Here is a 57,671-nt window from a genome sequence, read left to right on the forward strand (position 1 = left end):
AAGCTAATAAAATTACTCTTTTAGCTTCCATGATTTTTTTAACTCCAAGTGTAATTGCAGTTCTTGGTGTATTGTTTAATCCAAAAAAGTCTTTGCTTGCTGCTACTCTAGTAATATGATCTAAAGCTACTAAACGTGTTTTAGAGTTTTGAAGCGAACCTGATTCGTTAAAACCAATATGTCCGTTTCCTCCAATTCCTAAAATCTGTAAATCGATTCCGCCTAAAGCTTCAATTTTTGCTTCGTATTCGTGGCAATAGTCAGCAATTTGTTCTTTAGTTAAAAGTCCGTCAGGAACATGAGCGTTCTCTGGTAAAATATCGACGTGATCAAAAAGTAATTCTTTCATGAAACGAACATAACTGTTGATAGAATTTGGTTCCATCGGATAATATTCATCTAAGTTGAAACTGATTACGTTTTTAAAACTCAAGCCTTCCTCTTTATGCAATCGAACTAGTTCAGCATAAAGTCCTTTTGGAGATGAACCTGTTGCAAGACCTAGAATACAAGGTTGATTTTCTTTTTGTTTCGATTGAATTAAAGCTGCAATTTCTTGAGCAACTGCTTTGGAAGCTTCGTTCGAATTTTCAAAAACAACTGTGTTGATGTTTTCGAATCGCTTTTCGAAACCTGTTGCTTTGTCGATTTTACTTTTTAACATGATATAGTAGTTTATTTTAATTTCTCATTATTCACCAACTTCTATATTTATGACCTTTTACTGCATAAAAAAGAATCATTAAATAAGATGGCAACAGCATTAAATAAGCAATTTGGTTTCCGCTTTTAGAAACCGCCTGCGTTCCATCTGCGATATTTGATGCGTTTATAGTTTCTGTAATCAGACCGTAAAACAAAGGAAAGATTGCGCCGCCAATGATCCCCATAATCAAAATGGCACTTCCTATTTTAGTATATCCGCCTAGATCTTCAAGTGCCATTGGCCAAATTGCAGGCCAGCAAAGTGCATTTGCTAAACCAAGTAATGCTACTAAAAGTATTACAAGTGGCAAATTTGGAACTCCCGGCAACTGTACCATTATGTTTGGCGAGATCAAGACGATTGCTAAAACCAAAATTATACCTAAAACTCCTGAAGCTTTTAAAGCAGTTACCTGAGAAAGGTATTTTGGAATTAGTGATATTCCTAAAATATATCCCACAACCATTGCCGACATTGTAAATGAAGTTAATTTTAAATAAAAATTCCCTTCATCACCATAAACTCCCAATTGTTTTCCGAAACCTCCGATAGAATCTCCAGCTAAAACTTCGGCTGCTAAATAAAGCATCAAAGTTACAACTCCTAATACTAATTGTGGGCGTTTGAATGCGTTTTTAATTTGCTTAAAAATACTCAAATTTGTTATATTTCCATCTTCATCAAGATCAATTTCAGGAAGCGGAGACAATTTTACCAATATTGCAAGAACAACAATAATTAACCCCATATAAAGATATGGTGTCTGTAATTGCAAAGCCAAAGCATTTAAAGCGTTTGCTTTTGAAGCGGAATCCAACAGCGCAATTTTATCTGCAGTAAAGTCCTGCATGTTTGACAACACTAAAGCTGTTAATATAATTGGCGCAACAAATCCGGCCATCTTATTTGCAATTCCTAAAACACTGATTCTTGCTGCTGCACTTTCTCTAGGTCCTATTACAACTACATACGGGTTAGCTGCAGTTTGCAATATAGCCAAACCTGTTCCCATGATAAATAAAGCAATCAAAAACAGTAAAAAAGTTCTGCTTTCTGCAGCTGGGTAAAACATAAACGCACCAGCGGCAATGATAAGTAATCCTAATGAAATACCATTTTTATAACCTACTTTTTCAATTACCCAAGAGGATGGAACTGCCATAACAAAATAGGCAATATAAAAAGCAAAAGTTACAAAATAGGCTTGAGAAGAGGTTAATTCGCAAGCTAATTCAAAAAACGGAATTAGTGGTCCGTTTAACCACGTTACAAATCCAAGAATAAAAAACAAAGCGGTCAAGATGACCATTGGAATAATTGCACTCCTTTTGTTTATTTGTATGGCGCTTTCAATGTTTGACATAATACTTTTGGGTTGATAGTTAATAGTTTTTTTATTTTCAACCTAAATTTAGTACCAACACTCACAATCGGTATGCGTATTTTATGCATTATTATGCATTTTTTTTGCATTGCAAAAGTAATCTAATATGTTGTATTCTGCCCTAAATTAGATATAAATTTTTTGTTAATTTTTATTCCCAGTCCAAAACTGGATAATACTTTTTAAGATATTCTTTTACTTCTGCAATATCTTCTTTTGCCGTTAAATCGGGAACATGTTCTGAAAATGGAATTCCTAATGTTGTTCCTGGGTTTTCTTTTACAGAGTTCAAAAGTACTGTAGGAAGCTCTTTTTCATCGCGTTCTGGATTTACTGGACAATTTTTAAGATGTGTGTACAAAGTGCTTCCGTTAAATTTAAAAGCATTCATACTTACTCTTATTTTTCCATCAACGTCTTTATAATTTTCTAAATCTGCCGCTGTTGGTTTCTCTAGAATATCCAATAATTGATTATTTTCATCTAGTTTGGCAATTGCAAAACGTGAAATTCTTTCAAGCGGAAAATCAAGTGCATCACGATCGTAACTGATAAATGCGTTTGGACTATTTGTTTCGCGCAGTGCTCGCAAGGCTTCTGCTGAATATAAATTATCACTGTTGCAAACGGAGTATTCTTGCAGGTTTAATTCAGGAAACTGCATTACGGCTTGAAACAAAGCATCGGCAGTCCCAAATGGTTTTACTCTTCCTTCAGGAATATACTGTACTGCAAATGAAATATTGAGTCCGTGAAAATCATTATCTATATTTTTACTTCCGTAAAACTCTTTAAACAACTCTCCCTGCTCTCCAATAATAATATAGATATTTGTATAACCTGCTTTTTTTGCATTTAGTAAAAGATAATCTAATAAAGGTCTTCCGCTTGAACCAACTCCTATTAAACCTTTACTTCTTTCATTGGCTTGCGCTATTTCTTCTGGTGATAAATTGTCTAAAACTGCTTCTTTTTTCATACGGGATGATGCTCCGCCCGCAAGAATAACTAAATTGTTGTGCATACTTATTTTTTAAATTTCAATGTTTTCTATAGTTCTTACTCCTGGATCTACATTTACAGCATATGCTTCCTGTGCTCCTGCGTTTAAAATGGCTTCGATTACAGCGTTTTCAATTTGCGGATCTGCAATTACTACAATACTTCCGCCGCCGCCAGAACCTACAATTTTAGCTCCGTAAGCACCTGCTCGCAAGGCAGCATTAATCATAGCATCAATTCTAGGAACTGTAATTTTTAATAGATCACGTAAAACTTCGTGATGCTGATTCATTAATTCTCCAATTTTTTTAAGATCTAAAACTGGTTTTTCAAACTCTTTTAAAGCTTCTTTTGTGTAGTGATAATTTTTAAGAGCGGCTTCAAAAAATGGAATTAAACGATCTGGCAGACAATTTCGATAGCGATCAAAGTCTTCTATTTTTGAGGCATGCAGATCAAAATCAGGGAAGTTTTGTTTAACAATACCTATAGACATTAATGCATTTCCTTTTATTTCTCCAATCAAACCAATTGTTTCTTTAGGAACACCTGAAACTCCTGTAATTAAACCTTTCAATCCTGTTCCGATAATTCTATAAGAAAAAGGCTGTTTTGTATTAATATACACGATGTTCCCTACTCCAATACTAAAATGATCCATCATTCCGCCTGGTTCGCCATGCTCTAAAACTTCAGATTCATATCCTAATTTCGACAAAAATTCAGGAGTTACTTCATGATCAATTCCGAAGGCATCGATTAAAAAACGAATCCAAGCCATCAATAAGGCTGATGAACTTGACGTTCCAGAGTTTATCGGAATATCGCCGGTAATTGTAATTGTATAACCTGTATTTGGCACACAACCATATCTGCGTAATACGCGCAGTGATGAAGCAAAATAATCACGAGGCTCTAGTTTCTCAAAAGCGGCGTTAATATCAATAGTTCTAACTTCATCAATGTCGATCATGTTTAGAACAAAAGTATTGGTGTTATTTTGTTCTGCGGTTAGTTTTATATTTCGATCTATTGCACAGGCAATAACCGGTAATCCTAAATAATCTTGATGATCTCCAAAGAGACATGTCCGACCTGGGGCTAATGAAGTAATTTTTTTCATTTAAAAAGAGTCATTAAATCATTATACAACAATAGTTTATAATGATTTCTTGGTTATGGATATTTTTTTGATTTTCAATTTTAACTCCACGAAACTATAGATTATATTTTTATAAAACAAGTAAAATTAAAAAAAATGTGCTCGAACACACCGTAAAAATGTCCTCGAGCACACTAAATAATTATGAAGTGCTATTTTAAATAATCAAATCAAAGTTTCTATATTTGCTTATATGGATAAAAAGTACACAATTAAGGATATTGCAAAAATGGCAGGAGTTTCTAAAGGAACTGTTGACAGAGTCTTGCATAATAGAGGGAAGGTTTCTCCTACAGCACTTGACAAAATAAACGAGGTTTTGAATGTGATTAACTATGAACCTAACTTAATTGCTCGTAATTTAAAAAATAATAAGATTTATCGTATTTGTGTTTTACTGCCTGATCCGGAAATAGATCCGTACTGGCTGCCATGTGTAAACGGCATTCAAGATGCAAAAACTGAATTTAAAGCTTACAGCGTTATTATCGAAACACACTATTTTAATCCTGAAAGTACTAAATCATTTTTAAGTACAAACGAAAAAATCATCAATCAATCGCCTGATGCGGTTTTAATAGCGCCTTTATTTCATAAAGAAACTCTTGAAATTATCAAGCAGTATGACGAATTGAATATTATGGTTAATACTTTTAATAACCAAGTTGAGTCTTCTTCGATAAAGAGTTTTGTTGGACAAGATTTATACAAAAGCGGTCGTGTTGCTGCCAGTTTAATGAATTTGATTTTACCAAAAGGTCAAATCGCAATTATACATATTGATGAAAGCCTTAAAAATGCAGTTCACATGCAGAAAAAAGAACAAGGCTTTAGAAATTATTTTGAAGAGAAAAATCTTTCTGATTTCACTCTAACGACTTTAAAATTAAAACATTCTAACATCGAGACTAAATTCACCGCTTTTTTAGAGGAGAATCCTAATTTGAGCGGCATTTTTATCACGACCTCTAAAGCGTATCAAATTGCTTCTCTATTGACTTCTGCAAAAGACAAAAAAATTGCAATTATTGGTTATGATTTAATTGAGAAGAATGTAAACTTCTTGAATAAAGGTTTGGTTCATTTTTTAATTCATCAAAATCAAAAAAGACAAGCTTATTTAGGTGTCAGTACTTTAGTCGAACACTTTTTATTTAGAAAAGATATTCCTGAAACTATTTTACTGCCTATTGATATTATTAATGTTGAAAATGCTTCGTTTTACGCTTAATCCGTTTTGCTGCGAAGACAGACACTAAGTTTTTTAAAATCATATATACACTAAAAATCTAATCTGCTAAATCTGCAAACCAAAAATGGCACGCAAATTTAGCAGATTAGATTTTTTTGTTTTAAAACCTCTGAACCTCTGCCTCTTTGAACCTTTTTTTTACAATAAACTATTTCATCAAAATAAATTTTCCAAAAGAAGAAGCGATATGAAAATTAGGTGTTTCAGTATTTGGATTCACCCATGAAATCCAAGTTGGCTCGTATGTGCCATTTTCTGCTTTAGAAAATTTAGCTCTATATACACCTGTTTCGATTATGTTATTTTGAATTAGATCTAATTCTTCAAGTGATTTTATACTAATCTTACCTTCAACTGTAAAAGACTTTTCATCTTTTGAAGCTTTTAAGTGTAAATTATCTTTTGGCCAATTCCAATTAAAATCAAACTTCCTGTCTGGGTAAGCCTCAAAATCCATTGTTCTTGTTTCAGTATCCATTTCGAGACAATAATAAGGACTTAGCTTCTCATCTTTTCTAAAAAACAGCTCCACTCTATCTGAGTTTCCGATACTATCAATACTATCATCTTTTTTATCGATATAAATGTCAGTATCAAAAACTCTAAAATTAAAAAATAGATTCTCTAGATCCCAGCAAGCTCTAAATTCAATTTTAGAAATAGAATCCCTTTTCCAAGGAGAACAAAAATCAGTCAAACAGTTTACTTTTTCCCAAGTCTTTAAATCTAAAATTTCATCAGAATTTTGCTCTTGTTTCTCTACTAAAATTACTTGATATTCTTTCACAATTGTATTTCTTAAAATTTGTTAATTTTTTATTTCTTCAAAAACCGAAAATGACACAAAAAGCGGTCACTATTTTTTACTTTTTTTAAGATCACTAAAGTAGTTTAAAATTCAAGAAAAAAACACAACTCAAATAAAAATAAAATTGCCTAAAAATATTTTAAAGCAATAAGAAAAGCCTGATGAATTATCATTTACCCCATATTATCATTACGAATTTCATAAAGTTTTAATAAAACAACACCAACAATACAACAAAAGAACCTTTTCAAGTAAAAAACCCTCAATTTTACTACTCTTTTTAATCGCTGCTTAATTTGTAGATATTCTATCTTTTTAAGTAAAAAAAAATGTTTTATGTAATTTTATGTGCTCGAGAACATTTTTTTTATGTGTTCGAGCACATTTTTTGTGCTTTTTCTTGTTTAGTAAAAATATAATCGATAGTTTCGTTATATAATAATCTTAAAAATAAGTTAATTAAAGTGTTTTTTAAGCATTTTTTGCTCTTATAAAAATGACCAAAAACGGGTAAAAACTCTAAAATTAGGTCAAAAATAAAGAGTGTATTTATGGACAAAAAACGACTCAATTATAATTCGGAAAAAGAGGAAACCTAAATTTAAAATCAAATAAAAAGAAAAAAAAACCTACAAAACAAAAAACACAATTTTTATTAACCAAAAAACCAATTAAGAGTATGAAATTATTAACCCAAAAAAAACCTAGAGACTTTCGGATTAACAATTTATCCGGGAAAGAAATTAAACTCACGATTCTTTCGTTGTTAGTTTTCACATTTCAAGCTTCGGCAGCAACTCCTGTAAATGTGTCTTCTAAAACCAATACTTCGTTGTTTTTTGAAAAAACGGTAAAGGGTAAAGTAACAGATCAAAATGGACTTCCCCTTCCAGGTGTAAACGTAACCATAAAAGGCACCAAAACAGGTGTTCAAACTGATGTTGATGGTAGTTTTGCGATTACCGTTCCTGATAGTGCGACCAAACTTATTATAACATACATTGGTATGGAAGACCAAGAGGTAACAATAGGAAGCGCACCTCTAAAAATTGTTATGAAAGAAGCTGGTCAAAAATTAGAGGAAGTTGTTATTGGATATGGAAAAGCCAGAAAAAAAGACCTTACTGGTTCTGTGAGCTCTGTTGGAAAAGACAATTTAAATTTAGGAGGAACTATTGCCAATGTTGGACAAGCTCTTCAAGGTCGTGCCTCTGGAGTACAAGTACAGCAAAACAGTTATGCTCCTGGAACTACTCCAAATGTTGTAATTAGAGGAGGAAATTCCATTAACAATTCAAATGGTCCATTGTATGTAGTTGATGGTTTCATTACAAGTTCTGGAGGTTCTATCAGTCCAAACGATATTGAAAACATTCAGATATTAAAAGATGCTTCTTCTACTGCTATTTATGGTTCAAGAGGAGCAAATGGTGTAATCTTGATTACGACTAAAAAAGGAAAATCAGGTAAAATGCAGGTTGAAGCAGAGATTTCTGATGGTTTTCAGAACATCATTAATAAACCTACATTACTAACCGGACAGCAATTTGTTGACATTCAAAATGCAATTCAACTTGAAAACGGAAGACCTCCCCTTTTTCCAGCGAGTCTTCCTGTAGCCAATACGAATTGGTTTGATGCAGCAACGCGTCCGGGTGAAGTACTAAACAGATCTCTTACCTTTAGCGGAAGTGATCAAACATCTAAATTTTTTCTTTCTGGAAATTATATCAAACAAACCGGAGCCATTGAAAATACTGATTTTGAAAGATACAGTGTGAGAATGGGAGGCGAAAAAAGATTTAATAGCAAATTAAATATGGGTACCAATTTTTATGGTGCCGCGACAGAAGGAAATAATAGTGATTTTGGAGATAATATTCTATCGCCAATGTTTTCAATTCAGACTGCCTACCCTAATCTTCCGATCTATAATGCAGATGGAACTTACAATAAATACTTAGGTAAGGATAATGCATTAGCCCTTTTATTAGAACCAACCGATCATGTTATTAATAGAATGGTTAATGGTAATATGTTTTTAGATTATGAAATCATCAAAGGTCTAACGTATCATTTTGGCGCGGGTGCTGAATGGCAGGAAAACATTCAAGGAAAATATACACCAAGAACTTTAACTGCAGGAGCTGCTTTGAAAGGAACTGGTTCAGAAGAAAATAAGACTTATTTTAGATGGAGTACGGAACAATATTTAACTTATAAGTTTAATATCAAAGAGCAGCATGCGATAACAGCAATGATTGGTACTTCTAATCAAAAAGATACGTACGAAAGAATGAAAGCTTCTGGATCTGGATTTTCGAGTGACGTATTAACTTATTACAATTTACAAGGTGCTGAAGTGTATTTGAAACCAGAAACACAAAAATTAGAGACAAAATTAACTTCTTATTTTGGAAGGTTAAACTATGCCTTTAACGATAAATACTTAGCTTCTTTTACACTGAGAAGAGACGGTTCTTCACGTTTTGGACCAAATAATAAGTACGGAACATTCCCTTCTGGTGCTATTGCATGGAAAATCTCTAACGAACCTTTTATGCAAAAATTAGACAAGATTTCTGAACTTAAATTAAGAGTAAGTTACGGTATTACAGGAAATGATGGTATTGGAGATTATGCGTACATGAATACATTAAAATCTTGGGGAGCAACAATTGCGCCTGATAGTTTTGTAGGTGCAAATGAACCTGAAAATTTACCAAATCCTAATTTAAAATGGGAAGAAACAGCGCAAACCAATATAGGTTTAGACATGGGATTTTTAGACAGTAAAATAACTGCAACGATTGATGTGTACAAAAAGAGAACGACTGATGCATTGATCAGAGTGCCTGTTGGCGGATGGTGGGGCTTTGAAAACCAAACCATGAACTCTGGAGTTATTGACAACCAAGGTATTGAACTTGGAATCACTACTACAAACTATAGAAATGATAAATTTCTTTGGACAACTTCCTTGAACGTTGCTTACAATAAACAAGAAGTTGTATCTCTAGCTGATAATGTAAAAATTATTAGTACTAATACTTCTAACCCAAGTGGAACGGTTTCTGGAAGAGAATTTACAAGATTAGAGCCAGGAAAAGAAATGGGAGTATTGTACGGATTTAAATATGCCGGTGTAATCAAAACTGGAGAAGTTTATGCTCCGCAGCCTTTGTCTAAACCAGGAGATCCAAAATATGAAGATTTAGATGGAAATGGTTTAATTACAGCTGATGACAGAACATATTTAGGAAATTCTACACCACATTACATCGCAGGTTTTAATAATGATTTTAGATTTGGAAACTTTGATATGAATATCTTTTTCCAAGGAGCTTTTGATTATTCTGTTTATAATATGACAAAAATGGTTGGAGAATCCAGTACAAGTACAGATGCTTTAAATCGTTGGGTAGCTGGAATTAATGAAAACACAGATATTCCAAGAGACGGATACTACAAAAGCACTTATGGCAGTTACGTAAATTCAAAATTTGTTGAAGATGCATCTTACATTCGTTTGAAAAATGTTTCTATTGGATATTCTATTCCAGAAAGTGCATTAAGACAAGTAAAATTTATAGATAATATTAGATTGTATGCTATAGGACAGAATTTATTGACTATTACAAATTATTCTGGAAACGACCCTGAAATAAATGGACATACAGCGAGCTCTACAGCACAAAACATTGGTGGAGGAATTGATTTTAACTCTTTCCCAGCTTCTAGAACGTTTATTTTAGGCATAAAAGTGACTATTCACTAGTCTAAAAAGCTTTTTTAGTAACATTTAAATTTATTAAAATGAAAAAACATACAATATTATTACTATTACTAGCTGCTGGAGTACAATTTTCCTGTAATCAGGATCTTGAACCTACGGTATATAGTAGCTTGACCAACACCAATGGGTATCAAACAAAATCAGATGCTATTGCTGCAGTCAACTCCGTTTATGGCAGATTAAAAGGACCTTCTGTAGGCGATAACTTTTCGTACTGGGCAACTAGACACTTTGCTTTAACAGATATTGCTACAGATTTAGGTCATTGTCAATTTGGTGGAGATCCAGGACAATTGTCATTAGGAACTTGGAATTCCAGTAACGGATTACTTAAGGAAGATTGGCTTGCAATGTACAAATTGATTGCCAATGCAAATAATGCGATTTTTAATATCGCAAAAATGTCTGGGATAACTGCTGCCGAAAAAGCTCAATTTATTGCTGAAGCCAAATTTTTAAGAGCATCTTCGTATATGGACTTAACAGATGCTTGGGGACCTGTAGTTTTAATTACGGAAGCTAATTTAGGAAACCCAGGTTATTTAGAACAAATAGCTCCGTCATCAGTAGAAGAAATAGATGCTTTCCTTATCAAAGAATTGAATGAAGCTGCAGATGTACTGCCTTTAAATTACCAGAATAATCCAATTTATGGTACTAATGATGTAGCTCGTGCTACTAAAGGCGCCGCACTTACTTTATTAGCGAAGTTATACCTGCGCAGTCATGATTGGCAAAAAGTAGCAACACTTACGCAGCAAGTAATGAACTTGAACCAGTACAGTCTTTATCCGTCTTATCTAGGATTATTTAAAGAAAGCAACAAATGGTGCTCAGAAAACATCTTTTCTTCGCTTAGTGATGCAAATGTAAATGGAACAGAATTATTGAACCATTTTGGGCCAACAGATCATCCAGTTGTACAAAACAGATGGCAATATTATACAGTAAACTGGGATTTCTTCAATACATTTGGTAATGAAGATGATAGAAAAAAATGTTTCTTTCCAGAGTTTATGGGATCAGATGGTTTATTGCACAAGCAAGCACCAACTTTGGGTGCCCAGCCGCCTGCTGGCGTACTTTATATGCCGGATGTAGCGACTAGAAAATATGCTGATGATGAAACTACAACTTATTATGACGGTCATAGTGTGAATATTTTACGTTATGCAGATGTATTATTAAGCAGAGCTGAAGCTTTAAATGAGATCAGTGGGCCAACAGCTGAAGCTGTAGATCTTATTAATCAAGTAAAAGGAAGATCACATGCAAAACTATTAATTCTATCAGAACATACTCAGTCTTCTTTAAGAGATGCTATTTTACAAGAAAGAGGATGGGAACTTTTTTATGAAGGAAAACGTCGTGCTGATTTAATCAGAATGAACAAATATGATGTTCTGGTAAATGCTTATCACCTTAGAGTTGGCGAAGCAGCGTTAATCAAAATGCCGCAAAACAAATATTATACTTACCCGCAAAGTCAAGTTGATCTTAATCCAAAATTGAGTAATGCTGACAGGCAATAAATAAATTTTAAATCAGGAATAGACAGCATAACCGTCTGTCTATTCTTGATTTTTTTATACAAAAAAGCACTTTTCTGTTTCATTCAAAAAAGCCTTTATAATGATCAAAAAACTAATTTTAAAATGGAGCTTTATTTTCGTAATACTTGCATTTGCAAGCTGTTCCAAAAAACAAGGTAATTATATCACAAAAATTAATATTGGGACTCATAGTAACAACGAATTGAAAATTCAAATCGATGTTACTACGAATAACGATGTACAGGTATATGCCGAATATTGGACTGCAAAAAATGGAACTAAAAACAAGATAATTTCTCCAATTTCAAAAAAAGGGCTTTCGCATTCTTTAGTGCTTCTTAATATAATTCCCGAAACTGACTATAATTTTAAATTAATTACAGTTCAAGGAAAAGAAAAAGACAGCAGCAAAGTGTACAATTTTAAATCACGAAAACTGCCGGAATGGCTGCAGAAAAAATTCAAAGCAAATTCTCCAAAACCAGAGCTTTTACCGCAAAACTTCAAAAAAGGTTTTATGCTTATGGCTAAAAGAGAAACGCCTGGAACAGCTTTTATTGTCGATTACAAAGGAAATATTAGATGGTATCATACAGTAGAAAATACTGGTTTTAAAGTAACACATTTCACAAAAGAGCAAACTATACTTTCTATTCTAGGAACCAATGATGAACCTACAAGTTACGGCAGTGAAATTCTAGAAATTAACCTTCAAGGCGATACTTTAACACATATTAAAAAAGGACAAGGGGATCTTAAACAAGTTATCCATCATGAAATCATAAAAAAATCAGCAAATGAGATTGTTACTTTATTTGTTGATGCTAAAATAACAGACTTATCTGCAATTGGTGGAAAAAAGAGAGACACTATAAATGGTGATGGAATCCTAATTCTAGACCGAAAAGGAAAACAAATTTGGAAATGGAGTGTTTTTGATGATCTCGATCCAATGAAAGACAAAGCTTTATTGAAAACTAAAAAAGACTGGATGCACGCCAACAGCTTAAACTATGATAAAGACGGTAATTTTTTAATCTCTTTTTATAACAATGGGCAAATTTGGAAAGTTGATTCTAAATCTGGAAAAGTAATTTGGAAATTAGGAAGAAACGGCAATATGAAAATGGCTAAGGATAGTGATTTCTCGCAAGCGCATGCGGCACACATTAATCAAGACGGAAGTTTAATGTTTTTTGATAATGGCGTAGACAAAAAACAATCTTCGGTTTTTGCACTTAAAGTAGACGAAAAAAACAAAGCAGTACAACTTGATTTTCATGTAAATCTGCCAAAAGATATTTACAACGATAGAATGGGAAGCGCCTATATGATCAATAAAGATCTCATATTAGTCTGCTGTTCCAAAAGACATATAACGGTTTTAACCAACAAAAAAGGAGTATTACTTTGGGCTTTAGAGTCTGAAATACCACCTTATCGCGTACAATTTATTCCAGAAGAAAACATGAAACCTTTTCTTTTAAATTAAAAATTTTAGTCATGAAAAAAATAATTCTTATTGGACTCTTTTCAGCATTACCAATTGTTGTTTTCAATTCCTGCACCAAATCCAACTCTCAGACTTTGGCAGCCAAAACCACTGCTGATGATGAAGGTTATATTAGCATCGATACTTCAAAAATTCCAGATGATGAATTTGGAGAATCTGTACGTTATGGCCGTGAATTGATGCTGAAAACGGCGTATTATATTGGTCCAAATGGTATTAACGGAAAATATTTAGGCAACAAAATGAATTGTACCAACTGTCATCAAGATGCTGGTACAAAACCTCATGCCTTCAATTTAATGTCCTCACATGATAATTATCCTCAGTATCGCGGACGCGAAAACAAAGTGCTTACACTTGCTGAACGTGTAAACAATTGTGTAATGAGACCACACTCAGGAAAACCGCTTCCGCTTGACGGAAAAGAAATGGTAGCTTTTTTATCCTATTTTAAATGGATCAGCAAATTTGTTCCAAAAGACGGACAATTTAAAGGCGCAAAAAATCTAGAAATTGAGTTTCCAGATGTTGCCGCAAGTCCAGAAAGAGGAAAAGCTTTATTTACTGAAAACTGTGCACGCTGTCACGGAAATGATGGTGAAGGAGTTTATAATGCAGACAAGTCAGGCTATACTTACCCGCCTTTATGGGGAAAATATGCCTATCAGCCCGGCTCAAGTATGCATCGTGTTATCAAACAAGCACAATGGTTAAAAAGCAATATGCCGTATGACAAAGTAACTTTAGGAAAACCATATCTTACAGATGCCGAAGCACTCGATATTGCTGCCTACGTAAATAATGATGCCATTCATGAAAGACCAAATCCTAAAACGTTAGATTATCCTAATAAAATGGGAAAACCTATAGATTATGCACACAGCCCTTTTAGCGATAATTTTTCTGAAGAACAGCATAAATACGGACCATACAAACCTATTATCGCCTACTGGAAAAAAAACGGATGGAAAGCCGTTTACTAAATAATAAAGCACACTTTTTAACTTGAACATAAAAACACAATGAAACTAAACCTAAAAAACAACGAAATACTAAGCAGTATATTGATTATGTGTCTTTTCATTTTCAGTATTCCATTGACTGCACAAGTAAAATATACAGACGGAAATGACAGCTGGAATCCTAATTTGCTGGGAAATCATCGTGTTCTTGTTAACTTTTCCGGTACAGGAAATATCGCTAAAACTACGATTGAGTGGCGCAGAAGAGATGAAAAACCTGAACTTAAAAAAGTTATTGTTCAAGATGCTGCAGGCAAAGAAGTTCTTAATGTAAAAACAGAAAACATCAACAGAGAAAACGGAACAATTTACTTTGAACCAATTTCTGGCAAAGGAACTTATTATGTTTATTATATGCCTTATATTGACGAAGGTACAGCCAATTATCCAAAAGGAATTTACGCTAAAGCAGAAAACAAAGCGGATGCTCAATGGATTTCTAAAATAAAAACAGGTTTAAAAGACAATTGTACTGTTACAGAAATTCAAAGTATAAACGCCTTTAATAGTTTTTATCCGATGGAAGTAATTGCAACAGCTGCCGAAACTTCTGCTATTATTGCTAAAAACAGCGGCAGTACTTTTTTGGTTTTCCCAGAAGACAGACTGCATTCTATTCGAATGAAAAGTGATTTACCACAACGCTGGATCGAAAAAGGAGTACAAAACAATTTTTCTGATACTGCAAAGAAAGGCGAATATTTAGCTTTTCAATTGGGAGTATACGCTCTTGCAGATTTAAAAAATGTAAAAATATCTTTTACGAATTTAGTAAGTACAACTGGAGCAACAATAGAAGGGAAAGACATCAGCTGTATCAACACTGACGGAACTAAATATGACGGTACTCCTTTTACCAATACTGTTTCTGTTTCAAAAGGAAAAGTTCAAGCAATGTGGTGCGGCATTGACGTTCCGCAAACTGCTGCCGCTGGGAATTATACTGGAAAAGCAACTGTTACCGCTGACGGAAAATCTACAGCAATCACGCTTCAAATAACAGTAACTAATGAAGTTACTAAAAATGGAGGTATTGACAGCCCAGAAAAAATGACTCGTTTAAAATGGTTAAACTCTACATTAGCTCAAGAAAATACCGTAATTGCACCTTATACTCCACTAGTAGTAAAAGATGCTGAAATCTCTTTATTAGGCAGAAAGTTAGTTTTGGGAACTGACGGTTTTCCAACTCAAATACAAACTTTTTTCACGCCCGAAATGACAACTGTCACTACAAAACCAAACGATATTTTAAGCGCTCCAATAACATTTCATTTTGTAGATGCAGCAGGAAAAGAATCATTGCAATGGAAAAATAATGGTTTAAAATTCACTAAAAAAGAAGCCGGAACCGTAGCTTGGGAAAGTACATCTACGTCAAAATCAGTTCAAATGGATGTAAATGCTTCGATTGAATTTGATGGATTTTTACATTATACTGTTAAAGTTACTGCTTTAGAAGATGCTTCATTCAACGACATTAATTTTCAGTTACCAATGCAGCCAACATTTGCAAAATATATGATGGGACTTGGTCAAAAAGGCGGTGATCGTCCTGCATCTTTTGACTGGAAATGGGATGTTGCACACAAAAATCAAGATGGTGCTTGGATTGGTGCTGTAAATTCTGGATTACAATTTTCTTTGAGAGACGAAAAATACAGCCGTCCGTTAAACACTAATTTCTATTTGCAAAAACCATTATTACTACCAACTTCTTGGGGTAACGAAAACAAAGGCGGAATCACCATTACACCAAACCAAAAATCAGTTTTGGTAAACGCATACAGCGGCGCTCGCAGCATGAAAAAAGGAGATGTTTTGTATTATAACTTTACATTATTGATCACTCCTTTTCATACTATCAATACAGATTTTCAATGGGATAATAAATTTTATCACAAATACAGCCCAATCGATTCTATTGCTCAAACTGGTGCAACAGTAATCAATATTCACCACGCAAATGCGATCAATCCTTACATCAACTATCCTTTTATCGAATTTAAAAAGATGAAAAACTATATTGATGAAGCGCACCAAAAAGGTTTAAAAGTAAAAATTTATAATACTGTAAGAGAAGTTTCGAATAAAGCTTATGAAACTTTTGCTTTAAAAAGTTTAGGTCATGAAATTTACTCTCCAGGAAAAGGCGGCGGATTTTCTTGGCTTCAAGAACACGTAGGCGATGATTATATCGCAGCTTGGTTTGTTCCTGAAATTAAAGATGCGGCAATTGTAAACAGCGGTATGAACCGTTGGCACAATTACTACGTAGAAGGAATGAATTGGTTAACACAAAACGTTGGTATCGACGGGATTTATCTGGACGATGTTGCTTTCGACAGAATCACAATGAAACGTATTAAAAGAGTTTTAACCAAGGACGGTCACCCAGGAATTATCGATTTGCATAGTGCAAATCAGTACAACAAAAGCGATGGTTTTAACAATAGTGCCAATTTATATATGGAGCACTTTCCATACATCAATAAACTATGGTTTGGAGAATACTTTGATTACGAAAAAGGACAACCTGACTTTTTCTTAACTGAAGTAAGCGGGATTCCTTTTGGGCTAATGGGTGAAATGCTGCAAGATGGAGGAAATCCGTGGAGAGGAATGGTTTACGGAATGACAAACAGACTTCCGTGGAGCAATAACGCTGATCCTAGAAATATTTGGAAATTATGGGATTCTTTCGGAATCAAAGGTTCTGAAATGATTGGATATTGGAGCGAAAACTGTCCAGTAAAAACAAGTAATGATAAAGTTTTAGCAACTGTTTACAAAAAGAACGGAACAGCATTAATTTCTATTGCAAGCTGGGCTGATACCGATGTAAATGTGAAATTGAACATCGATTGGAAAAAACTTGGAATAAATCCTGCCAAAGCAACAATTACGGCTCCAGAAGTTATCAATTTCCAACCTGCAAAAACTTTTAACGCAAAAGATGAAATTCCAGTAGCAAAAGGAAAAGGATGGTTATTGATTGTTAAATAATTTAAGAAAGTAAGCATACCACGTCCAGTCTGTCATTTCGACGTAAGGAGAAATCACACTTGTATATCAACAAAGATTAGCGATTTTCTATGCGGAGTTTCTAGTGTGATTTCTCCTTACGTCGAAATGACAAATTACTATAAAATTAATGCCATAGGTTGCACAGATTAGTATTTATCGATTCAAAAAATCATTTAAATCTGTGCAATCTATTGCAAAAAAACACAACAACATTACTGTTAAAACAACTAACCATAATAAATAGCTCTCCATATGAAACTTAGACCATTTTTATCGATTTTACTTTTTGGAAGCCTGTTTGTCAATGCACAAAATAAACCAACTATTAAGGAATATAAAAAGGTGTTTACAACCTATCCTTTTTCAGATCCAGATCCAATTCCTAAACCAGATACAAAAGTTTATCCGTACTATCGTTTTGATGGTTTTACAGATAAAGCTGTGCAAAAGGAATGGAAAGTTGTCGAACTTGAAAACGATTATATTAAGTTGACAATTCTGCCTGAAATTGGCGGAAAAGTGTGGTCTGCCATAGAAAAATCGACTGGAAAAGATATTGTTTACAACAACCATGTTATCAAGTTTAGAGACATTGCTATGCGCGGTCCATGGACAAGCGGAGGTGTTGAAGGAAATTATGGTATTATCGGACACACTCCAAACTGTGCAACTCCTGTAGATTACACCACCATAACTAGAGAAGACGGCAGTGTAAGTTGTATTATAGGTGTTTTAGATTTACTAACCCGCACTTCATGGAAATTAGATATTAATTTACCAAAAGATAAAGCCTATTTTACGACCAATTCGTTTTGGTTTAATTCGACCGAGTCAGAACAGCCTTATTATACTTGGATGAATACTGGTATTAAAGCAGCAGGAAATTTACAGTTTATTTTCCCAGGGCAAAGTTACATTGGTCATAATGGAGAACACAACGAATGGCCAATTGATAAAAAAAACGGCAAAGATTTATCGTATTATAAAAACAATGATTTTGGCGGTTATAAATCGTATCATGTTTTTGGAAAACACAATGATTTCTTTGGCGGTTATTACCATGATGAAGATTTTGGAATGGGGAGATATGGTAATTATGATGATAAACCGGGTAAAAAAATATGGATTTGGGGATTGTCGCAACAGGGAATGATTTGGGAAAAACTGCTTACTGATACTGATGGCCAATATGTAGAAGTGCAAAGCGGCCGATTATTTAATCAAGCAAGTGAAGGCAGTAATTTAACTCCTTTTAAACAACGCTCTTTTGCACCCTATCAAACTGATTCTTGGACAGAATATTGGTTTCCTGTAAAACAGACTAAAGGTTTTGTAAAAGCGAACAATTATGGCGCTGTAAACGTAAAAAATGAAAACGGCTGGCTGAAAATCTACTTCTCTCCGCTTCAAAAATTAAATGAAAAATTGGAAGTTTTTGATAATGGAAAAAAAATCTATTCTAAAGATATTTCAGTTAATACCTTACAAGTATACAAAGATTCTATTCAAGCTGCAGTTGATCAAAACAAATTAAGATTGACAATTGGAGGCAATAAACTAGTTTGGAATTCGGCGCCAGAAGACGGAAATCTAAACCGTCCTTTAGAAGTTCCAAAAGATTTTGATAACAATTCAATGTACGGATTATATCTGCAAGGCAAAAACTATATCAGTTTTAAAGATTATATAAAAGCGGAGGAAATGCTGAATGAGTGTCTTAAAAAAGATCCAAACTACGCTCCTGCCCTTTCTGATCTTGCCTTATTGCAAATTCGCAAATTTCAATACAAAGATGCAGTCAAATCAGCTGCCAAAGCTTTAGCCATAAATACTTACGATCCTGCTGCAAACTATTATTATGCTTTGGCCAATATGCATTTAGGAAATAATGTTGATGCAAAAGACGGATTTGATATTGCTGCCGCTAGTGTCGAATATCGAAGTGCTGCTTATACTGCTTTAAGTCAAATTTATTTCATCGAAAATGACCTGACAAAAGCCACTGAATATGCAGAAAAAAGCTTGCTGAATAATCAAAATAATCTAGAAGGATTACAGCTTTTAGCCGTTATATATCGTTTACAAAACAATAAAAATAAAGCTGTTGCAACCTTGAATAAAATAAACAATGTTGATCCTTTAAATCATTTTGCGGGATTTGAAAATTTTCTTTGGGCAAATTCAGATGCTGCAAAAATGAATTTCACTTCATTGATACGAAACGAAATGCCAGAGCAAACTTATCTTGAATTAGGAATCTGGTACCAGCATCTGGGCCGCAAGGACGAGGCTTTAAAGGTTTTCTCGACAGCGGCTCCAAGTGCTGAAATTATTTATTGGAAAGCATTTTTAGAAAACAAAGCCGTTGATTTAAGTAAAATTCAACCCGGACTTAGTTTTCCATTTCGTCATGAAACCGCTGTTATACTTGAAGATCTTATTAAGAAAAATAACCAATGGCAGTTAAAATATCATTTGGCTTTAATTGAATGGAATCGCGATAATCTTTCAAAAGCAAAAGAGTTGTTTAATCAATGTGGTTCTAAACCTGCTGATCCCGCTTTTTATGCTGCAAAAGCATCTTTAATGAAAGACAATCCTGAAATCGTAACAGCAAGTTTACAACAAGCTTTAAAACTAGATAATCAAGGATGGAGATATAATAAACTACTGGCAGAGCATTACATCAGTTTGAAACAATATGACAAAGCACTTGCCATAACAGAACCATTCTATAAAAAGCATAAAGAGAATTATTTAATGGGAATGTTGTATGCTAAAACTTTACTTCTCAATAAAAAATACAGCGAAGCAGATACCTTTTTAACCAAGTTAGAAATCCTTCCGTTTGAAGGTGCGACTGCAGGAAGACAATTGTATCACGAAGCTAAATTGATGCAGGCTTTAGCCGAAATGAAAAACAAACAATACAAAAAAGCACTACAGCTAATTGCTGATGCCAAACTGTTTCCAGAAAATTTAGGTGTTGGAAAACCATACGACGAAAATATCGATGAAAGATTAGAAAATTGGATGGACTATCAATGTTATACAAGTTTGGGTAGTACAGAAAAAGCTAAAGAATCGTTACAAAAAATCATTTCTTTTAATCCAAAGATTGATAATACGGTTATGAATTTCTTACCTGCAAATCAACTTATTTCAGCTTGGGCCGTCGAAAAAACTTCATCAGCAAAAAAAGCGGAAGAATGGATTCGAAATCAAGCTAAATTATATCCTGAAAACAAAATTGTTCAATGGAGTTTACAAATGTACACCAAAAAACAATCTGATATTTTAACAGCCGATGAAAAGGACGGAGAAGTTAGAATTATAGAAAAGCTTTAAAAAACATATAACTTACACAAAATGAACAAGCTATTTTTAAAATGCACCCTTTTTAGCATTGCTTTATTAGCATGCCAAAACATAGAGGCTCAAAATACCGAAAAAGATAAAGATCAATTAGCTATTTACAGAGCAACTCCACTAAAAGTTCACGATCTGGTAAACACAAAACTGGAAGTGTCTTTTGATTATGAAAAAAGACATTTGTACGGAAAAGAATGGCTTACTTTAAAACCACATTTCTATGCAACAGATTCGCTTACTTTGGATGCCAAAGGGATGAATTTTAAAGAAATTTCGATCGTAGAAGGAAAGAAAAAAACACCTTTAAAGTACACTTACGACAGCGAACAGCTTTTTATTAAACTGGACAGAAAATATAAAGGTTCTGAAAAATATACCCTTTTTATTGATTACACAGCAAAACCAGCAGAACTGAAAAGCAAAGCCGGCGAATCGATTACCAACTCAAACGGATTGTATTTTATTAATCCTGACGGAAAGGGAGACAAACCAACACAAATATGGACTCAAGGCGAGACTGAAGCTTCGTCTTGCTGGTTTCCAACAATTGACAAACCAAATCAGAAAACAACTTCTGAAATTGCTATGACAGTTCCATCAAAATATACCACTTTGTCAAACGGTAAATTAACTTCTCAAAAAGTAAATAAAGACGGAACAAGAACGGATGTTTGGAAGATGGAACAGCCAAATGCACCTTATTTGTTTATGATGGCTGTTGGTGATTTTAAAATCTATAAAGATTCTTATAATGGTAAAGAAGTCAGCTATTATTTAGAGCCAAAATATGCGCCTTATGCTAAACAGATTTTTTATAAAACGCCAGATATGATGAATTTTTACAGTAAAATGCTTGGCGTAGAATATCCTTGGGCAAAATATGCGCAAATTGTTGTGAAAGATTATTTTGGAGGTGCAATGGAAAATACTTCAGCAACAGTTCATGGCGAATATGTACAAAAAACAGAACGAGAATTATTAGATGATAATCAAGAAAGTACAATTGCTCACGAACTTTTTCATCAATGGTTTGGAGATTATGTAACAGCTGAATCATGGTCAAACTTAACAATGAACGAATCTTTCGCCACTTTTGGAGAAGTACTTTGGCACGGTCACGACGCTGGACAAGATGCGGAAGACAGATCCCGTTATGAGAAACTTCAAAATTATTTTCGTTCTCAAAAAAATGGTAACAGTCCTATTTTAGCACGTTTTCATTACAAAAACGCAGACGATATGTTTGATAATATCAGCTATTCTAAAGGTTCAATCATTTTGTATGCCATGAAAAATCAAATGGGTGATGAAGCATTTTTTAAAGGATTAAATCATTATTTAACAACGAATGCTTATAAATCTGGCGAACCGCATCAACTGCGTTTGTCGATGGAAGAAGTTACTGGAAAAGACTGGCTGCCTTATTTTGATCAATGGTATTATAATGCTGGAAGTCCGATTCTGGATGTGAATTACAAATACGTTAACGGAAAAATCATCATTACTATCACTCAATCTCAGGATAGTGCCGTGCAAACCTTTACACTTCCTTTAAAAGTTGATTTTTATGTAAATGGAACTAAAATAAGAAAGTATATTTTAATTAATAAAAGAGAACAAAGTTTCAGTTTTGACCTTCCTTCAAAACCTGAATTTATAGATCTAGATCCAGATAAAATCTTAGTTGGCGAAGTTAATGTAGATAAAAAAACTGCTTCTGATTATTTGTATCAATACAAAAATGTGCCTTCTTACTACAATCGAATTGAAGCTATAAAATTTGCATCAAAAGATAAAAGTCATGATTCGCAGCTTGTATTATTGGCAGGTTTAAAAGATCAGCAAGACGATTTACGAACATTAAGTATCAAAGGAATTGATTTAGGAGATCGTGAAATAAAAGATGCAGCCATTAAAACATTGCTTGACATTGCTAAAAATGATATAAAAACAAATGCCAGAGCTGCGGCAATTGTAAAATTGGCTTCAACAGGAGACTCGTCTTATAAAGCACTGATGATTGAGAGCACAAAAAATCAATCGTATAATGTAATTGCAGCAGGAATTTACGGATTATCAAAATTCTCAAGCCAAGAATCTGATCAAGCTTTAAGCGCTTTAGATGATGATACAAAAAATCACCTGACACCAATTATCAAAAAGTTTAATAACCAAAAATAGCACCTGTAAATCTGTTATTAAATTAAAAAAAACTGAAGATACAGTTGAAACATTTAATAACACGGATTTTGAAATAAAGTAAAAAAACATGCATAAACTCTTTCTAACATACGCCTTATTCTCTATAATAACCATTTGTAACGCCCAAAATAAAGTCAAAAAAATAAATGTAAAAGACTACGGTATTACAGCTGGCACTAAAGAAAATCTAACCTCAAAAGTCAACAAACTTATTGAAGGATTAGGCAGCGAACCCGTAGAAATTATTTTCCCGAAAGGGAGATATGATTTTTATCCAGATGCCAATTATTATAGAACTTACTACGAAAGTAATACTTATGATGCAGCTGTTAGAAAACTCGCAATACTTATAAAGGATAAAAAAAACATAACCATAAATGCACAGCAATCAGATTTTGTTTATCATGAGCATATACAACCCTTTACTTTAGACAATGCTGAAAATATTACGATTAAAAATGTAAATATCGATTGGGATGTTCCTTTGACCTCTGAAGCTGAAGTAATAGAATCCGATGAGAATCATATCGTCATGAAGATTGACATTACTCAATCTCCTTATAAAATTCATGAAAAAGGGCTGACATTTGTAGGTGAAAATGCTAATGAAAATTGGGCATTGTCTGGAGGTTCTTGGTTAATTGAATTTGATAAAAACCACATAATTCCTGCAAATACAGGTGATAATGGTTGTGTGAAAGGGGATTTAAAAAATGTAAAATACAGCGAGATTAAACCCGGATTGGTACTCATGCAGGGAAAATTTACAAAAACGCCTGCAGTTGGAAATTTTCTTATACTAAGACATGGTACGAGAGATCATGCCGGAATGTTTTTATTTCACAGCAAAAACACCAAATTAGAGAATATCAATGTTTATCATACTTCTGGTTTAGGTATTTTGTCTCAATATTGCGAAAATATCGAAATGCGAAACGTAAACATGATTCCGAACCCGCATAAAAACCGCTATTTAAGTGGTCACGATGATGGATTACATTTTATGGGATGCAAAGGAGAAATTGTAATTGATAATTGCGATGCACAGGGTTTAATGGACGATCCTATTAATATTCACGGAACTTACGTTCCAGTAATACAAAAAATTGATGACTATGCTGTAAAATGTAAATTTGGTCAAGATATGTCGCACGGATTACTGTGGGCTGTTCCAAATGATAAAGTTGGTTTTATCCAAAAGAAAGAAATGGGAACTTTAGCCTATGGCACTGTTTCGAGTTTTGAGCCTTTAGATGTGGATCATTTCATTATTAGATTTAAAGAAAAAATCCCAAATGATCTTGATACTGGTTTTGTTTTGGAAAACCTAAGCTGGACACCTAATGCTACTATCACGAACTGTTTTGTTGGCAGTAATCGAGCTCGAGGTTATCTAATCTCAACTCCAGGAAAAGTAATTATCGAAAATAATATTTTTGAAACCAGCGGTTCAGCAATTCTTATTGCTGGTGATGCTAATTATTGGTACGAAAGTGGTGCCGTAAAAGACATTACTATTAAAAACAATGAATTTAGATATCCTTGTAATTCATCTTATTATCAATTCTGTGAAGCCATTATCAGTATTTATCCTGAAATTCCGCAGCCAAATGCTGCACAGCCTTTTCATAAAAACATAAAAATAGAAAGCAATAGTTTTAATCCGTCAGACTACCCTATTCTATACGCCGTATCTGTAGATGGATTAAGCTTTAAAAACAATACTATTAAACGCAGTTTTGCATTTACACCTTGGTATCCAGAAAAGTATAATTTTAGAATCGAAGCCTGCAAAAATGTAGAAATCAGCGGCAATAAAATAGGAAAAGAGGTTTTAGGAAAAAATATTCTTCTAAAAGGAATGAAACGTGAAGAGTTAAACTTAAAGAATACTGAATTGAGTGTTGAAATCGCAAAATCAATTTAAAATTTCATTACCGCATTTAAAATAAAACAAACCATTCGGTTAGCTATAATTTAATGCATTGAAAATAAATTTAAATTCTGAAAAAGCAGGAATTATCTATTTTCTATGCATTAAATTATAATACACTTATTAAATTAATTAATAGACGAATAAACGTATCGTTTTTATACAACAATTTTATGGATAGAAAACATACTATTAAGGATATCGCTAAGATGGCAGGGGTTTCAAAAGGAACTGTTGACAGAGTATTGCACAAGCGCGGAAAAGTTTCGCCGCTTGCTCTTGAAAAAGTAAATGAAGTATTAAACGTAATTAATTACGAGCCAAATCTTATTGCCCGAAATTTAAAAAACAATAAAGTTTATCATATTTGCATTCTTCTTCCCGACCCAAAAATAGATCCGTATTGGCTTCCTTGTCTAAAAGGAATTAAAGAAGCAGCACAGGAATTTAAAGCCTACAATTTACTTATTGAGACTTTTTATTTTAATCCTGAAAAAACAAAATCTTTTTTAAGCATCAATGAAACTATTATCGAGAAATCACCTGATGCAGTTTTATTGGCTCCACTTTTTCATAAAGAAACACTTGATGCAATAAAAAAATACGAATCCTTAAATATTATTGTAAATACATTTAATAATCAGGTCGAATCGGCTGCTGTCAAAAATTTTGTCGGACAGGATTTGTATCGAAGCGGTCGTGTCGCTGCAAAATTGTTAAGCACAATTCTTGATAAAGGACACATTGCGATTATACATATTGACGAAACCTACAAAAATGCTATTCACATGCAGGAAAAAGAAAGAGGATTCAAATCCTTTTTCAGTCAGAAAAATAATTTAGAGTATAAGATTACTACTTTAAAACTAAAAAATCCCAATTTAGAAGTTGCTTTAAAAAACTTCATCAACGAAAATCCTGACTTATCAGGCGTTTTTATAACTACTTCAAAAGCGTATCAAGTTTCTAAGATTATCAGTAAAATTAAAGACAAAAGAATACGCGTGATAGGCTATGATTTGGTTGATGAGAACGTAACTAATTTGAATCAAGGAGTAATTGATTTCCTAATTCATCAAAATCAAAAAAGACAAGTTTATTTAGGCATTATATACCTTATAGAGCATTTTCTGTTCCGTAAAGAAACTCCTGCAGTAACATTATTGCCAATCGATATAATTAATTCTGAAAATGCTGATTTTTACCGCGCATAATTTTCAATCAACCTTTCTTGTTCCTTATTCTTTTTTAATTACTTCACACAGCGATCTATTTTAGCATCAATCGATCTAAAATATACTATTCTATTTCAAATTATCAGATTAAAAAAACAGGCAAAAAACATTCAAAAAATCATGCCTGATTTTAGTAAAGTTTCACCTCCAAATAGAAAAGAAATCAGGTCATTTTTCAAACTCTAAAATTTAGAAAATATGCTCTATTTTATCTTTCTAAAAAGCTGATAACATTCAAACTTTTATTTTTGAATTAACCTCAGTTTCAGATTCTTTTTTATCTGTATCAGAAAACCCTAATTATGCAAAAAAACGCATAATTCAAACTATTAAAAAGTTTAATTTATTACTAGACTTTTTAATCCATAATTGCGATATTCTCATAAATACAAACAACTATTTTTCATTTTTTAAATATTAAATATTCAGACTGAAAATCTGACTAAAATGAAGAACTCACCTTGAAAGCAATTTTCTTAAAAATATCGTACCTATTTAAGTCAAAAAAAACAGTTTGCATAATTTTATGTGCTCGAGAACACAAATATCGTGTGTTCGAGCACATTTTTTGTGTTTTTTCTTGGTTAATAAAAATATAATCGATAGTTTCGTCAAATAATAAAGTTTTTAAGCGATTTTTTTCGCCTTTTTTTGATCTATTTAAGCCTTTTTTTAGTTAGCAAAAACCAAAAAAAATAAACACTAAAAAACTTAAATAATTAAAATAAAAACAACCAGACAAAAAACACATTTAGTAACCAAAACCAAATCAAGAGTATGAAGAAGGTATTCTCAAAAAAACCTGAAAACTTCAGGTTGCATACTGTACTTGAAAAAACTTTAAAAACAACATTATTATCTCTGTTGTCCTTAAGCTTTCAAATTACAACTGCGGCACCTGCAAAAGAAATTTCGACAAATGAAACCAGTTTCCTGGCATTTCAAAAAATTGTAAAAGGTAAAGTTGTAGATGAAAAAGGAATTCCTGTTCCCGGAGTAAATGTTAATATAAAAGGCACTACAAAAGGAGTACAAACCGATATGGATGGAAGTTTTGCCATCGAAGTTCCTAATGACAGCGCTATCTTGATCTTTACCTTTATGGGAATGCAGGATCAAGAAGTTCCAGCTGGAAACGGTATTCTGAAAATTGTTATGAAAGAAGCCGGACAGCAAATGGATGAAGTTGTTGTTGTAGGATACAGCAAAGTAAAAAAAGAAAGTTTGACAGGTTCTTTGCAAACTTTAGACAATAAAAAAATTGTAGATGTAACCACGCCTAATGTTGAAAATATGCTGGCAGGAAAAGCTACTGGAGTATTTGTAAATACAGGCGGCGGACAGCCAGGAGCAGCAGCTAAAGTAATCATTAGAGGTAGAACAACTGTCAATGGAAGTACAGACCCTTTATGGGTTATTGACGGAGTTATTGTGGGGAATACTTCAGCAAATGTAAATCCAGCTGATATTGAAACCTTGACGGTTCTTAAAGATGCAGCTTCTACGGCTGTTTATGGTTCACAAGGAGCAAATGGGGTAATTGTAGTTACTACTAAGAGTGGAAAAAATGGAAAATCTACAATTAATTTTTCTGCGAAAACTGCCATGACTTCTATAAACAATGGAAATTTCAAAATTATGAATGGCTCCGAATTATATGATTTATATGATTCATTTGCTAACAAAGAAACTTTTCAAAATGTTTGGTGGTGGAAACCGGAATTAAGAAACAAAAACTTTGATTGGTGGGATAATGCAACTCAAACGGGTATTGCAGAAGATTACAACTTATCATTCAGCGGTGGAAGTGAAACTTTTAAAAGCTATGTTTCTGTTGGTCTTTACAATGAAACTGGCGCTATAAAAGGTTACGACTACAAAAAATACAACGGTCTTATGAAGTTTGAATACAAACCAAGCAGTTGGTTTACTTTAAGACCTCAAGTAAATTTAACTAGGGAATCTGTTTTAGATAAACAGCACGATGTATACGCTTTATATGCAAATATGCCTTGGGACAGTCCTTATTTAGAAGATGGCTCTTTAGTAGGAAATGCACCAAACCCAACTTGGGTAAACACAACTGGATCAAATTATTTATATGATTTACAGTGGAACAGCAATGAATCTGAAACATACACGGTTCGAACTAATCTTGATTTTGATATTAAGTTTACAAAATGGTTAACTTTTTCATCTGTAAATAATTATATTTTTGGCAACTCAAACTCAAGTTATTACACAGATCCAAGATCAGCAAATGGAGTTGCTGTAAAAGGAAGAATTGAAGACAACTTCGATACGTATAACAGAATTTATACCAATCAATTATTAAAATTCAACAAATCATTTGGCAGTCATTCATTTAATGCTGTTGCTGGTTATGAGTGGAATGAATACAATAAAAAATTCAGCCAAGCAATTGCAACAGGAATTCCTCCTGGAATTGTAGCTCCAGATGCTGCTGCGGTTCCTGAAAAAGTAGCGGGTGGAAGATCACAATGGGCAGTGCAGTCTTTATTATCAAATGTAAATTATTCGTATGATAATCGCTATTTAGCACAAGTGTCTTTCCGTCGTGATGGAGCATCAAACTTTGGAAAAAATGCACAATATGGTAATTTTTATTCTATAAGCGGTGGATGGAACATTCATAATGAATCGTTCTTTCACGCAGATTACATCAATAATTTAAAACTTAGAGCAAGTTATGGTTCAGTAGGAAACAGACCTAATAGTTTGTACCCTCACCTGCCTTTATATTCTTTCTCAAAAAGCAGCTATAATGAAAGTCCAGGAGCGTTAATCTCACAATTGGCTAATCCTGATTTAAGCTGGGAAAAAACGTTTACAGGCGGTGTTGGTGTAGATGTAAGCTTCTTTAAACGTGTAAATATTACTTTAGACTACTACAATAAAAATACTTCTGATTTATTGTACCAAGTGCCCCTTCCAGGTGTAATTGGAGTGAACAGTATTTGGAGAAACGTAGGTGCAGTAAACAATAGAGGTTTTGAAGCTTCTGTTAATGTTGACATCATCAAGAATGAAAACTTAAACTGGTCGATAGATGCCAATATTGGTACTAATAAAAATAAGGTAACAAAACTTTACGGTGATAAACAAGAAATCATTGTAGGTGACGGAAGTGGTGCTGCAGGTTCTGCAAACAAACTTTTAAAACCAGGAAATGATGTTGACAGCTGGTACGTAACGGAATGGGCTGGCGTTAATCCTGAAAACGGAAAACCACAATGGTACACTACTGATGCCGCTGGCGAACGTGTAAAAACAAGCAATTATGGTGAAGCTTCTAAATACAGAAAAGTAGTTGGAGCCTATACTCCAGACTTTTTTGGAGGATTCTCTACTAGTTTAAACTACAAGAAATTTGATTTTGCTGCTATTTTCAGCTATTCAGTTGGTGGTGAAATCTATAATTATGCGAGAGCAGAATTTGATTCAGATGGTGCTTATAATGACAGAAATCAAATGAAACTTCACAGCGGATGGAGCCGTTGGGAAAAACCAGGAGATATTGCGACTCATCCACAAGCACTTTATGATAACAACAGCCAATCAAACAAAGCGTCATCACGTTTCTTAGAAACTGGTACTTACTTAAAAATGAGAAGCATCACTTTTGGATACAATATGCCAATTGAGCGTCTTTATATTTCAAATTTAAGATTATATATAGCTGGAGAAAACTTGTTTACCATCAGTCATTATTCTGGTGTTGATCCTGAACTCCCTCCTACTTACAACTCAGCAAATCAACAATATACTATTACAGGTGTAGCAACACAAGTATATCCTTCAACGCGCAAAATTGTACTAGGACTTAACGTAACTCTTTAAAACAAAATCATGAAAAAAATATTTATATTATGTATGGCAATTAGTTTTCTGTCCTCATGTGATTTAGACAGAGAGCCATTTGGTTCCTATACAAAAGACAAAATCGAAGAAGATAAAGTAGCAGCAGTAGAAGTTTTATTAAACGGCTGTTATGCACAATTAAAAGGCTGGTCTGATGTTATGCACAGAGTTGGGGAATACCCAAGTGACAATATCATGATTAGAGGAACATCTACAGATTCATTCTATTCTTTCATTTCCTATCAGCACATTCCAGACAACGATAGATTATCTGTTTTTTGGAACAACAGTTATAAGATTGTTTCACAGTCAAGTGATTTAATTAAAATGATTACAGAAGGTGAAAGCGCAACTGTAGATCAACAACTTGGTGAAGCTTATTATTTAAGAGGCATGATCTATTTTTATTTATGCCGTACCTATGGAAGACCTTACGCACAATCACCTGAAACTAATTTAGGTGTGCCAATTGTAAATGGATTGCCAGCAGACGTAATTAATCTTGTATTACCAGATAGATCAACAGTAAAAGATACTTATGCACAAGCGATCAGCGATCTAAAAAAAGCAGAATCTTTAATGACTGTTGACAGATCTGCAGCTTATGCTACAAAAGAAGCAGCGCAGGCAATGCTTTCAAGAGTATACTTATATATGAGTGGTACCTATGAAAATCCAAATCAGGATTATGCAACACTATCAATCGAGTACGCTAATAAAGTAATCAATAGTGGGAAGTATAAATTATTGAGCCGTGAAAGTTTTATGAAATCTAATACTTATGCACCGGATTCTGATGAACAAACCGAAACTATTTTTGCTGTTAAACGCGTAGCTTCAGAATTTTCAGGTTATGATCATTATTATGGAATCGGCGGTATGTATGCTAACATTCAAGGTCAAGGATGGGGCGAAATGTACGCTAGTGCAAAATACCTGGATTTATTAAGAAAATCAGGATTGAAAAAAGATGCACGTTGGGCTTTTATTGATCCGCAATACGATACAGATGAAGCCGGAACCAAAACTCAAGCATTCCGTTTTATCTACGACATTAAAAATACAAGCGGCACTCAAACTGGTTACAACTATATGCAGCAGCCACTTAAAACAAATTCTAATGGTTCATATTATATCACAATTGGATCTACAGATTATAACTTAACAGTAGTAAATGCAGCCGAAAATCAGTACTCAATTGTGTACGACGGAAAAACATATACGGGCGAAAAAGATTATATGATGTTATTGAATCGTGTATACCCAATGTATTACGTTACAAAATGTTCTTTGCAAAATAATGATTCTCACCTATACTCTCCTTCTATTTCAAAATTAGATGAATTGTATTTGAATATGGCAGAAGCTTATGTTAAAAAAGGAGATTATAACAGTGCATTGACAAACTTAAACATTATCCGTTCAAGATCAATCGTTGGCGGCGGTTATACATCATTAGACAATACAAATGCAGTACAGCGTGTTGATGAAGAGCGTCAATTAGAATTAGCTTTTGAAGCACACCGTGGTTATGATGTTTATAGAAACGGACAAACGATGACACGTCACTATCCGGGACCTCATTTACCAATGGTCGACTGGCCGGCTTCAAGCCCAAGAGTAGTACAATACATTCCGCAGTCAGAAATAAATGCTTACCCAGGAACACTGACTCAAAACCCATAATTGTTTAGAATTGTTTTTATTTTTGAAGCCTCTCTAATTTGGTTCATTAGAGAGGAACTTCAAAAAAAGAAAACCTAAATTACCTATATCTATGAAAAACATATTCTGCTTAATCCTTGCTTTAGCCGCTTTTTCCTGTACAGCCAGCAACGACATTTTTAGCGAAAAAACAAGTTTAGAAAATCCAAAAACCAAAATTTCGCTGCCACTTGCCGGTAATGCTTATAGTTCTAAACATGTAGACGAAAGCAATACAATTACAGATAACGGTATTGAAAACTGGACCAATTCTGATGAATATTTCACCGCTTATTTTAGAGTATCAAAAGCAGGAACTTTTCAAATTACTATTGAAGAATCAGTGCAGGTTTTTGGAAAATCAGAACTTGAGTTTTCAATTAACAATGAAGCTAAAAGAGTAAAATTTACGGCATCAAAAAAAGCAGTTACAGCGGGAACTTGGAAAATAAACCAAGAAGGATATGTTGCAGTCAAAATAAAAGGAATCAGCAAAACAAGCGATCGTTTTCCATCGATTAATCGTCTAACAATTTCAAGTGATGATTACGATGCAAAAATTGCTTTCGTTCCTAACAACGAAGGAAACTTCTACCATTGGGGACGTCGCGGCCCATCTGTGCACTTAAACTATCAAGTTCCAGAAAACACGAATGCAAAATGGTATTACAATGAACTTACTGTTCCTGAAAATGAGGACAAAATTGGCTCTTATTTTATGGCAAATGGTTTTGGAGAAGGATATTTTGGAATTCAAGTAAATTCGGCTTCTGAAAGAAGAGTTTTATTCTCTGTTTGGAGTCCGTTTACCACAGATGATCCAGCCAGTATTCCTGAATCACATAAAATAAAAATGCTTAAAAAAGGTGAAAATGTACATACTGGCGAATTCGGAAACGAAGGTTCTGGAGGACAGAGTTACCTAAAATACAACTGGAAAGCAGGAACTACTTATAAATTTTTATTACAAGGATTTCCACTAAACAACAACACAACAACTTATACAGCATACTTTTACGCACCAGAACAAGGGAAATGGCTTTTGATTGCGAGCTTTAACCGCCCGCAAACAAATACATATTTAAAAAGATTTCATTCATTTCTAGAGAATTTTATCCCAGAACAAGGCGATTTTTCTCGTAAAGTCTTATTCAACAATCAATGGATTTGCGACGAAAAAGGAGTTTGGTTAGAAATTAATTCGGCGCGCTTTACAACTGACAATACGGGTGCTAAAGAATACCGAATGGATTTTGCAGGCGGACTTGACGCTAATTCTTTTTATTTAAAAAATGGAGGCTTTTTTAATAATTACACAACGCCAAAAACAATTTTTTCAAGACCTTTAGCAAATAAAAAGCCAGAAATAAATTTTGAAGCTTTACCCTAATCGCACTTAAAAAAAACACAAATACAAAAACAATAATTACCGATAATCAGCATTTAGATTATCAATCATTTTCAAATCAAATTAATTCAAATTATGAAAACTAGTATTTTAAAATTCATGTTAGCTGCCTGTCTTTTGTTTGGATGCACAATCGCGTCGGCACAAATGATCAAAACCAAAACGCCGGCTCGTGCAAAAGGACAACAAGATGTACTGCAATTAGCAACTACTCCAATTCCAACTGTTCGTGTAGCCTTTATTGGTTTAGGAATGCGTGGTCCTGGAGCTGTAGAACGTATGACACATATACCAGGTGTCGAAATTGTAGCACTTTGCGATATGCTTGAAAAAAACACACAATCGTCTAACGAAATTTTAACTAAAGCTGGTTTTCCTAAAGCACAAGAATTTTTTGGAGATGAGAATGCATGGAGAAAAGTAACAGCATTACCAAACGTTGATTTAGTTTACATCGCTACAGATTGGAAACACCACGCACAAATTGGTGTTCAAGCAATGAAAGACGGAAAACACGTTGCAATTGAAGTTCCAGGTGCAATGACAATGAAAGAAATCTGGGATCTTATAGATACTTCAGAAAAAACTCGTAAGCACTGTATGCAGTTGGAAAACTGTGTGTATGACTTCTTCGAGCTTACCACTTTAAACATGGCTCAGCAAGGTTTATTTGGAGAAATTCTTCATGCAGAAGGTTCTTACATTCACGGATTACAACCATTTTGGGGAGAATATTGGAACAACTGGAGAATGGATTACAACATTAAACACCGTGGCGATATCTACGCAACACACGGTATGGGACCAGCTTGTCAAGCATTAAACATTCACCGTGGAGACAAAATGAATTTCTTAGTTTCTATGGATACCAAAGCAGTTGGAAATCCTGCTTATATCAAAGAAAAATCAGGTAAGGAAATTAAAGATTTTAGAAATGGAGATCACACCATGACAATGATTCGTACTGAAAACGGAAAAACTATCCAAATTCAACACGATGTTACTTCTCCTCGTCCATACAGCAGAATGTATCAATTAAGCGGTACAAAAGGTTTTGCAAACAAATATCCATTAGAAGGATACGCTTTAGATGGTAAATCATTAAGTGATGACGTAAAACCAAATCATGAAAAATTAAACGCTCACTCATTTGTACCAGAAGATGTGAAAAAAGCATTAATGGAAAAATACAAACACCCAATTGTAAAAAATATCGAAGAAAAAGCTAAAAAAGTAGGTGGTCACGGTGGAATGGATTTCGTTATGGATTACCGTTTAATTTACTGCCTTCAAAAAGGACTTCCTTTAGATATGGATGTTTATGATTTAGCAGAATGGTCTTGTTTAGGGCCTTTGACAGAAATTTCTCTTGATAACGGTTCTGCACCTGTAGAAATTCCTGATTTCACACGCGGCGGATGGAATAAATTAAAAAAATTAGAATTCGCGGAATAAATTTATTGGTTAGTTAGTAGAAGCAAGAGGGCGCAATTTTATAGCGCTCTTTTGTTTATTAAAAAGATTTTTAATTACTTTGAAAAATGAAAAAAGTTTACTACACCCTCCTATTTGCCTTTTTTACACTGCTCTCTGCATCAGCACAGCAAAAACAAACTTTCGCTATAAGCGGAGGAGATTTTTTATTGAATGGAAAACCAATACAAATTCACTCAGGTGAAATGCATTATTCGCGTATTCCTCAGCAATATTGGCGTCATCGTCTAAAAATGATGAAAGCCATGGGATTAAATGCCGTTGCTACTTATGTATTTTGGAATTACCACGAAACTGCTCCTGGTGTATGGGATTTTAAAACAGGAAATAAGAACTTAGCAGAATATATAAAAACAGCTCAAGAAGAGGGATTATTTGTAATTCTTCGCCCAGGTCCGTACGTATGTGCTGAATGGGAATTTGGCGGTTACCCTTTTTTCTTGCAGAATGTACCTAATATGGTTATTCGCGGTAACAACAAAGAATATTTGGCAGCTACTAAAGCTTACTTCACACAATTATACAACCAGGTTAAAGATTTACAAATTACCAAAGGCGGCCCTATTATCATGGTTCAGGGCGAAAACGAATTTGGTTCGTATGTTGCACAGCGAAAAGATGTTCCTTTAGAAGAACATAAAAAATACAGCGCAGCCGTATTTCAGCAATTAAAAGACCTTGGTTTTGAAGTTCCTTTTTTCACTTCAGACGGAAGCTGGTTATTTGAAGGAGGCGCATTACCAGGCGCATTGCCAACTGCAAATGGTGAAAGTGATATTGCAAAATTAAAAGAAGTTGTAAATAAATTCAATAATGGTCAAGGACCTTATATGGTTGCTGAGTTTTATCCAGGCTGGTTAGATCATTGGGCAGAACCTTTCCCAACACAAAAACCAGAACAAACCGCTCGTCAAACTAAAAAATACTTAGATAATAAGGTTTCATTCAACTATTATATGGTTCATGGCGGTACTAATTTCGGATTCACTTCTGGTGCTAATTACGACAAAGAACACGATATTCAACCTGATATGACATCATACGATTATGATGCTCCTATAAGTGAAGCAGGATGGGCAACTCCTAAATACAATATGTTAAGAGAGCTACTTAAAACAAGCGAAACTCCTGCAATTCCTGAAAAAATGCCAATTATCGAAATTCCGAAAATAGCATTAACAAAAACAGTTGATTTAGCTGATTTAAAAGCAAAAATAAGCCCGGTATATGAAGATACTCCACAAACTTTTGAGCAATTAAATCAAGGCGACGGCTACGTTTGGTACAGTAAAAAGTTCACACAGCCAATCAGCGGAAAACTTGAGCTAAAAGGATTACGCGATTATGCAATCGTTTACGTTAACGGAAAAAAAGTGGCCGAATTAAACCGATACTATAAAAAATACGATTGCGAAATCGAAGTTCCTTTCAATGCTACTCTAGATATTGTAGTCGAAAACATGGGACGTATTAATTATGGTTCTCAAATCAACGAAAACAACAAAGGAATTATAAGCCCTGTTATTATTAATGGTCAAACTATTACAGGCGATTGGGAAATGTACAAATTACCAATGAGTCAAGAACCAGATTTGACTGCTTATAAAAATTCTGGAAAAGTAAATCGTCCTACTTTATACCAAGGTACTTTTACACTTAACAAAACAGGAGACACCTTTTTAGATATGCGTGATTGGGGTAAAGGAATTGTGTTTGTAAACGGAATCAACATTGGCCGTTATTGGAGCGTTGGACCGCAGCAAACTTTATACCTTCCTGGATGCTGGCTTAAAAAAGGCAAAAACAATATTGTAATTTTTGAGCAAAAAAATGAGACGCTGCAAAAAGAACTTAAAAGTATAACTACTCCAATTTTAGAGGATTTAAGACCTGAAAAAGGACAATAATACACAAAAGCAAAAAAGCCATTCACAACAATGAATGGCTTTTTTAATGTGAATAAAAGATTACTTCCAGTTGAAAGTAACTCGTTTTTCAATTTCAGGATTTAAGCTAAATAAAACCGGACAAGTCATTGCCGCACGCTCTAGTATAGTTCTGTTTTTCTCATCAGATACACCGTTCATTTCAAAAACAATTTCGATTGCACCAATACGACGTGGTTCTGCATTCATAATTTTAGTTACTTCGGCAGTCGAATCGATTAGATCTACTTCCATATCACGAGCTTTAATTCCCATAATCGTCATCATGCAGCTTGCCAAAGCATTTGCAACAATATCTGTTGGAGAAAACGCCTCTCCTTTTCCAAAATTATCCACAGGCGGATCAGATATAACTTCGCTTCCTGATTGTACATGTATTGATTTTGTTCTTAATTCACCTAAATAAGTTACTTTTGATGTCATAGTATTGTTTTACAATTATTTAAATTCTTTTTTTTATGTTTTTTTAGCTATTGTAGAGATTACTGATCTAATCCTAATTTAAAAAGTTTTCCATAAGCCAATGCTGCTTTATGAACCTGAACCAGCCAGTCTTCTGCTGCATTATCATCTGCCCCATCCGAAATGTATTTTAAACATAAAAACGGAATATCCTCTTTCATAGCAATCAGTGCCAATGCATAAGCTTCCATATCTACAACATTATACAAGACTTCAGAATGCCCCATTTCAAAACTATCTCCAGTTCCACAGATTCCTTCCTGTAAACCATCCATTTTTAAGCCATATTCAAAAACGGTCGGCAGACCAGAAAAAGGAGTTTCGTAGAGATCATATCCTAAACCTCGAACATCCATATCTCTTTGTATAAATTTCGTACAGCAGACAATATCACCTTTCTTAAAAAAATTACTTCCAGCAGATCCAAGATTAACAATTAATGAAGGTTTTTTATGCTGCAAAACTTTCGACAATTCGTAAGCAGCATTCACCTTCCCAATTCCGGTCATAATTGTATTACATCTTTCAAAAACGTCGGCAGCTTCGGCTTTCAAAGCAAAAGAAAATAATATATCCTCTATTAAAAATGACTGTTCGTGGTTTATTTTTACCATCAATTTATTTTAATTTTTTATATGCAAAAATACCATTTTTAATCTCTCACGATAGTCTATATCACGATTCTTTTAAAAAATCACAAATAAAAAATCCGTGTTGCAAAAAAGCAGCACGGATTTTTTATTCTATATCCTAAATTAAATAATTAGTAAACTTTCACATCTACTTACTGAATTAATACTAGTATTAATTTGCGGTTTTTAAAGTCAGGTCTGAATCATAATATAAAATGTAAACCCCTTTATTAGCATGTCCGCCATCTTCTTTTTTATAAAACTGAAACTTATTCTCCACTTGTTGTGTAGTCATTAAATCTGCTGTTTCTTGATATGTTTTTCCTTGAACCAAACGCATCATCGTATCAAAAGTTACATCAAAACCTCTTGTTGCATATGTATTTGGATAGATTTTATTTTTTAATCTATACTCTTTCTTAAAGATTGAAACCGCCTGATCATCGCTGTCACGAGTAACTGATGGATACATTAATTTAAGTTTTACCAAATTGTCAAAACTAATCTCATCTGTATCAAGCGTGCTGTTTGGTTCTAAAATTACCAATTGAACTTGACACGTTTTTTGTGCATCCAGCAACGCTTTTATCGTTGTTTTTATCATTGCCGTATTTGCCGTTTCCATCACCACATAATTCATTCGGTTTGGCAGTAACAAGCTTTTTAAATTAGCCGCATCTAAACCTCCTGCCTCAGTCAAAGCTGCAAAAACAACTCCTTTTTGATTTTGTTTAATATAACTAATAACTGATTCTTTTTTCTTGTCTACAACAGCAACAATATTACCATTTTTACCACGCATATACTCGAAAACTGTATTTCGAACAACCTCATTTGACGGTATAGTTTGATATAAATTTTCTATTGGGTTCGCCGCATCTTTTGATAAAGGCGAAATAACCGGAACATTATACAATCTTAATGTATTTGCAGTAGATTCTGCATTATTTTGATAAAATGGTCCCACAACAGCATCAGCATCTTGCAGTTTTGAAATTAAACTTGAAATATTTGACGTTGTTTTTGTTTCCTGCGAATCATAGATCGAAACATCAATTGGAAGTTTTAAAACTTTCGCTGAATCGATCGCCATCATTGCTCCTGAATAAAAATCAAGCGTCATATTTAGAAATTTATCCGTTTTCAAACGTGAAGTAGTTCCAGTTGTATCACTTTGTAATTTAGCCAAATTAAACGGCAGCAATAAAACTACTTTTTTGCGATCACCCTGACTTCTTTTTTTACTTAACTCTACTATTTCAGGATTTACAGAAACAGTTTCAGATTTTACTTTGTCTACAATTTGTATTCCTCCACCAGATGTTTTATTTTCCAGCACTTTTTCAACTGGCTGCTGTTGCACAATAATTGGAGTCGGCGCTAAATATCCTGTTGGAACTTTTAAAACCATTCCTTCTTTTACACCTTCTGAAAGTGCAGGATTAAGTGCCGTTAATTCTTCTTGCGATAAATGAAACGTTCTTGATAAGCTGTAAAAAGTTTCTTTTGGCTTTACCTGATAATCCATGTAGCTGACTGCTTTTTTTGCAGTTTCGGCAGGCTTTTTAACTTCTTCATGTTTAGTAACATTTGCAGCAGTACTTTCCGTTTTAGGAGCTGTTCCTTTAATCGTTAATCGATATCCAACTGGCAGATTTGAAACGATATCTGGGTTTCTTTTTTCTAAATCTTCAACCGTAGTTTTATATTGTTTTGCAATAGAATATTTAGTTTCTTTTGGCTGAACATCGTGGTATACGTACTTTTCTTGTACTTTTTCTTTTGTTTTTTTATCTGCGGGAACTGCAGATTTTGAAGCAGATCCTTTTGCAGGAATTACTAATTTCTGACCAATTTGCACGCCTGTTTTTTCAAGAAACGGATTTGCGGCTTTTAATGCTTCATCAGAAATATTATATTTTTTTTCGATGCTGTAAAACGTCTCTTTTGGCTGTACTTCATGAATAATTTCTTTTGAACTTTCGGTCGTTTTTACCGCAGCAGTTGTAGTTTTTACCGCACTTTTAACAGCAGTTGTAGGAATTAATAAAACTGAATTGGGTACTAAACCTCTTCTTGCATCTGGATTTAATTCGTAAATATCAAAAGGTGTAACCTTAAATTTCTGTGCAATCTGATTTATTGTTTCTCCACTCGAAACAGTATATTTTACCACCTTCTCCTGAGAAAAAGCAGAACAGGTTACAAAAAAAACAAGGAATAATAAGGTCGAAAAATACTTCATAATATGGCTTAAAACAATTTAATTTCTAATTCAATTAACAAGATAATAATTTCTTTTATACAAGATTCAAGCCACTTGTTAAATCTTGCCGTTATTATCTAAGATCAACTTCTAATTTTGCAATAATAATGTTCTTATATAACTCATCTTCTTCTTTTTTCTTGCATTGATACAAAACTTCTTCCATGTTTTTAAACTTATCTGAGTAAACATAATACGAAAGACTGTTTATATTAAAGAAAAAGCTGGCATTAAAATCACCAGAATCAATGAGTTTCATAATAAACTTATCACGCAACATTGCGTCTGTAAATATACCTAAAACTAAGTAATAGCCGTTTGAAACTTCTCGAAGATTATCATAAACTTCAACTTTTACTGTTTTGTCACTTTTAAGCGGGTTTTCTTCCAATTCACGCTTCATTTCTTCTAATGAAACTACTTTTGAAGCACCTGTAAAATTTGATTTTTTAACCGCTTCATCTTGATACTTTTTCAGTTTTACCAGCGCCAGTTTATCATCAAATTTTCTGGCTTCCATACTATAATAAGTTGCTTTACTAATATGACGTTTTACTTCTATTTTTTTCTGAGTATCCAGAGAATCTATTTTTGCAATCAATAACTGATTTTGTACATCTCCTTTTTCCTGCTCAATTTTGTAACGTTTTACCTCCTCGACCGAAAGTCTTTGCTGTATAGATGATACATTGTTATTTTTTTCGCTTTCGCGGATTTTCTTTTTGTACTCCTGATTTTCTTCAACAGCAATTTTCTCGACTTTGTTCATCAAACCCGCATATGCTTTTCGATTTTCAGCCAGTTCTTTTTTTAACTGCGACGACAATTCACTTGTTTGCGAAATACTCGCATAAGATTGCTTTTCTAACCGCTTAGATTCATCAACATTCAAAATATCCATTCGCTTTAATTCGACCAAATCACTATTCATTGTATTTACCAACGAATCTAACTTAGTCATTAAAACGTCCTGAACATTTTTATTAGCCTCCAGAACCAATCGCAATTTTTCGACTGAATTTTCTTTTGAACCATTCATATCATTCAAATTAACCTTTAAATCGTTAATTTTAATAATCTTCTGATTCATCTCTTTTTGAATAACAAGTCTTTCTTTCAAATCTGTAATTTCTACCGTTTTAGCTTTAGTTTTTTCAACCACGACTTGTTTTTCGGCCAAAGCAAGCATCAATTCCTCATTTTCATTTGTTGGCTTAACTTCTTTTGTATTAACAGCTAATTTATTTCCAACAACTAATCCGTTTACAATTTCAGGATTTTGCGATTCTAATTGATCTATAGAAATTCCGTATTTTTTTGCGATTGAGTATTTAGTTTCTTTTGGTTCAACCAAATGAAAAAGAGTTTCCTGATTGATTACACGAACTCTTCCATCTAAAGTTTTTCGCTTGTTTGGAATTACAATTGACTGCCCAATCTGCAATCCGTTTTGCAATAAATCCTTGTTTTCATTTTCTAAATCAGAGACTGAAACATTGTATTGTCTGGCAATACTGAACAGCGATTCTTTGGCCGCAACCAAATGTGCAGCTTTTGAAGAACTTACATTCTCTGTTTTTGAAAGATTTGAAGAATTTGGAATACTTAATTCTTGGCCTATTTGAAGTCCGTTGACAAGAATTGGATTTGCATTTTGAATAGCTTCTACAGAAACATGGTATTGTTTTGCTAAGCCAAAAAGAGTTTCTTTTGCACCAACAATATGAGTAATTTGCTGGTCTGGTCTTGTTTTTTCTTCAGAATGAACAGGGATTTTAATAATCTGGTTATCCTGAATTCCATTTTGCGATTCGGGGTTGAGTTTGTAAATCTCATCTACAGAAACCTTATACTTTTGGGCTATAAAATAAGCAGTTTCTCCCTTTTGAATTTTGTGCTCAATAATTGAGTCTTGTGCAGTTATTTTGTTAAAAGACAAAATAAACACAAGAGAAATCGTTAAAAATTCTCTCATAAATAGTAGGTTTAAAAAATTAAGGCGTTACAAATGTAACGCCTTAATTTGAAAAACAATACTATTCCCACTCAATTGTTGCTGGTGGTTTTGAGCTGATATCGTAAACCACGCGGTTCACGCCTTTTACTTTATTTATAATGTCGTTTGACACTTTCATCAAGAAATCGTAAGGTAAGTGAACCCAGTCAGCAGTCATTCCATCTGTTGATTCTACAGCTCTAAGCGCTACTACTTTTTCGTAAGTACGCTCATCGCCCATTACACCAACACTGTTTACAGGAAGCAAAATTGCTCCAGCCTGCCAAACTTTGTCATATAATCCCCAAGATTTTAATCCTTCGATAAATACTGAATCTACATCTTGTAAAATTTGTACTTTCTCTGGAGTAATATCTCCTAAAATTCTAATTGATAATCCTGGTCCTGGAAAAGGATGTCTTCCTAATAATTCAGGATCTATACCTAAAGTAGCTCCAACTCTACGAACTTCGTCTTTAAACAACATTCTAAGCGGTTCTACAATTTGTAATTTCATATAATCTGGCAATCCACCTACATTATGGTGTGATTTAATAGTTGCCGATGGTCCTTTTACCGATACAGATTCGATTACGTCTGGGTAAATAGTTCCTTGCGCTAACCATTTTACATCTTCGATCAAATGAGATTCATCATCAAAAACTTCGATAAATACACGTCCGATAGTTTTACGTTTCGTTTCAGGATCGCTGATTCCTGCTAATTCAGAAAGAAAACGATCTCCGGCATCAACACCTTTTACATTCAATCCCATTCCTTTGTATTGATCTAATACGCTTTGGAATTCATTTTTACGCAAAAGTCCATTGTTTACGAAAATACAGTACAGATTTTTACCAATTGCTTGGTTTAATAAAACCGCAGCAACTGTAGAATCTACTCCGCCTGATAATCCTAAAACTACTTTATCGTTTCCTAATTTCTCTTTTAATTCTCCCACCATTTCTTCAACGAAAGCATTTGGTGTAAAGTTTTGAGGAACTTCGGCAATTTTTACTAAAAAGTTCTCCAGCATTTTTGATCCATCTGTAGAATGGAAAACTTCTGGATGATATTGAATTCCGTAAGTTGTTTCGCCTTCAATTTTATAAGCGGCAAATTCTACGTCATGTGTGCTTGCTAGTTTTACAGCATTTGTTGGAAGTGCTTTTATACTATCACTGTGGCTCATCCAAACTTGGCTGTTTTCTGAAACGCCTTCAAAGAAAACTTCGTTCTCTTTTATATAAGATAAATTAGCTCTACCGTATTCTCTAGTGTTTGAAGCTGCTACTTCTCCACCGCTGAAATGAGCTAAATACTGTGCTCCGTAACAAACGGCAAGCATTGGAAGTTTACCTCTAATTTGAGATAAATCAGGATGTGGAGCATCTTCTGCACGAACAGAAAATGGGCTTCCGCCTAAAATTACTGCTTTGTAAGCTGATAAATCACTAGGAAAGTGATTGTATGGGAAAATTTCGCAGAATATATTTAATTCGCGAACTCTACGCGCAATAAGCTGAGTATATTGCGATCCGAAATCTAAAATAAGTACGTTGTGTTGCATGCGCAAAAATACTTTTTATATTCGAAATTGAAAAATCGGAACGTTGAAAAATAAATATTTTTTTTCAACGTTCCGATTTTCAGTCTGAAAAGTTCAGAGTAACAGAGGTTCAGAGATTTATAATTTTGTAAAAAAAACATTTGCTTTGTTCCATTGAACGTTTGCATCTTTGAACCTAAAAACAAAAAATCCAAAAACCAAAATATTTCGTATCTACCGAAAAACCCAAACTAATTTTAAATATGAAATCAAAATTTACTGCAATCGCCCTTTTATTAGCTGTGTCACTAACTTCTTGCGATGCTGTTGACGATTTACTAAGTTTTAATATATCAAATGAAACTTCTATTAAGATTAACAGCACATCGCCAATCAATCTTCCATCAGAAATAATTACTCCAGAGGTAACCACCAATTCTTCGGCAGAATTTGAAAATAATAAAACAAAAGCAAGTTTAGTAAAAGATGTAAAACTTAGGTCTTTAAAATTAGCCATTACTGATCCTTCAGACAAAACTTTTACTTTCCTAAAATCTGTTCACTTATATATTTCAACAACAGATTCTGATGAAATAGAATTAGCGTATCAGGATAATATAAATGCAACAACAAACACGATTGATTTAATTTGCACTGATAAAAAGTTAGATCAATACATCAAGGCAGATAAATATAAAATCAGAACTAAAGTTACCTTAAAAGAAACGCTTACAAAAGATGTTACAATAAAAGCCGAAATGAAGTTTAGAGTTACGGCAGATCCGTTTTAAGAAAAGGTTCAAAGGCAAACGAAGTATAAAACTTTGTCCCTTTGAACCTTTGCTGCTTTGAGCCTAGAGTTTACAGCGCTATTCTTTTGTAACAATAATCGAAGCCTTAAAACCTGCGGCCAGATTATCCCAATAGTCATTGGTTACTAATTGACCTTTATCGTCGTATACTCTAATTTCGGCGGTATTTCCACCTAGGGAACCAATATTTAGAGCTTCAAAATCTAATTTATTGAAACCGTTCACCAAGTCTATTTTGACTTCTTTAAAATTAGAATCTAAAAATATCTGACTCCTAATTACGTTATCATTTGAAGAAACTTTTACTAAGTCGCCGTCAATAGCTCCAAAATCACGCAGTTTCACGATAAAATACTGCGACTTGGTCCTAAAATCTCCCAAGGAAATATTTTTCTTAACCAATGTTCCTCGACCTTCTCTTAAACCAGCATCTTTTAAAGCTTTGTTTATATCTTTTTCCATTTTTGCCACATATTGATCACCTGGATTGGCAAAATCAGTTTCTGTAGACATCGTGAACTTGCTTTTTTCCTGTCCGATCTGGAATTGAGATGTTGGCGTTATACTTTTATTTTCAAAAATATTTGGAGCTTTTATACTAGGTACATCTGCAGTTTCTGTCTGAGGATTTTTGACTTGCGGAATTGGTTCTTTTTTCTTTGCGCCAAACTTAGGTGCCGGAATTGGCTTCATTTTGCCTCCAAATTCAGTCTGTGCTGAAGCTGTTACAGCTGTAAAAAATAATATGAAAAATAAAAGATGCTTCATTGAAAAGGTGTTATCGAATCGGCTTTAAAATTTTTATAAAATCGTAAGTCAAGCATCACAAAAATAATATAAATAAGTTTGGTGCGACAACTTTAAGACTATTATAACAATATATTAGGCTAATTTTTGGAAGCAAAAAACCTGCCAAAAATCTCTAACAAATATCCAATAAAACATTCACAACCAAAATTAATCCTACATTTCACAAATAAAAACTAACATTATTTCTTTGATAGTAAACAACTTATTACTAACTTCAAAACTTTAAAAAAATTATTCTAAAATTTCAAAAAATAACTTCTTCCAAAATAAAAACCCAAGCGGCTAATTCTTTTAATATTATAAAATTCTAAAAAATGGATTATATCGATTATTATAAAATATTAGGCATTACCAAATCTGCTACTGATGCCGATATCAAAAAGGCATATCGAAAGCTGGCGCGAAAATATCATCCCGATTTAAATCCGAATGATAAAGAAGCGGAACAAAAATTCAAAGAAATAAATGAAGCAAATGAGGTTTTAAGTAATCCCGAAAATCGTAAAAAATACGATAAGTACGGAAAAGACTGGAAACATGCCGATGAATTTGAGAAAGCAGGTTATGACCCAAATCAGCAGCAATATTCAAGACAGCAGCAAGGCGGGAATCAAAGTTATACCGATTTTGGCGGAGGTAATTTTTCTGAGAGTGATTTTTCGGATTTTTTTAATTCTATGTATGGCAGTTCTGGAAGAAGTTCAAGAGCTCAAGCAAAATATCGTGGACAGGATTTTAATGCAGAATTACAGCTTGATTTAGCATCTGCCTATACCACTCACAAACAAAACTTAAATGTAAACGGTAAAAATATCCGAATTACAATACCGGCTGGCGTTGAAAACGGACAAATTATCAAAATTCCAAATCATGGAGCGCCTGGAGCAAACGGCGGACCAAACGGTGATTTGTACATTACTTTTATAATCAATAACAGCTCCGATTTTAAACGTGAAGGCAATAATTTATATGCCGATGTTGATCTGGATTTATACACGGCTATTTTAGGCGGAGAAATTTACGTGAATACTTTTGACGGAAAAGTAAAAATAAAAGTAGCGCCCGAAACTCAACCCGGAACCAAAGTAAAACTTAAAGGAAAAGGATTTCCTGTTTACAAAAAAGACAATCAGTTTGGTGATTTATACATAACCTATACTTTAAAATTACCAACTAAATTATCTGAAAAAGAAAAAGAATTATTTGCAGAATTAGCTAAACTAAGAAATCATGAATAACAAAAGCTTAATCTTAATAAAACAATTTTGTTTGTATAACGAAATTGAAAATACTTTTATAAAAGAACTGCATAATTATGGCTTAGTCGAAATTGTTGTCGAAGAAAACGAAGAGTATTTACAGCCTGAACAACTGCCTGCAATTGAAAAAATGATTCGTATGCATTACGATCTAAAAATTAATTTTGAAGGAATTGATGCTATTTATCACTTACTTAACAAAATCGAAATTTTACAGCAGCACCTTACCAGCACACAAAATAAACTTCGAATTTATGAAGAACACAAAACCCTTTAGTGTTTAGAAATTATCCTTTTAAAATATCACAAAAAACAATAATTATCAATGGGATTTCAAACAATTACGTCTCTTTTTACCAAGCATATTTTATAAATTGCAGCACATTAATTAACCTGAATTTGTTTTTTAAAAACTCAAAGAGCAATTCAAAAAAAACACACAAAATGAAAAGAGAAAATATCTTAACAGGATCACCGTGGGAAGACAAAATGGGATATTGCCGCGCTGTTAGAATTGGCAATATCATTGAAGTTTCCGGCACTGTTGCAATTGTTGACGGCGAAAATGTTAAAGCAGACGACGCTTATGCGCAAACCTATAACATTCTTGAACGTGTAGAAAAAGTTTTAGAAGATTTGAATGTTGGAATGAAAGATGTTATTAGAACTCGAATTTTTACTACCAACATTTCTACTTTTGAAGAAGTTGCAAGAGCACATTCTGCTTTCTTTAAAGATGTAAAGCCAACAACTGGTTTTTATGAAATAAGTAAATTAGTTGCTCCTGAATATTTAGTTGAAATTGAATTTACAGCTGTTGTTCAATAGTTTTTTTGCCGAGAATTTCACTAATTTCCACTGATTTTTTTTTGTTTTGCCACTGATTAAGGGATTTTAAAAGATTTCTTTTGTTTTCTTTAATAAAAAAAACATTAATTCGTGAAAATTCGTGAAATTCGTGGCAGAGAAAATTCAAACACAATTAATGACTTCCCAAAACTTAAAACAATTACCGCTTTCCATTCTAAAATGGATTTTTATCTGTGCCTTAATCGGTATACTTTCGGGATCTGCTTCTGCATTTTTTCTTGTTTCTTTAGAATGGGTTACGCAATTTAGAATTAAGCACGATTGGATTATCTTCCTTTTACCATTTGGCGGTTTATTAGTTGGGTTAAGTTATTATTACTGGGGAGAATCTGTGGTAAAAGGCAATAATTTATTGCTTGAAGAATATGAAAAACCCAAAAAAGTAATTCCTTTTAAAATGGCTCCTTTAGTACTTTTAGGAACCTTAATCACACATTTATTTGGAGGTTCAGCCGGCCGCGAAGGAACTGCAGTACAAATGGGAGGCGCTATCGCAGATCAATTCACAAGAATTTTCAAGTTAGACCATTCTGAACGAAGAATTCTAATAATTCTGGGCATCAGTGCAGGTTTTGCTTCTGTTTTTGGAACACCTTTGGCAGGCGCAATTTTTGCATTAGAAGTTTTGTATTTCAGTAAAATCAATTATAAAAGTATCCTATTATCCTTTCTGGTAGCTTATGCTGCTTATTTTACGGTAGAATTTTGGAAAATTAAACATACTCATTACAGCATTCCTATAATACCCGAACTAAGTATTTTGAATATCTTTTATACTTTACTAATTGGACTTCTTTCTGGTTTTGCAGCTTTACTTTTTTCAAGAAGCACCCATTTTTGGAGTTCACTTTTTTCAAAAAACATCAAATATCCTCCGCTTCGTCCTGTTATTGGAGGAACAATTTTAGCCATTGCAATTGCAGGATTTGGTTTTACTAAATTCTCTGGACTAGGGGTTCCTGTTATTGTTGATTCGTTTTCAAACCCAAGTCAGTGGTATGATTTTTTTCTTAAAATTTTATTCACAGGATTCACTTTAGGAGCAGGTTTTAAAGGCGGCGAAGTAACTCCATTATTTTTTGTAGGAGCCACTCTAGGCAGTGCCTTATCTTTAATTATCCCGATGCCTATCGCTCTTTTAGCAGGAATAGGATTTGTATCTGTCTTTTCGGGAGCAACCCATACGCCTATCGCCTGCACCATTATGGGAATGGAATTATTTGGCATCCAGCCCGGAATATTTATCGCGCTTGGCTGTACAATTGCTTACTTTTCTTCAGGTTCAATTGGCATTTATAAATCACAGATTGTTAAGGGCGCGAAACATAAATTATATCAAAGATTAAATTCCAATTTTTAAATTTCAAATACCAAAAACAAAGACTCTAATACAGAACTAATAAAAGTGTGTTAATCTATAAAATGATTTCAACATTACATTAAAAAAATGTAAATTCGCACACTATGAAAATACAAGATATTCAAGCAATACAATTGTTGCTTGCCGCTCCAAAGAAAATCGTAATAATTCCGCATAGAGGCCCAGATGGCGATGCTATGGGATCTACATTAGGTTTATATCATTTTTTACTCAAAAATAACCATCAGCCAACTGTAATTGCGCCTAATGATTTTCCAGATTTTTTAGCTTGGCTGCCAGGCTCAGAAACCGTTAAAATCTTTGAAAAAGATACTGAAAACTGTACCAAAATATTAGAAGAAGCCGAATTAATTTTTACGCTCGATTTCAACGCTCTACATCGTGTAGGCGAAATGGAGCACACTTTGGCTCGATTAACTGCACCTTTCATTATGATTGATCATCATCAAAAACCTGATGATTATGCAGCTTATACTTATTCTGACACTTCGTATGGATCTACTTGCGAAATGGTTTATAACTTTATTTCCTTTTTAAACAAAAAAGAAGATATTGATAAAACTATCGCAACTTGCATTTATACAGGAATTTTGACAGATTCTGGTTCATTCCGCTTTCCAGGAACAACAGGAAACACGCACCGAATTATTGCAGAATTAATTGATTTAGGTGTAGAGAACACTCAAATTCCAGTTTTATTATTTGACAACAGTTCATACAGTCGTTTGCAATTATTAGGACGTGCACTTCAAAACATGAAAGTTTTAGAAGAACATCAAACATCATATACATCACTTACACAGGAAGAATTAGATTCGTTTAATTATGTAAAAGGTGATACTGAAGGAATTGTAAATTACGGATTAAGTATAAAAGGTATTGTTTTTACAGCTATTTTTATAGAAAATAAAGACGAAAAAATCATCAAAATTTCATTCCGTTCACAAGGAGGTTTTGATGTAAACCAATTTGCACGCGACCATTTTAATGGCGGAGGCCACAGCAACGCAGCTGGCGGAAGATCTGAAACAACAATGGAAGAAACCCTTAAAAAGTTTGAAGATTTAGTAAGTAAACTAAAAATATAACCCCGTATGAACTACTTAAAAATTAGTCTTTACACACTGCTTTTTACTGTTTTACTGGCAGGCTGTAAACATCATGAAGAAGCTCGAAAACCAATTTCGAGAGCTTCGGGTACTTTTATGAAAAAATCAGCTGATAGAAACAAAAAACTGGTTGCAAATGAAGAAGATGTTATCAAAAAGATTATCAAAACAAATCCAAAAGTAAAGTACTATGCTACTAGAAAAGGATATTGGTTTTCTTATGATGAAAAAAATAATACTGATACAGCTACACCAAAAAAAGGAGATATTGCCTATTTTAATTTAGAAGTAAAAGACATCAATGGTAAAATCATCTATTCAGAAGCTGATCTTGGTCCGCAGACGTATTATGTAGACAAGCAAGATATTATGATGGGATTACGTGACGGAATCAAGTACATGAAAAAAAATGAAACTGTTACCTTTTTATTTCCATCGCATATTGCTTACGGCTATCATGGTGATAATAAAAAAATAGGAACAAATCAGCCTTTAATCTGTACCGTTACACTTCGTAATTTTGTTCCTGATCCAGCAGTTTCAAAAACTACAGCAACTCCAAAACAAACTGTAAAAAGTACTACAGCAGCTCCGGCAGCTACACCAAAAAAAGATACAATAAACCCATAAAAAAACATTTTAAAAATGAAAAAAAGTATTTTAGTATTACTACTAACCGCTGCTTCTTTTTACTCTTGTAAAAATGAAAACAGCAGCCTTCCTGATGGTTTATATGCCGATATTGAAACGAACAAAGGACATATCATTGTTGAATTAGATTATAAAAAAGCACCTGTTACGGTAGCTAACTTTGTAACCTTAGCCGAAGGCAAAAATGAGTTTGTTACCAAAGATTACTTAAAAAAGAAACATTTTTATGATGGTTTAAAATTTCATAGAGTTATAGAAAATTTCATGATTCAAACTGGAGATCCTGAAGGAACTGGTTCTGGAGATGCAGGTTATAGATTTAAAGATGAAATTTCAGATTTGAGATTTGACAAAGCTGGTGTTTTAGCAATGGCAAATAATGGTCCTGGCACAAACAGCAGTCAATTTTTTATTACTCATACTGAAACTCCATGGTTAGACGGAAAACATACTATTTTTGGTCATGTTGTCGACAAAGGTCAAGAAGTAGTAAACAAAGTTGTACAAGGTGACAGTATTGTTTCTGTTACTATTGTTAGAAATGGAGAAGCTGCCAAAAAATTTGATGCAGAAAAAGTACTTCATGATTATTTTGCAGAAGCTTCAAAAGAGAAAAGTAAGTTTGCAGGAGTTCAAAAAGAAAAAGTAGATTACTACGCTTCTTTAAGGCCAAAAGCAACAAAAACACACTCTGGCTTAGAATTTATTATCACTGAAAAAGGTACAGGTAAAAAACCATCTACTGGCGCTCAAATATACATTCATTACGCAGGTTTCTTAGAAGATGGAACTTTATTTGACTCAAGTATTGAAGATGTAAACAAAGCTTTTGGAAAATTTGATGCAGCAAGAGCTGAAGCAAAAGGTTATCAGCCAATTCCTTTTCAAGCAGGTCGTAAAGACGGCATGATTCCAGGTTTTATTGAAGGTATCGAGCAGCTTTCATTTGGAGACAAAGCAGTACTTTTTATTCCTGCACATTTAGCATATGGAGAAACTGGAGCCGGCGGTGTTATACCACCAAATGCAAATATTATTTTTGAAGTTCAATTATTAGAAAAACCATAATTATAAAACTTGTAATTATATTTCTTGACTTAAATTTAAAATGCAATGAAATTTAAACTTTTATTTTTATTTTGTTTAGCGGTTGTAAATATTCAAGCGCAAACCACTAAAAAACCAGTCGCAAAACCTGCTGCTAAGCCAGCTGTAACGACTGCAAAACCCGCAGCTAAACCTGCTGCAAAACCAAACCCTGATGAGGGAATCTTTGCTACGATCTCTACAACAAAAGGAGACATTGTTCTTTCATTAGAATATGTTAAAACTCCTGTAACTGTTGCTAATTTCATTTCTCTTGCAGAAGGAAAAAATCCTAATGTAAAAGTAGAGAGACTAAAAGGAAAACCATTTTACGATGGTTTAAAATTCCATAGAGTTATAAATGATTTTATGATTCAAGGAGGAGATCCTGACGGAAATGGTTCTGGAGGTCCTGGATATTCATTTAAAGATGAATTTGTTGAAGAACTAAAGTTTGAAAAAGGAGGTATTCTTGCAATGGCTAATTCTGGACCTGCAACAAATGGCAGCCAGTTTTTTATTACACACAAAGAAACTCCATGGCTTAATGGTAAACACACTATTTTTGGACATGTTGTATCTGGAATGGATAATGTAAATAAAATTGTTCAAGACGATATTATGACAAAAATTACCATTACTCGTAAAGGTGCTGCTGCTAAAAAATTTGACGCTGTAAAAGTCCTTACAGATGATGCTAAAAAACAAGAAGCTAAAAAAGCCGAAAGTCAAAAAGTAATTAAAGACAAAGCAGCTTATTTTGCAGCAACTAAAGCTAAAGCAACTACAACAGCTTCTGGCTTAAAATATGTAATTACACAAAAAGGAACTGGTGTAAAAGGTGCTGAAGGTTCTTCAATTTACTTTCATTATGCAGGTTATTTTGAAGACGGAAGTCTTTTTGACAGCAGCATGAGCAGTGTAGCAAAAGCTTATGGCAAATACGATGCAAACCGAGATGCTCAAGGCGGATACAAAGCTTTCCCCTTTACTGTTGGAAAAAAAGACGGTATGATTCCTGGTTTTATCGAAGCTCTAGACATGATGACAGATGGAGAAAAAGCGATTTTCTTTCTTCCTTCAAACTTAGCTTATGGTGAAAAAGGAGCTGGAGGCGTAATTCCGCCAAATGCAACTTTAATTTTTGAAATTGAAACTTATCAAAATCAACCAACAAAGTAATACTTTCAAATTCCTTTTTTGAAATAACAATTAAAGTTCCCAAAAGTTCAAATCTTTGGGAACTTTTTTTATTCCTGTCAAAAATATTCTTCTGCAGAATCCTTAAAATAATACTAAAACAGAAACTAAAAACAGGTGCAATGATAACGTTTGCGTATATTTTCTACTAATTCCTAAACAAAATACCTTACCTTTGCCCGCTTAATTTTTTCAAAACAAATCATAAAGATGTTACAAAACAATGTATTAAAAGGAGTGTTTTTAGTTGCTTTAGGAGCTACAACTTACGGAATGTTAGCTACTTTCGTAAAAATGGCTTACACTGAAGGATATACAACAGCCGAAGTTACAACTTCTCAATTTATACTTGGTATACTTGGTATCTTGCTTATAAATGCTTTTCAAAAAGCAAAAAACAAAGGAACCGTTGTAAAAGCTTCTTCAAAAAATATATTCAGTTTAATGCTTGCTGGAACATCATTAGGAATGACAAGTTTGTTTTATTATCTGGCAGTAAAATATATTCCAGTTTCAATAGGTATTGTGTTATTAATGCAAACTGTTTGGATGGGTGTTTTACTTGAAATGATTTTAGAAAAAAAACTGCCTTCAAAACAAAAAGTTATTGCGGTTTTAATTGTCCTTGTTGGAACGATTTTAGCCACTAATATCATCAACAATGATATTGCACTAGATTGGCGCGGAATTGTTTGGGGTGTATTAGCCGCCGCATCCTTTACTACAACAATGTTTACTGCAAATCGTGTCGCTACAGAAATTTCATCGGCTCAACGAAGCTTATATATGCTTTTAGGCGGTGCTGTAATTATATTCTCCTTCGCTTTTTTTACACAGACTGGTTCTTTTAATCTTGATATTTTCTTTAAGTGGGGGATCATTCTAGCTTTGTTTGGTACTATCATCCCTCCTATGTTATTGAACTTAGGTTTTCCGTTAACCGGAATTGGATTAGGCAGCATTGTTTCGGCATTAGAACTGCCCGTTTCTGTAATGATGGCTTATGTTTTATTGAATGAAAAAGTGATTTTTTCTCAATGGATTGGAATTGTTTTAATTATTCTGGCAATCATTATTATGAATGTAAATTTTAAACGTACTAAATAAGCTTTTAATTCGCCGTTAAAAAAAAGCACCTTGTAATGTTATAATTGTTAATTTTTTTATAAATTCGTGATAAACTACTATTTATCATGAATTTACCTTGGCATTTATATTTGATGGCGATTCTTTATATACTTGCAGGACTAAATCATTTTAGAAACCCTGGAATGTATATTAAAATTATACCTCCTGTATTCAAAAACCCCAAAGTAATAAATATTTTAAGCGGAGCTGCCGAAATAGTACTAGGCATTCTTCTAACACTTTCTTTTTCGACACATATTGCAGCTTGGGGAATTATTGCATTATTAATTGCAATTTTTCCTGCCAATTTGTATATGTATCAAAATAAAAAAGCAAGTTTTGATTTACCAAAGTGGATTTTATTTGTACGTTTGCCCTTACAGGTCGTTTTGATTTTTTGGGCATATCAATACACCCAATATTAATCAAATCTATTAATCTAAAATTATTTAATTATGAAAAAATTATTTGCAGAATTTTTTGGAACTTATTGGCTTGTTTTTGGTGGTTGTGGAAGCGCAATTTTTGCAGCAGGAATTCCTGAATTAGGAATTGGGTTTGCAGGTGTTGCTTTAGCTTTTGGTTTAACCGTTTTGACAATGGCGTACGCTGTTGGACATATTTCTGGTGGGCACTTTAATCCGGCCGTATCATTCGGATTGTGGGCTGGAGGAAGATTTCCTGCAAAAGACCTTATTCCCTATATCGTGGCACAATGTATTGGTGCTATTGCTGCAGCCGGAACATTATTTACAATCGCTTCTGGTAAAGCAGGATTTGTAATCGATAATACAAAAGCAGGAGCATTTGCTTCAAATGGTTTTGGAGCATTCTCACCAGATGGATATTCACTGCAATCTGCTTTTATAGCTGAATTTGTTCTAACCTTGTTTTTCTTACTAGTAATTTTAGGTGCTACAGATAAATTTGCAAACGGAAGATTTGCTGGTATAGCAATTGGTTTGGCTTTAACTTTAATTCACTTAATAAGCATCCCAATTACAAATACATCTGTAAATCCTGCGAGATCATTATCGCAAGCAATTTTTGTTGGAGGAGAACCTCTTTCACAAGTTTGGTTATTTTGGGCAGCTCCAATTTTGGGTGCTATTGTAGCCGGATTTATTTATAAATCATTACTGCAAAATCACGACGCCGCATAATCTAATTTGTATAACTCTTAAATATTAAAACTATGGAATTTTTATATTTCTTACTTATAGGAGCAATTTCCGGCTGGCTTGCGGGTCAAATTTGGAAAGGTGCAGGCTTTGGATTATTTGGTAATATTATCGTTGGAATCATTGGCGGTTTTGTTGGCGGCTGGATTGCCGGCAAACTTGGCATTGGCGGCGGCGGACTTTTATGGCAGATTATAGTTGCTGTTGGAGGCGCTTGGGTATTACTTTTTATAATCAGCTTGATCAAAAAAGCTTAAAAATAGTACAACTAAAAAAACACATTCTAAGAGGAAATCAGATATTCAACTATTTGGTTTCCTCTTTTTTTTTAAAGAAAACACTTCATATCTATCAAAACCAATTTGCTATGAACGAAATCATTTCTTATTTCAGCACCATTCCATCAACACATCGCAGTTTAATTTTAGTAGGAGGTATTACTTTTTTTTGGGTAATCGAAAATACATTTCCTTTATTTCAAATGAAATACCACAAATGGCAGCATGCAGGAATCAACTTCTTTCTAACATTTACCACTATAATCGTAAATTTTGTACTGGCTTTTATTCTAATAAAAACAGCGAATTGGACAACTGAAAATCATTTTGGCATTCTACAATGGCTGCCTGAAATTCCTATTTGGCTCTATACCATTATTGGACTGCTTTTGTTAGATTTAATTGGTGCTTACTTAGTACATTTTGTTGAACATAAAGTAAAATTTCTGTGGCGCTTTCATGTGATACACCATACAGATACCTGGATTGACACGACAACTGCAAACAGACATCATCCGGGAGAAAGTGTGATTCGGTTCGCTTTTACCACTCTTGGCGTCCTCGTTGTTGGCAGTCCGATGTGGATGGTTTTTCTATATCAAACATTATCTGTAATTGCAACACAATTTAATCATGCCAACATTTCACTGCCACATAAATTAGATGTTTTCTTAAGCTATTTTATAGTTTCTCCAAATATGCACAAAGTACATCATCATTATGTACTGCCATATACCGACAGTAATTATGGTAATATTTTCTCTGTTTGGGACCGACTATTTGGAACTTTTACCACTTTACCTAAAGAAGAGTTAATTTATGGAGTAGACACGCATATGCTGCCCGAAGAAAACAATCAATTAAGAAATTTATTAAAAATTCCGTTTCAAAAATCGCGATCCTTTAATTCCGAAAAAAAACAGTAAAAAAAATATACTTCATCGAACCAAGTAATTATTTTTTTTATTAATATTGATACATAAAATGAAAATCAATCTATTAATCATTAACCTCTATTTTTGAATTAATTTTCACGAGATGAAAAAGAGTAACCGCAAAGAATTGAATTGGGAACAAACTGAGAAGCTTGTTTCATTAGCCTTAGAAGAAAAAAATCCATTTGAAGTCATAAAAAAAGAATTTGGGTTGGCAGAAAAAGAAGTTCTTGAAATCATGAAGAAGAAAATGCCTCTTGAAAAATTTGAGATGTGGAAAAAGAAAGCCATTGCCAATAAACCAAAACCGAAACCCGTTAAAATTGATGATTTTGATGAAGATTTAGATGGCAAATATTATATAAAAAACAAATTCGACTAAATTAAAACTCCTGAGCGCCAGGAGTTTTTTTTATATTTTTAATTTATTGTAACATTTTTACTTTTTTTAGTCAAATACGTATATCTAAACTTAAACAAATGAAAAAAATACTTTACACTTTAGCTCTTGCTATAACACTTTGGAGCTGTAAAACTGGAAGTACTTCAGCAGGAAAAAGCAATGTTGTAGATGTTAACATCAATCTTGTAGATGTAAAAGACGACAAAGTTTTAGTAACAGTAACTCCTCCTCAAATCAAAACAGACGAGATTGTTTACAGTATCCCCAAAACTGTTCCAGGAACTTATTCAACTGATAACTACGGGAAAAATTCAGAAGATTTCAAAGCTTTTGATGCAAAAGGAAATGCTTTAACTGTTAAAAGAATTGACGATAACTCATGGTCTATTTCGAACGCAAAAGCATTAAAAAAAATTACCTACTTAGTTAATGATACTTTTGATACTGAAAAAGGAACTGGTTTTGGTAATGATGATATTTTCTCGCCTGCAGGTACTAACATCAATGCTGGAGTAAATTTTCTAGTAAATACACATGGTTTTGTGGGCTATTTTCAAGATAAATTAGAGATTCCTTATAAAGTTACTATTACGCATCCTGAAACACTTTGGGGAGCAACTTCAATGACAGATCAGGATCCAAGCAAAACAAGCGATGTTTTTACAACTCCGCGTTATGCTGTTTTAGTCGAAAATCCTATTATGTATTCTAAACCAGATTATACTGAGTTTAATGTAAATGGTATGGACATTTTAATCGCTGTTTACTCGCCGACTGGAAAATTTACTGCCGAAAGTATTACGCCGGAAATGAAAACAATGATGACGGCGCAGAAAAACTTTTTAGGAAAAGTAAATGCAAATAAAAAATATACTGTTTTATTATATCTATCAACTTTAGCAAAAGATGATGCGCACGGTTTTGGAGCTTTAGAACACCCAACAGTTACTACGGTAGTACTGCCAGAATCTATGCCAAAAGAAAAATTGGTAGAATCAATGAAAGATGTTGTTTCTCACGAGTTTTTTCATATTGTAACTCCATTAACTATTCACTCAAAAGAAATTCAGTATTTTGACTATAATGCGCCAAAAATGTCTGAGCATTTATGGATGTACGAAGGTGTAACAGAATATTTTGCCAATCTTTTTCAAATCAATCAAGGTTTAATTAACGAAGGTGAGTTTTACAGTCGTATTGCAGACAAAATTGAGCAGTCTAAAAGTTTAGACGATACCATGTCTTTTACTAAAATGAGTGCC

At 33.6% G+C, this 57,671-nt stretch carries 42 protein-coding genes (2 of these 42 cut by a window edge); 31 read left to right on the forward strand and 11 right to left on the reverse strand.

Annotation, left to right across the window (positions count from 1 at the left end):
• The 4 genes from nagB to B0A75_RS15135 all read right to left on the reverse strand — a co-directional run.
• Positions 1-664, reverse strand: partial view of a glucosamine-6-phosphate deaminase gene (nagB, locus tag B0A75_RS15120; protein WP_089055122.1) — the beginning only. The gene continues 1,265 nt to the left of window position 1, outside the view; only the first 664 of its 1,929 coding nucleotides appear in the window; its start codon is at positions 662-664; its stop codon lies beyond the left edge, outside the window.
• A gap of 31 nt (positions 665-695) precedes the next feature.
• Positions 696-2,069 carry a sugar MFS transporter gene (locus B0A75_RS15125; protein WP_089055123.1) on the reverse strand — a complete coding sequence of 458 codons (1,374 nt, stop codon included), beginning with the start codon at positions 2,067-2,069 and terminating at the stop codon, positions 696-698.
• A 172-nt stretch (positions 2,070-2,241) separates the two neighbouring features.
• The gene (locus B0A75_RS15130) at positions 2,242-3,114 is read right to left on the reverse strand and encodes a sugar phosphate nucleotidyltransferase (protein ID WP_089055124.1); all 873 of its coding nucleotides are present in this window, start codon (positions 3,112-3,114) and stop codon (positions 2,242-2,244) included.
• A gap of 9 nt (positions 3,115-3,123) precedes the next feature.
• On the reverse strand, positions 3,124-4,215 hold the full coding sequence (locus B0A75_RS15135) for a mevalonate kinase family protein (protein ID WP_089055125.1): 1,092 nt from the start codon (positions 4,213-4,215) through the stop codon (positions 3,124-3,126).
• Positions 4,216-4,447: 232 nt separating this feature from the next.
• Here B0A75_RS15135 and B0A75_RS15140 point away from each other — a divergent pair, with 232 nt between their 5' ends.
• Positions 4,448-5,485, forward strand: a complete 1,038-nt coding sequence (locus B0A75_RS15140; RefSeq protein WP_089055126.1) for a LacI family DNA-binding transcriptional regulator — start codon at positions 4,448-4,450, stop codon at positions 5,483-5,485.
• Positions 5,486-5,654: 169 nt separating this feature from the next.
• Here B0A75_RS15140 and B0A75_RS15145 read toward each other — a convergent pair whose 3' ends face one another.
• Positions 5,655-6,293 carry a sugar-binding protein gene (locus B0A75_RS15145; RefSeq protein WP_089055127.1) on the reverse strand — a complete coding sequence of 213 codons (639 nt, stop codon included), beginning with the start codon at positions 6,291-6,293 and terminating at the stop codon, positions 5,655-5,657.
• A gap of 700 nt (positions 6,294-6,993) precedes the next feature.
• Here B0A75_RS15145 and B0A75_RS15150 point away from each other — a divergent pair.
• The 14 genes from B0A75_RS15150 (at position 6,994) to B0A75_RS15215 (ending at position 36,362) form a co-directional block, all read left to right on the forward strand.
• The gene (locus B0A75_RS15150) at positions 6,994-10,092 is read left to right on the forward strand and encodes a SusC/RagA family TonB-linked outer membrane protein (RefSeq protein ID WP_089055128.1); all 3,099 of its coding nucleotides are present in this window, start codon (positions 6,994-6,996) and stop codon (positions 10,090-10,092) included.
• A gap of 38 nt (positions 10,093-10,130) precedes the next feature.
• The gene (locus B0A75_RS15155; RefSeq protein WP_089055129.1) at positions 10,131-11,642 is read left to right on the forward strand and encodes a RagB/SusD family nutrient uptake outer membrane protein; all 1,512 of its coding nucleotides are present in this window, start codon (positions 10,131-10,133) and stop codon (positions 11,640-11,642) included.
• Positions 11,643-11,742: 100 nt separating this feature from the next.
• A complete protein-coding gene (locus B0A75_RS15160; protein WP_089055130.1) occupies positions 11,743-13,155 on the forward strand; it encodes an aryl-sulfate sulfotransferase in 1,413 nt (470 codons plus the stop codon).
• 11 nt (positions 13,156-13,166) lie between these two features.
• On the forward strand, positions 13,167-14,159 hold the full coding sequence (locus tag B0A75_RS15165; RefSeq protein WP_089055131.1) for a c-type cytochrome: 993 nt from the start codon (positions 13,167-13,169) through the stop codon (positions 14,157-14,159).
• A gap of 39 nt (positions 14,160-14,198) precedes the next feature.
• Positions 14,199-17,204, forward strand: a complete 3,006-nt coding sequence (locus B0A75_RS15170) for a glycoside hydrolase domain-containing protein (RefSeq protein WP_244284408.1) — start codon at positions 14,199-14,201, stop codon at positions 17,202-17,204.
• Between the two features lie 273 nt (positions 17,205-17,477).
• Complete coding sequence (locus tag B0A75_RS15175) at positions 17,478-20,573, forward strand: DUF5107 domain-containing protein (protein ID WP_089055132.1); 3,096 nt, start codon at positions 17,478-17,480, stop codon at positions 20,571-20,573.
• Positions 20,574-20,594: 21 nt separating this feature from the next.
• Entirely contained in the window at positions 20,595-22,778 is a 2,184-nt protein-coding gene (locus B0A75_RS15180) for a M1 family metallopeptidase (protein ID WP_089055133.1), read from the forward strand.
• 88 nt (positions 22,779-22,866) lie between these two features.
• Positions 22,867-24,726 carry an alpha-1,3-galactosidase-related protein gene (locus tag B0A75_RS15185; protein ID WP_089055134.1) on the forward strand — a complete coding sequence of 620 codons (1,860 nt, stop codon included), beginning with the start codon at positions 22,867-22,869 and terminating at the stop codon, positions 24,724-24,726.
• A 179-nt stretch (positions 24,727-24,905) separates the two neighbouring features.
• Positions 24,906-25,946 (forward strand): LacI family DNA-binding transcriptional regulator, encoded by a 1,041-nt coding sequence (locus B0A75_RS15190; RefSeq protein ID WP_089055135.1) that lies wholly within the window; start codon positions 24,906-24,908, stop codon positions 25,944-25,946.
• A 798-nt stretch (positions 25,947-26,744) separates the two neighbouring features.
• Entirely contained in the window at positions 26,745-29,828 is a 3,084-nt protein-coding gene (locus B0A75_RS15195) for a SusC/RagA family TonB-linked outer membrane protein (RefSeq protein ID WP_089055136.1), read from the forward strand.
• Between the two features lie 9 nt (positions 29,829-29,837).
• Positions 29,838-31,535: a RagB/SusD family nutrient uptake outer membrane protein gene (locus tag B0A75_RS15200; protein WP_089055137.1), complete on the forward strand. Its 1,698-nt coding sequence runs from the start codon at positions 29,838-29,840 to the stop codon at positions 31,533-31,535.
• Between the two features lie 91 nt (positions 31,536-31,626).
• Positions 31,627-32,943 carry a DUF3472 domain-containing protein gene (locus B0A75_RS15205; RefSeq protein WP_089055138.1) on the forward strand — a complete coding sequence of 439 codons (1,317 nt, stop codon included), beginning with the start codon at positions 31,627-31,629 and terminating at the stop codon, positions 32,941-32,943.
• A 117-nt stretch (positions 32,944-33,060) separates the two neighbouring features.
• Positions 33,061-34,416 carry a Gfo/Idh/MocA family protein gene (locus B0A75_RS15210; RefSeq protein ID WP_241686538.1) on the forward strand — a complete coding sequence of 452 codons (1,356 nt, stop codon included), beginning with the start codon at positions 33,061-33,063 and terminating at the stop codon, positions 34,414-34,416.
• An 86-nt stretch (positions 34,417-34,502) separates the two neighbouring features.
• On the forward strand, positions 34,503-36,362 hold the full coding sequence (locus B0A75_RS15215) for a glycoside hydrolase family 35 protein (RefSeq protein ID WP_089055140.1): 1,860 nt from the start codon (positions 34,503-34,505) through the stop codon (positions 36,360-36,362).
• Between the two features lie 60 nt (positions 36,363-36,422).
• Here B0A75_RS15215 and B0A75_RS15220 read toward each other — a convergent pair whose 3' ends face one another.
• From B0A75_RS15220 to guaA, 5 genes are all read right to left on the reverse strand, one after another.
• Positions 36,423-36,824 carry an OsmC family protein gene (locus B0A75_RS15220; protein WP_089055141.1) on the reverse strand — a complete coding sequence of 134 codons (402 nt, stop codon included), beginning with the start codon at positions 36,822-36,824 and terminating at the stop codon, positions 36,423-36,425.
• 59 nt (positions 36,825-36,883) lie between these two features.
• Positions 36,884-37,477 carry a 5'-methylthioadenosine/S-adenosylhomocysteine nucleosidase family protein gene (locus B0A75_RS15225; RefSeq protein ID WP_089055142.1) on the reverse strand — a complete coding sequence of 198 codons (594 nt, stop codon included), beginning with the start codon at positions 37,475-37,477 and terminating at the stop codon, positions 36,884-36,886.
• 190 nt (positions 37,478-37,667) lie between these two features.
• The gene (locus B0A75_RS15230) at positions 37,668-39,740 is read right to left on the reverse strand and encodes a PBP1 and LysM peptidoglycan-binding domain-containing protein (RefSeq protein ID WP_089055143.1); all 2,073 of its coding nucleotides are present in this window, start codon (positions 39,738-39,740) and stop codon (positions 37,668-37,670) included.
• A 94-nt stretch (positions 39,741-39,834) separates the two neighbouring features.
• Entirely contained in the window at positions 39,835-41,736 is a 1,902-nt protein-coding gene (locus B0A75_RS15235; RefSeq protein WP_089055144.1) for a muramidase family protein, read from the reverse strand.
• Positions 41,737-41,797: 61 nt separating this feature from the next.
• On the reverse strand, positions 41,798-43,327 hold the full coding sequence (gene guaA, locus B0A75_RS15240) for a glutamine-hydrolyzing GMP synthase (RefSeq protein ID WP_089055145.1): 1,530 nt from the start codon (positions 43,325-43,327) through the stop codon (positions 41,798-41,800).
• A gap of 242 nt (positions 43,328-43,569) precedes the next feature.
• On the opposite strand from guaA, the gene B0A75_RS15245 reads away from it, so the two are divergent.
• Complete coding sequence (locus B0A75_RS15245; protein WP_089055146.1) at positions 43,570-44,097, forward strand: hypothetical protein; 528 nt, start codon at positions 43,570-43,572, stop codon at positions 44,095-44,097.
• A 78-nt stretch (positions 44,098-44,175) separates the two neighbouring features.
• Here the strand turns inward: B0A75_RS15245 and B0A75_RS15250 are convergent, their stop codons facing one another.
• Positions 44,176-44,886: a hypothetical protein gene (locus B0A75_RS15250; RefSeq protein WP_089055147.1), complete on the reverse strand. Its 711-nt coding sequence runs from the start codon at positions 44,884-44,886 to the stop codon at positions 44,176-44,178.
• A gap of 356 nt (positions 44,887-45,242) precedes the next feature.
• Here B0A75_RS15250 and B0A75_RS15255 point away from each other — a divergent pair, with 356 nt between their 5' ends.
• The 15 genes from B0A75_RS15255 to B0A75_RS15325 all read left to right on the forward strand — a co-directional run.
• The gene (locus tag B0A75_RS15255) at positions 45,243-46,166 is read left to right on the forward strand and encodes a DnaJ C-terminal domain-containing protein (protein WP_089055148.1); all 924 of its coding nucleotides are present in this window, start codon (positions 45,243-45,245) and stop codon (positions 46,164-46,166) included.
• Positions 46,159-46,464 carry a chaperone modulator CbpM gene (locus B0A75_RS15260; protein WP_089055149.1) on the forward strand — a complete coding sequence of 102 codons (306 nt, stop codon included), beginning with the start codon at positions 46,159-46,161 and terminating at the stop codon, positions 46,462-46,464. The genes B0A75_RS15255 and B0A75_RS15260 overlap by 8 nt, the downstream gene beginning before the upstream one ends.
• Positions 46,465-46,631: 167 nt before the next feature.
• A complete protein-coding gene (locus B0A75_RS15265) occupies positions 46,632-47,015 on the forward strand; it encodes a RidA family protein (RefSeq protein ID WP_089055150.1) in 384 nt (127 codons plus the stop codon).
• Positions 47,016-47,172: 157 nt separating this feature from the next.
• On the forward strand, positions 47,173-48,417 hold the full coding sequence (locus B0A75_RS15270) for a voltage-gated chloride channel family protein (protein ID WP_089055244.1): 1,245 nt from the start codon (positions 47,173-47,175) through the stop codon (positions 48,415-48,417).
• A 104-nt stretch (positions 48,418-48,521) separates the two neighbouring features.
• A complete protein-coding gene (locus B0A75_RS15275; protein ID WP_089055151.1) occupies positions 48,522-49,526 on the forward strand; it encodes a DHH family phosphoesterase in 1,005 nt (334 codons plus the stop codon).
• A gap of 6 nt (positions 49,527-49,532) precedes the next feature.
• Positions 49,533-50,177 (forward strand): gliding motility-associated peptidyl-prolyl isomerase GldI, encoded by a 645-nt coding sequence (gene gldI / locus B0A75_RS15280; RefSeq protein ID WP_089055152.1) that lies wholly within the window; start codon positions 49,533-49,535, stop codon positions 50,175-50,177.
• A 15-nt stretch (positions 50,178-50,192) separates the two neighbouring features.
• Positions 50,193-51,266, forward strand: coding sequence for a peptidylprolyl isomerase (locus tag B0A75_RS15285; protein ID WP_089055153.1), 1,074 nt, complete (start codon positions 50,193-50,195; stop codon positions 51,264-51,266).
• Positions 51,267-51,311: 45 nt separating this feature from the next.
• Positions 51,312-52,466 carry a peptidylprolyl isomerase gene (locus B0A75_RS15290; RefSeq protein WP_089055154.1) on the forward strand — a complete coding sequence of 385 codons (1,155 nt, stop codon included), beginning with the start codon at positions 51,312-51,314 and terminating at the stop codon, positions 52,464-52,466.
• Between the two features lie 228 nt (positions 52,467-52,694).
• Positions 52,695-53,591 (forward strand): EamA family transporter, encoded by an 897-nt coding sequence (locus B0A75_RS15295; protein WP_089055155.1) that lies wholly within the window; start codon positions 52,695-52,697, stop codon positions 53,589-53,591.
• Positions 53,592-53,677: 86 nt separating this feature from the next.
• Positions 53,678-54,037, forward strand: a complete 360-nt coding sequence (locus tag B0A75_RS15300) for a DoxX family protein (RefSeq protein ID WP_089055156.1) — start codon at positions 53,678-53,680, stop codon at positions 54,035-54,037.
• 30 nt (positions 54,038-54,067) lie between these two features.
• Positions 54,068-54,775: an aquaporin Z gene (gene aqpZ / locus B0A75_RS15305; RefSeq protein ID WP_089055157.1), complete on the forward strand. Its 708-nt coding sequence runs from the start codon at positions 54,068-54,070 to the stop codon at positions 54,773-54,775.
• Between the two features lie 32 nt (positions 54,776-54,807).
• Entirely contained in the window at positions 54,808-55,050 is a 243-nt protein-coding gene (locus tag B0A75_RS15310) for a GlsB/YeaQ/YmgE family stress response membrane protein (protein WP_089055158.1), read from the forward strand.
• A gap of 110 nt (positions 55,051-55,160) precedes the next feature.
• Complete coding sequence (locus B0A75_RS15315; protein WP_089055245.1) at positions 55,161-55,997, forward strand: sterol desaturase family protein; 837 nt, start codon at positions 55,161-55,163, stop codon at positions 55,995-55,997.
• Positions 55,998-56,109: 112 nt separating this feature from the next.
• Positions 56,110-56,388, forward strand: coding sequence for a DUF2805 domain-containing protein (locus tag B0A75_RS15320; RefSeq protein ID WP_089055159.1), 279 nt, complete (start codon positions 56,110-56,112; stop codon positions 56,386-56,388).
• A gap of 98 nt (positions 56,389-56,486) precedes the next feature.
• A protein-coding gene (locus B0A75_RS15325; RefSeq protein WP_089055160.1) for a M61 family metallopeptidase crosses the window boundary here: on the forward strand, positions 56,487-57,671 show its 5' portion. 672 nt of this gene lie beyond the right edge of the window; the window shows 1,185 of its 1,857 coding nt (coding positions 1-1,185); the start codon lies at positions 56,487-56,489; its stop codon lies off the right edge, out of view.

The organism is Flavobacterium oncorhynchi (assembly GCF_002217355.1).
Lineage (GTDB): Bacteria > Bacteroidota > Bacteroidia > Flavobacteriales > Flavobacteriaceae > Flavobacterium > Flavobacterium oncorhynchi.

Excerpts from the sequence above, each read along its gene's own strand:
- B0A75_RS15315 (WP_089055245.1), top strand. The coding sequence starts at position 55,161 with ATGAACGAAATCATTTCTTATTTCAGCACCATTCCATCAACACATCGC.
- B0A75_RS15125 (WP_089055123.1), bottom strand. The coding sequence starts at position 2,069 with ATGTCAAACATTGAAAGCGCCATACAAATAAACAAAAGGAGTGCAATT.
- B0A75_RS15300 (WP_089055156.1), top strand. The coding sequence starts at position 53,678 with ATGAATTTACCTTGGCATTTATATTTGATGGCGATTCTTTATATACTT.
- B0A75_RS15245 (WP_089055146.1), top strand. The coding sequence starts at position 43,570 with ATGAAATCAAAATTTACTGCAATCGCCCTTTTATTAGCTGTGTCACTA.
- B0A75_RS15200 (WP_089055137.1), top strand. The coding sequence starts at position 29,838 with ATGAAAAAAATATTTATATTATGTATGGCAATTAGTTTTCTGTCCTCA.
- B0A75_RS15225 (WP_089055142.1), bottom strand. The coding sequence starts at position 37,477 with ATGGTAAAAATAAACCACGAACAGTCATTTTTAATAGAGGATATATTA.
- guaA (WP_089055145.1), bottom strand. The coding sequence starts at position 43,327 with ATGCAACACAACGTACTTATTTTAGATTTCGGATCGCAATATACTCAG.
- B0A75_RS15295 (WP_089055155.1), top strand. The coding sequence starts at position 52,695 with ATGTTACAAAACAATGTATTAAAAGGAGTGTTTTTAGTTGCTTTAGGA.
- B0A75_RS15140 (WP_089055126.1), top strand. The coding sequence starts at position 4,448 with ATGGATAAAAAGTACACAATTAAGGATATTGCAAAAATGGCAGGAGTT.
- B0A75_RS15195 (WP_089055136.1), top strand. The coding sequence starts at position 26,745 with ATGAAGAAGGTATTCTCAAAAAAACCTGAAAACTTCAGGTTGCATACT.
- gldI (WP_089055152.1), top strand. The coding sequence starts at position 49,533 with ATGAACTACTTAAAAATTAGTCTTTACACACTGCTTTTTACTGTTTTA.
- B0A75_RS15250 (WP_089055147.1), bottom strand. The coding sequence starts at position 44,886 with ATGAAGCATCTTTTATTTTTCATATTATTTTTTACAGCTGTAACAGCT.
- B0A75_RS15160 (WP_089055130.1), top strand. The coding sequence starts at position 11,743 with ATGATCAAAAAACTAATTTTAAAATGGAGCTTTATTTTCGTAATACTT.
- B0A75_RS15130 (WP_089055124.1), bottom strand. The coding sequence starts at position 3,114 with ATGCACAACAATTTAGTTATTCTTGCGGGCGGAGCATCATCCCGTATG.
- B0A75_RS15165 (WP_089055131.1), top strand. The coding sequence starts at position 13,167 with ATGAAAAAAATAATTCTTATTGGACTCTTTTCAGCATTACCAATTGTT.
- B0A75_RS15260 (WP_089055149.1), top strand. The coding sequence starts at position 46,159 with ATGAATAACAAAAGCTTAATCTTAATAAAACAATTTTGTTTGTATAAC.
- B0A75_RS15150 (WP_089055128.1), top strand. The coding sequence starts at position 6,994 with ATGAAATTATTAACCCAAAAAAAACCTAGAGACTTTCGGATTAACAAT.
- B0A75_RS15275 (WP_089055151.1), top strand. The coding sequence starts at position 48,522 with ATGAAAATACAAGATATTCAAGCAATACAATTGTTGCTTGCCGCTCCA.
- B0A75_RS15255 (WP_089055148.1), top strand. The coding sequence starts at position 45,243 with ATGGATTATATCGATTATTATAAAATATTAGGCATTACCAAATCTGCT.
- B0A75_RS15235 (WP_089055144.1), bottom strand. The coding sequence starts at position 41,736 with ATGAGAGAATTTTTAACGATTTCTCTTGTGTTTATTTTGTCTTTTAAC.
- B0A75_RS15270 (WP_089055244.1), top strand. The coding sequence starts at position 47,173 with ATGACTTCCCAAAACTTAAAACAATTACCGCTTTCCATTCTAAAATGG.
- B0A75_RS15135 (WP_089055125.1), bottom strand. The coding sequence starts at position 4,215 with ATGAAAAAAATTACTTCATTAGCCCCAGGTCGGACATGTCTCTTTGGA.
- B0A75_RS15190 (WP_089055135.1), top strand. The coding sequence starts at position 24,906 with ATGGATAGAAAACATACTATTAAGGATATCGCTAAGATGGCAGGGGTT.
- B0A75_RS15320 (WP_089055159.1), top strand. The coding sequence starts at position 56,110 with ATGAAAAAGAGTAACCGCAAAGAATTGAATTGGGAACAAACTGAGAAG.
- B0A75_RS15205 (WP_089055138.1), top strand. The coding sequence starts at position 31,627 with ATGAAAAACATATTCTGCTTAATCCTTGCTTTAGCCGCTTTTTCCTGT.
- aqpZ (WP_089055157.1), top strand. The coding sequence starts at position 54,068 with ATGAAAAAATTATTTGCAGAATTTTTTGGAACTTATTGGCTTGTTTTT.
- B0A75_RS15155 (WP_089055129.1), top strand. The coding sequence starts at position 10,131 with ATGAAAAAACATACAATATTATTACTATTACTAGCTGCTGGAGTACAA.
- B0A75_RS15170 (WP_244284408.1), top strand. The coding sequence starts at position 14,199 with ATGAAACTAAACCTAAAAAACAACGAAATACTAAGCAGTATATTGATT.
- B0A75_RS15310 (WP_089055158.1), top strand. The coding sequence starts at position 54,808 with ATGGAATTTTTATATTTCTTACTTATAGGAGCAATTTCCGGCTGGCTT.
- B0A75_RS15290 (WP_089055154.1), top strand. The coding sequence starts at position 51,312 with ATGAAATTTAAACTTTTATTTTTATTTTGTTTAGCGGTTGTAAATATT.
- B0A75_RS15265 (WP_089055150.1), top strand. The coding sequence starts at position 46,632 with ATGAAAAGAGAAAATATCTTAACAGGATCACCGTGGGAAGACAAAATG.
- B0A75_RS15285 (WP_089055153.1), top strand. The coding sequence starts at position 50,193 with ATGAAAAAAAGTATTTTAGTATTACTACTAACCGCTGCTTCTTTTTAC.
- B0A75_RS15220 (WP_089055141.1), bottom strand. The coding sequence starts at position 36,824 with ATGACATCAAAAGTAACTTATTTAGGTGAATTAAGAACAAAATCAATA.
- B0A75_RS15175 (WP_089055132.1), top strand. The coding sequence starts at position 17,478 with ATGAAACTTAGACCATTTTTATCGATTTTACTTTTTGGAAGCCTGTTT.
- B0A75_RS15230 (WP_089055143.1), bottom strand. The coding sequence starts at position 39,740 with ATGAAGTATTTTTCGACCTTATTATTCCTTGTTTTTTTTGTAACCTGT.
- B0A75_RS15215 (WP_089055140.1), top strand. The coding sequence starts at position 34,503 with ATGAAAAAAGTTTACTACACCCTCCTATTTGCCTTTTTTACACTGCTC.
- B0A75_RS15210 (WP_241686538.1), top strand. The coding sequence starts at position 33,061 with ATGTTAGCTGCCTGTCTTTTGTTTGGATGCACAATCGCGTCGGCACAA.
- B0A75_RS15180 (WP_089055133.1), top strand. The coding sequence starts at position 20,595 with ATGAACAAGCTATTTTTAAAATGCACCCTTTTTAGCATTGCTTTATTA.
- B0A75_RS15185 (WP_089055134.1), top strand. The coding sequence starts at position 22,867 with ATGCATAAACTCTTTCTAACATACGCCTTATTCTCTATAATAACCATT.